Raw genomic sequence first — 57671 nt, 5'->3', positions numbered from 1 at the left:
GATTCCTACGCTGTCCCACACGCCCGTCCAACGCCGGCACCCACTGGCCGTCAATCAGATTATTCACCTTTAAAAGCATCGTCATACTGTTTCAACCTCTCTATATGCCACACCGCCGGCCGAGGCGGCCACCCAGCGGCCGCCCGCCCCTCAATGCATGACCGAGCCGCCATCGACGACCAGCGCCTGCCCCGTCATAAAGTCACTGGCGGGGGACACCAGGAACAGCAAAGTGCCGGTCAGGTCCTGCGGCAAGGCATCCCGCTGGATGGCGCGGCTGGCGACGTTGTTCTCGGAGGTCTTGCCCTGCCAGGCCGGATTGCCGATGACGTTGGCGCTACGGGTCAAGCCGGGGGCCAGCGTGTTGACGCGAATGCCGTGCTCGCCCACCTCGCGGGCCAGCGCACGCGTGAGCGACAAGATCGCGCCCTTGGACGTCACGTAGTGCAACAGCATGGGCGTTCCCTTGAACGCGGTTCCGGAGGCGATGTTGACGATCTTGCCGTAGCGCTGCTCGCGCATCGCCGGCAGCACCGCCTTTGCGCACTCGAAAACCCCGCGGACATTGACAGCCATGAGATGGTCCCACTCGCGGCTTTCAATCTGCTCGAACGGCTTGGGTGTCAGATGGCCGAACAGGGCCGCGTTATTGACCAGGATATCGATGCGCCCAAAGGCCTGCAAGGCGGCGCGGGCCATCGCCTCGACCGAGGCCGCATCGGTGACGTCTGTGTGCTGATACTGGGCGCGGCCGCCGGCGGCGCGAATACGCGCCACCACATCGCCGCCGTCCAACACATCGGCCACCAGCACCGCGGCGCCGTTGGCGGCCAGCACCACGGCGTACTCGGCGCCGATGCCCTGTGCCGCACCGGTCACGATGGCGACCTTGCCGCTGAGCAGCGGTTCGGTTTGTACAGGACGTGTTTCCATTTCAATCTCCATGCGAACACCCGGGCAGGCCCACTCAGGCCAGGCCGAGGAATTTTTCGTTGAACTGCGTATCACCCAGTATCTGCTCGCGAGAGCCCTCGAGGACCGTGCGGCCGTTCTCGATCACGTAGGCGTATTCGGCGAACTCGAAGGCGCGATGCACGTTTTGCTCGACCAAGAGCATCATCACGCCGCGTGCCGAGATCTCGACGAGGGTTTCGATAATTTCTTTGACCACCAGCGGCGCCACGCCGATGAAGGGCTCGTCCAGCAAAAGCACTTGCGGACGCGACATGAGCGCCCGGCCAATGGCCACTTGCTGTTGCTGGCCGCCGCTGAGCTCGCCCGCGTTCTGGCGCGATTTTTCCTTCAGGATGGGAAAAAGCTCATGCACCTGGCGCAGACTGTCCTCGATATGCGCCCGCGCCTGCGGCGAATAGGCGCCCATCAGCAGGTTCTCATGCACGCTCATGGCGGGGAACAGCCGCCGGCCCTCGGGCACCAGGGCGATCCCCGCGGCGACCGTCTCGACCGTGGAATGCCGATGCATCTCCTGGCCCTGAAAGCGGACGGTGCCGGTCACCAGGGGCAACAGACCGCAAATGGCGCCCATGGTGGTGGACTTGCCGGCCCCGTTGGCGCCGAGCAGGGCGGCCCGCTGGCCCAGCTTGACCTCGAGGCTGACGTCCCACAAGGCCCGGACGTGGCCATAGTCCACTGCAATGTGCTCAAGCTCCAGCATGACCGTCCTCTGCATGGGCGCTGCCCAGATAGGCTTTGACGACGCGCTCGTCGCGCACGATCTCCGCGAGCGGGCCATCCGCAATCAGGCGGCCGTGATCCAGCACCACCACCCGGTCCACGACTTGTTCCAGCGCTGAAAAAATATGCTCGATCCAGATCACCGTCATCCCCAATTCGTCGCGCATGTCGCGGATATGCTGGGTGAAACGCGCGACCTCCGCCGGCGTCAGGCCCGAGGCCACCTCATCGATCAGCAACAGCTTGGGCCGGCAAGCCAGCGCGCGCGCGAGCTCGAGCGCCTTTTTTTCCTGCAACGACAAGCCCTCGGCCAACTCACCGATGCGCGCCGACAGGCCGACATAATCGAGAAATTGCCGCGCTTGCGCCAAGGCGGCCGGCGGCCGCAGGCGCTGGTCCTGATACATCAAGGGGATGGCGACATTTTCGTCGACGGTCAGGTCGCCGAACGGTCGCGGAATCTGATAGGTGCGGCCCACGCCGATCCGCGCAATCTGATCGCGGCGCAGGGATTGGATGTTTTCGCCAAACAGAAAAATACCGCCGCTGGTCGGCTCGAACACTTTCGAGATGCAATTGAACAAGGTGGTCTTGCCGGAACCGTTGCCGCCGATGAGCCCGACGATTTCGCCCTGGTGCACGCGCAAATCCAAAGCGTCCACCGCGACGTTACCACCAAAGGCCTTGCTCATTTTTTGACAATCCAGGACCACCGTCTGACGATCGACCACCGCCGGCGTCAGGGGCAGGCTGGTGATGGCGGCCGTCGCGTCATGAACCTCGCCGGGCTTTTCGGCGGCGGCAGCCGGGCCTCTGGCGCGTCGGCGATACGCCGTGCCCACCTTGCGCAGCCAGCCCGCGCGCAGGATGCCGCCCGGCATGTAGCGGCCGATAAACAAGATGATGGCGCCATACACCGTGGCATTGAGCATCGTCAGGTTGATCAGCAGCCACTGCTGGATGACGGCAAGCACCAGCACGCCCACCAGTGGCCCCCAGAGCAGGCCGGAGCCGCCCAGCAAGGCCATGGCGATCGGGATCAAGGCGACGTCCAATCCAAAAACGGTCGGTGGATCGATATAGCTGAGCTGCCAGGCCTGCAAAGCGCCGGCTAGCGCCGCAAAGCCGGAACTCAAGATGAGAATCTTTGTTTTTGCCGACTGGATGCGCCCGCCCATGGTCTCGAGAACGAGTTCATCATTGCGGATGCCGCGCAAGGTATAGGCAAAGCGTGACCGGTCCAGCAACACGGACGCCAGAAACGCCAGGGCTGACAGGGCCACGGCCAGGACGAAGGTCAGCACGCGGACGTCGTGCGCCGGCAGCATGACGCCGTCGGCCCCATGGGTGATCGACGACAGGTTGTAGGCGAGGATTTCCGCCAGCGGCAGTAATGCGAGCGTGGCAAACGCAAAATAATCCCCCCTGAGTCGAAACAGAGGAAATGCCAGGATGGCCGCCACGGCGCCCGTGAACAGGACGGCCCAGATCAGGGCCAGCACCGGCGTGGTATGGCTGGCCAAGACCAGGGAAAACGCATAGGCGCCCACACCATAGAAGCAATAATGGCCGAGATTGATGTAGCCCATCTCGCCGGCCACCCAGTCCCAGCTTTGCGCCAGCGTATAGGCGATCAGCACCGTGAAGACGAAACTGACCATGTAGGGACTGGCGAAGTACGGCATCATCGCCAATACGGCAATGACCAGCAGCGCCACCAATCCATAGACCAACGGCATGCGCCCCTGTTTCGCCGCCGCGCCCTGTTGCCTGTCGTGCCGCGGATCTGCTGAGCCCATCACGCTGTTTTCCTCGAAAACCCTTGCGGACGCACGACCAGGATGACCAGCAGCAACACCACGCTGATGGCGGGCGCCCATTGTGTATCCCAATACAGCCCCGTCATGCCCTCTGCGACCCCCAGCAAGATGCCGGCCACCAGTGCGCCGGGCAGGTTGCCGACGCCGCCCAGAATGATGATGGTGAACGCCTTGACGGTCAGGCCAAAGCCCATGTAGGGATCCACCGGATAGGTCAGCACATACAGCACCGCCGCGATCGCGACCGTGCCGGCGCCGAAGGCGAAGGTCATGGTGCGCAGCCAGACGCTGCGCACGCCGCACAATTGAGCCGCCACTTGTTCTTGTGTCACCGCGCGGATGGCACGCCCGAACCACGTTCGCGTCAGCACCAGGTGGATGGCGAGCGTCAGCAGCGCCGTGGCCAGGAGGATGGCCAACTGCATGCGTGGAATGACGACGTCGCCGATGATATATACGCCCAGGCGGATCGGAATGTTCTTGGGGGTCGCCCCCGCCAGGACCGACGTGACATCACTCAGGATCAGCAGGGCGCCCACCGTCACCAACACCGTTCCGATGGTCGATTCGAACGGGCCCCGGGAACCCAGCGGGCGCAGCAATGTGAAGTAGAACGCACCGCCATAGACGAACGCGCAAGGCACCAGGATGAGCGCGATCCAGAGTGGGTTCAGGCCCGTCAGATACAGCAGGCTGGCGATGACGCCCATGACGGCCAGCAGGGTGCCGTGCGCAAAATCCAGAATGTGCACCACCCCATAGGTGAGCGACAAGCCGAATGCGACGAGCGCATAAAGCCCGCCCAGCATGATCCCGCCAATCAGGACTTGCAGAAAGACCTCAATCAATGCCGCCTCCTTGTGCTTGACCGGCCGGGCGCGCGCCCGCGACCGCGGCCCTCAAACCTCCCGCCTGCCCACATCGCACGCCCCCGGCCCGGCCGCCCCGATGGAACGGCCGGGCCAGTCACTCACCGATCACTTGGAAGCCGTCGCAGGCCAGCGCAGTTGCCCCGTGGCGACATCCTTGGGCCAGACCACGACCGGTTTGCCGTCCTGCAATTGAATCGTGAAGGCCCCTGTATTGGGGAAGCCGTTCTCGTCAAAGACGATGTCCCCCGCGGGAGACTTGAAAGTCCCGCGATACAACGCCGCCTTGACCTTTTCGCGATCGACCGCACCGGCTTTTTCGATGGCCTGCATGATGACCAAGTACGAATTCAGCCGCGCCAGGGTCCAGATGTAATCGAACATATCCACCTTGGAGCGTTCGAGCACCGTGTCGATGAGATCGCTGTAGTCGCCCTTCACCCCCTGATACCAGACCAGTTCGCCGGTCCATCCCTCGATATCCGCACCGACCTGGCGCTCGAGCGAGCCGGTCAGCATGGTGTGGTGGATATCCATCGCCTTGATCTGCATCTGTGCCATTTGCTGCACGAGCGGCACCGAAGCCCCGTCAAACGAACTGACATAAATGATGTCCGGTTTCAGCGAGCGGACTTTTGCGAGTACCGCGGTAAAGTCCTTCTGGGTGCTGGAAAACATTTCCGACCCGACGACCTTCAAGCCCTGGTCCTCGACTTTCTTGCTCCAGACCGTGGTGATGCCTTTCATCACGGGGTTGTCTTCAGTGATGAAGTAAATCGTTTTCGGTTTCGGGTCGACGCCCGCCAGCATCTCGAAATAGCGCTCCGACCAGCGCGGCACCACCGGCGCAGGGGTCCCCCAGACATACTTGAACCCGCGCTCGTAAATGGACGGGGTCGCGACATTGGCCATGACGATGGGCACCTTGTGGCGCTCGGCCACGGCCGACACGGGCCCCCCGATGGAAGACCAGTCGGGTCCCACCAGGAAATCGACCTTGTCCACCGACGCAAGGCGTTCATACAAACTGACGGCCGTGGCGGGCACGCTTTGATCGTCATACATGACGAATTCAATGGGCAGGCCCTTGTTGCAATCCTTGACCTGCACACCGCCGCGCTTGTTGACCTCTTCGGCAAAAATCTTGGTCATATTGCGCCAGCGATCCGCCAGGGTCGAGAAGACACCGCTTTCGGACAGGGTGGTTCCCAGCACGATCGGCCCGTCGCAACTGTCAAGCTTGGCCGAAGCCGGCTGCGCGACGGCCAAGCCAATGACCGCACTCGCCGCAAGCGTCAAATAAAGTCTCGTCTTCATTTTGCCTCTCTCCTTGTCTTCCATACCGCCCCGGTGCGTCGCAGAGGGGCACCTCGAGTCACTTGAACCCTGCGCGTGAGCAGTTCCGGGGTCCGTATGGCTGGTTCTTGTCGCAGGCGCTTATCCTTACCGCAGGCCGGCCTCCTTGAAATAAGCCTCGGCGCCGGGGTGAATCGTCCCTCCGATCCGCTCGGGGTCCGATGCAATCTGCGGCGTCCAGTCCTTCATGGACGCGAGGCTGCCTCTCAGCTCGTCGATACCCGCCAGGATGGATTTACAGATGGAATAGGCCTCGTCATTCGACATGGCGGCCGATGCATAGAGGCCCGTGCTCCAGCCTACGCCTTTCACCGGGTAATCCTGCTTCTCGAACATGCCCGCCGGCATCGTGGCCTCGGAAAATCCGAGCTTCTTGAGGTATTCAATGGCATGCTCCTGCAGCCCGAGGAATCGCTGGCCGGGGGCAATCGAGAGTTGCGCGGTATTGGGGTGGCCGGGCGTGGTGATCCCCATCACCATATCCAGGCGGCTGTCCTGGAAAAGGTCGGTGATGACGCTCAGGCCGGAACGCACGACATCGCCCCCATAGCTCTTGATGTCGTCGTAGGTGATGCCATTGGCCTCGAGGATCATGCGGGCCATGTACTCGTTCAGGCTGCCATCCGGGCCGGTCCCGATCCGGACTGGGAGCTTTTTTTCCTTGATGTCGGACAGCTTTTCAAGCTCATATCCATTTCTGACGGTCACACGCTGCCAATACTGATCCAGGCCGCCCAGCAAGCCGCGGATATTGTCGATCGGCTCTTTGAAGGGGCCGATGCCCTTCTCGGCCCAGGCGACGACAGGCGGAAAATTCAGGCCCACATCGGCATCGCCCTTGGAAACCAGAAACGTATTGGCAATCGCCATGGGCGTACTCATGACTTCGACGGTGGAACCCTTGGGCAAGCCCTTCAGAAGGACATTTCTGAAGGCCCCGCCCATGGCGTACCAGCCGCTGCCCGTGCCCGCCGTGGCAAACCGGATATGGGTGGGCTCCGTCAGCATCTTTGCGCCTTCCGCCTTGGCGGCCCAGGCGGCGGGGATGCCATATGCGACATTCAATGCACCAAGACCGAGAAGCTTGATCACGGTCCTGCGGGAATTCAAATGAGACATGTCTACCTCCTTGGTGATGGCCTCAACGGCCACATTGCATCGGGATCATCCGATCGGTTCCACCCGGTTTCTGAATCCCCCTTTCAGGGCGAGTCGATCAAAGGATCCTCAAGCAAGTTTACGTATACGAACCCCTTGGCCAAGCCACACAATCGCCAATATGGCCAGCCCGACGCCGACATAAACGACATCAAAAGACAAGAACGAAACAGCGATTGCAAACATCAAGATATTGTCCAGCCTCGAATTGCGGGTACGCCAGAATCCGACCAGGCAGGCGGCCATGATGTAACAACTGGCCAAGGTCACGAGACTGTGCAGGACGATGATGTGCACCGGGCCTTCCAGCAGCAAGGCGGGACTGCGGACCAAGGCAAAGGCCACGAAAAAGCCCGCAAAGCTGTTCCTCAGCGCAATCCACCCGGTTTTCCAGACATCCGCCCCCGCGATCCCGGCCGCGACGAATGTCGCGAGCGCGACCGGCGGCGTCACCATGGAAAGCACGGCGAAATACAGCACGAAAAAGTGGATCGAGATCAGAGGCAGATCCAGGCTTTGCAGCGCCGGGACCGCCAGGATCGAGCCCATGATATAGGCCGCCGTCGTGGGCATGCCCATGCCCATGATGATGACCATCACCATGACGATCAGCAAGGACGGGACCAGGTATCCACCGGATATCGCCAGCATGAATCCCCCGAAGGTCAGACCCAGGTTCGTCATGGTGGCAATGCCCACAATAATGCCGGCGCCGGCGCAGGGAATCGCAACGGTCACCGATGCCTTGCCGCCGCTTTCAAGAGCGGATATGGAATCGCCGATGATTTCCCGTGCAGCCGCGCCGATGCTGCTGAACACGCCTTGACCGCCGCGGACTTTCCCATACAGCCTCGTCAGATAGCCCAGAATTATCGTCAGCACGACGGCGCGCAGCGTGGAGGTGCTGAGGGATCGGCCGACAAAAATATCGTAGACCAGGGAGACCACCGGTATGAACAGATAGAGGCGCAGGAAGGTGGACTTCCAGGTGACATTCAACTCTGCGGCCGAAACCCCCTTGATATTGAATTTCTTGGCGTTGTTGTCTATGACGAAAAAGAGCGCCGCATAATACAGCAGTGCGGGGATGATCGCGCTGATCGCAATATTTCGATAGGACTCCCCCATGAATTGCGCGATCAGAAAAGCCGCGGCTCCCATGACGGGGGGTATGATTTGCCCGCCTGTCGAGGCCGCCGCCTCGACCGCCGCGGCCTCCTCCGCGCTGAGGCCGGACTTGCGCATGGCGGGAATTGTAAAATTGCCGACGATGGCCGCATTGGCCGTCGCGCTGCCGCTGATGGCGCCGAACATGGTCGATCCAATGACCGCGACCTTTGCCATCCCCCCTCGAAAGCGGCCAACCAGCAAAGTCGCCAGATCGATGAACAGCTTGCCGCCGCCAAAAGTTTCCAGGAACGCGCCGAACAACAGGAAATACATCACCTGGGTATAGGACACGATGCTGGGAATCCCGAAAATGCCTTCATTCTGAAGCGTCTGCAATTCCAGGAACCGCCTGAAAAACGATGCCGTCAGGCCCCCGCCGTGCGCCAATGCGCCGATCCCGGGAAGCCCACGCATGCTGGTGCCCATGAACTGATAGACCAGAAACGCCAGAATGACGATGGTCAGCCCCCTGCCCAATAGCCGCCGCGTTGCCTCCACGACGAGAATCACCGTGAGGATGCCGACGACAAAGTCGCTGGTCATCACCGGATCCACGCCGGCGATGCGAGTCGTAATGCGACCTTGTTCCAGATAGAAATACAAGGCGATGGCGATGCAGGCCAATACACTGGCGACATCCAGCAGCCGCGCGCTCGAGTAGTGTCTGGCGTCCCGGCTCTTGATCAAGGGTTTGCTGATAAATACCAGAATCGCCGCAAACATGACGTGGATCGGAACCGCCACCATCAGGCTCAACGGCATGCCGTATACCACGTAAATCTGAAAACACGACCAGAGAATCGCAAATATCGAAAGCGGGTTGAAATATTTTTTCATGATGACAGCCTTTTATGCTTTCATCGGGTTTTGAATTGTGCAACCCGGGCTTGAATACAGGCCGATAATCGATGCGCTCCGCTGGAGAAAGGTGATTGGCATACGGTCAGCCGTCCGATCGCTCATGATTGATCAACATCGAAAGGGGTATCGGGACACAGCACCTCGTCGAGATCGACCTCCTGCTCGCCCGGAATCCTGACCTTGGTGAAGACATGCCCCTCGTAATGCACCGGGCGCGTGGCATCCAGGCCCATTTTGGCACTGAGGCCGTGCACGGTGGCGTCGTCGGCACCCTCGCCGTGCGAACGCGCATATAGCGTTGTGGACGGATCCAGCACGGACCCCTGGGCCCCGTGAACCACCACCAGGTCCCGGCTGGCCTGAAAGCGGGTCGCCACTGCCCATTCGACCTGCTGGGGATCATGGACGTCGACATCATCGTCCACGACCACCACGTGCTTGATATCGTAATGGGCGCCGAATGCGGCCAGGATCACGTTCTTGGGCAAGCCCTCGTGGGTTTTACGCAGCCTGACATACAAGTGATAGCGGCAGACGCCGCCAACCGACAGGTGGACATCCTGCACCTGTGGATGGCTGCCTCGCAGATGGCCCAGCAAGGTCGCCTCGCGGGGGATGCCCCCCAACAACAGATGCTCCATTTCGGCCGGCACGATGGTGTGGTAGATGGGTCTTTCCCGATGGCTGATCAGGTCGACCTCGATCACCTCGCGCTGCTCTTTTTCGCTGTAGTACTTTGGAAACTCGCCAAAGGGCCCCTCCGTATGGCGTTCCCCCGGCAATATGCGGCCCTCGATGACGATTTCCGAGCTCGCCGGCACCCGCACATCGTTGCTGAGGCATTTCACGACCTGCAAAGGCTGCGCATGCAAGGCGCTGGCGATTTCGAGCTCGTCATGATCGATCGGCGTAATGGCCTGGGAGGCCAGCATCGTCAGCGGATCCACCCCGATGACGACAGCCACCGGCAGCGCCTGCCCCGCATCCTCGGCCGCCTTATAAAAAGCATGCAGATGGCGCGGCAGCATCAGCAGGGCCATATGCCTTTCGCTGTGGACCTGAATACGGTTTATCGATACGTTCTGAACCCCCGTCACCGGATTGCGGGCAATCACCAGGCCTGCCGTGATGTAGGGCCCAGAGTCATGTTCGCTGTGGGTCGGGATGGGTAATAGACGCCGCACGTCGATGTCGCGGTGCACGACCTGCTGGCACGGGGCGTTCTTTTCGATTTCGACCCAGGGGCGGGGGTTTTCTGCCGCATGCCGATAGTGCGCAAGCAGTTCCGATTGCGAGACCCCCATGGCCTCGGCAATCCAGGCGCGCTTGGACATGAAGCCGGAAATAATGCCGATATCATGCCCGCCCGGTTTGGGGAAATAGGCAGCCTTGTCGCCATCCAGCCGCTTGGCAATCGCCGCCAGGCGATGCTCCAGGGAAATGCCTTCCTTGAGTACCGCAAGACGATCTGTTGCGGCCAGATGTCGAAGCCAATCACGCAGGCTGTCGAAGCTCTTTTCAACATGCAACGGTGCCATCCTTTCCTCCATTGCCACGATATTTTTATATATGCAACCACCTTGCCACTGCCCCGAGTCAATGCGGGTCAATATCGGCACCATCCTGTTTTGAACAGGTTTTTCTTTATCGACGGCCATCCGGTATTGGCCCATGAATGATTTTCAGCCTGCCGGGACTCGTCTCTCGTATACTTTTCGATCGGCCAGTCATATTTCCCAATCAAGCGGGAGGCCCGCCGGGGAAACACGGTGGTCGGGCCATTTCGGCCAGAGATCTCTTCAGCGATCCATGAATTCAGTCTACAGTCGGCTATCAATCAGCTCAAGTAATATATAATGATTGTATCTATCAATTATATTGATAATGGATCCATGTGAATTATTTCTAGTTCCGGAATATGCCTCAGCGGGTATGCTTCCGGGCACGAGGTTTTTATTTTCATAATCGCCCTCCATTTCACGAACGGGGGCTCCCGAAATAAACAGCGCGCAGGCCAACCCCGGGTTTTCGGCCGGCGGGCTGGAACGGCGGCGCTCTCCAGCGACCGATGAAATGCATGCCCAAGTTGAGGGGCGGTATCATAAGCACGGGCATATCGACGCCGCCAACGACTTGCCAGGGCGCAAGTCAGCCTGCAATCCGGCCGTAGAGATCGCCCAAGGCGACGCCACCGAAAGATCCCCTGCCCAACCCACCCGCCCTCGCGCCATGGCCAACACCGTCACCCCACCCAGCATCGATGCCTTTCTCGACACCTTGTGGCTCGAGGACGGCTTGGCGGACAACACCCTGGCGGCCTACCGGCGCGATCTCGCGGCCTTTGCCCACTGGCTGCGGACCGAGTCGGGGCGGTCCCCGGAATCCGCACGGGTCGAGGACATCCAGTCCTGGTTCGCGGCCCAGCACGCGCACAGCAAGGCCAGCACCGCCAACCGGCGCCTGGCGGCACTGCGCCGCTATTATCTGTGGGCCCTGCGCCGCGGCCTGTGCGCGCAGGACCCCTGTCTGGGCCTGCGCGGCGCGCGCCAGCCCGCCCGTTTTCCCAAGACGCTGTCCGAGGCCCAAGTGGAGGCGCTGCTGGCGGCACCCAACGTCGACAGCACGCTGGGCCTGCGGGACCGCGCCATGATCGAAACCCTGTACGCCACGGGCCTGCGCGTGAGCGAACTGGTCGGCCTGGCCGTCCAGAACACCAGCCTGAGCGACGGCGTGGTGCGCGTGGTCATGGGCAAGGGCGGCAAGGACCGCCTGGTGCCCCTCGGGGAAGAGGCCCTGTACTGGATCGAACAATACCTGGCCCGGGGCCGGCCCGCCCTGCTGGGCGAGCGCCTCTGCGACGCGCTGTTCGTGACGGGGCGCGGCGCGGGCATGAGCCGCCAATCCTTCTGGCTGCTGATCCGCAAATACGCGGCACACGCCGACATCCGCGTGCCCCTGTCGCCCCATGTGCTGCGCCACGCGTTTGCCACGCACCTGCTCAATCACGGCGCCGACCTGCGCGTGGTGCAGATGCTCCTGGGCCATGCCGATATTTCGACGACCCAGATCTATACCCACGTGGCGCGCGAACGCCTCAAGACGCTGCACGCGCAGCACCATCCGCGCGCCTGAGGCCCGTCGCCCCGCCAACACCCTAGAGCCTCGGCATCATGTCCAAAACCAAGCACACCTCGGAAACTCCGGCCACCCATTGGCTGCGCCAACAAAAGATCCCCTTCGGCGAGCATCCCTACGATTATGTGGATCACGGCGGCGCCCGCGAAGCCGCGCGCCAACTGGGGCTGGATCCGCACCAGGTTGCCAAGACGCTCGTCATGGAGGACGAGCACGCCCGGCCGCTGGTCGTCGTCATGCACGGCGACTGCGAGGTCTCGACCAAGAATCTCGCGCGCCAGACCGGCGTCAAAAAAATCGCGCCCTGCACCCCCGACACGGCTCAGCGTCATTCGGGCTACCAGGTGGGCGGCACTTCGCCCTTTGCCACGCGCAAGCGCATGCCAGTGTGGATCGAGGAAACCCTGATGGCATACCCCGCGATCTACGTCAACGGCGGCCGCCGCGGCTATTTGATCAGCGTCGCCCCCGACGCGCTGGCGCGGGCACTGGGCGCGCAACCTGTGCGCGTCGCGCTGGGGCACGACGAGGAGTGAGCCACAGGCCTGGCGTCTCCTGCAGGAATCGAACCTGCAATCTTCCCTTAGGAGGGGAAAGTTATATCCATTTAACTAAGGAGACAAGCCCTCCATTATAAAGGATCGCGACGCGAAACTCTCTTGGCTTGCGCGCCCTATACGACCATGATCGGCGCGCATTGTCTGCGATAATTGCAGGCCGCCCTGCTCTTCAAAAAACGCGTGGACGCGCATGTGAATTCGGCACGGGGTGCCCACGGCAAACTGTGCGCCCGAAGCTCGACGCCCACCCATCCGGAAAACCCGTCATGACTTGCCCTTTCGCCACCCTCGAATCGATGTTGGCCGACGAGTCCGCCACCGCCGCGCTGGCCGAGCGGCTCGCCCATTTGTTGCGCGGCCACGACACCCTGCCTCCAAGCCCGGGAGGCCGTATCCACCTGCGCGGAGACCTGGGCGCAGGGAAAACCACTCTTGCGCGCGCCCTGCTGAGGGCGCTTGGAGTCCAGGGTCGAATTAAAAGTCCAAGCTATGCTCTGCTTGAAAGCTATAACGTTTCTAACTTACACTGCTATCACTTTGATTTTTATAGATTTAGCGATGCCCAGGAATGGCAGGATGCGGGTTTTCGAGAATTGCTCGACGAAAATGCCGTCGTCCTGATCGAATGGCCGGAGCAAGCCGGGACCCAACTGCCGCCCCCGGACCTGGACATTCTGCTGGAATATGCCGGCACCGGCCGCCGCGCATCCATCGCCGCCTACAGCGACAAAGGACGACTATGGCTGAAGCAACTGACCCCGCCCGGCCCCTGAGCCACCAGGCCGATCCGCTGCGGCGCAAGCTGATTTCCGGCGGCGTCGCCCTGTTCCTGCTGCCCGTCATCCCGCGCCTTGCCCACGCCGCCACCATCCTGGCGGTGCGCACCTGGCCGGCTGATGAATACACGCGCGTCACGCTCGAGATGGACTCCGAGCTCAAGGCCGAGCATTTCGTGCTCGACGACCCGTTCCGCCTGGTCGTCGATATCGACGGCCTGAGCATGAACCGCGCCATCAACGAGCTGGTCTCCAAGGTCCGGCCCAACGACCCCTACATCCAGACCGTGCGGGTGGCCCAGAACCGGCCTAACGTCGTGCGCCTGGTATTCGACCTCAAGCAGGACATCGCGCCGCAAGTCTTCACGCTCAAGCCCGTGGGCGAATACAAATACCGCCTGGTGCTCGACCTGTATCCGAAAGTGGCCCAGGATCCCCTGCTGGCCCTGCTCAAGGACGCGCAAAACGATCCACTGGCGGGCATCCTCGACGAGTTGGCGCGCAGCGGCCCCTCCGAGGCACCGATCCCCTCGGTCGAAGGCCAGAAACTGCCGCCACCGGTGGCTCAGCAGGCGCCCGAGCCCACGGCGCCGCCACCCGCGGCGCCGTCCAGGCGCGACCGCCCCATCCTCATCGCCCTGGACCCGGGCCACGGCGGCGAGGATCCGGGCGCCATCGGCCGAGGCGGCACCCGTGAAAAAGACATCGTGCTACAAATCGCCAAGCGCCTCAAAGCCATGATCGACGCGCAACCCAATATGCGCGCCTATCTCACGCGCGACCGCGACTACTTCGTCCCCCTGAATGTGCGCGTGCAAAAGGCCCGCCGCGTCAAGGCCGATTTGTTCATCTCGATCCACGCGGACGCCTGGATCAAGCCCTCGGCGCGCGGATCATCGGTCTGGGCCCTGTCCCAGGGCGGCGCGACCAGCGCCTCGGCCCGCTGGCTGGCCAAGAAGGAAAACGACGCCGATCTGATCGGCGGGGTGAACCTCGGCGCCCACAATCAGCAAGTGGCCAAGGTCCTCCTCGACCTGTCCACCGGCGCGCAGATCAACGACTCGATCAAGGTCGGCACCCGGGTCCTGGGCGAGATCGGCAAGATCAACCGCCTGCACAAGAACCGCATCGAGCGCGCCGGATTCGCCGTGCTCAAGGCGCCCGACATCCCGTCGATCCTGGTCGAAACCGCCTTCATCAGCAACCCCGAAGAAGAGCGCCTGCTGCGCAGCGCCCAGCACCAGCAGCGTATCGCCACGGCGATGCTCGCCGGGGTGAAGGACTATTTCGCGGCCAGCCCCGCGCTGGCGCGCCGGGCGTAGGGCGCGCAGGACACTAGGGCACACCGCCGGGCGGGAATCACTTGCCCGCCGGCGCGCGTCGCAATAATTTCCACAGCACGCCCAGCAGCGCCGGCACCGCGGCGGCGCTCACGCCAATCAACACGATGGTGTTGAGGTGGTCCTTGATGATCGGCACATTGCCGAAAAAATAGCCCAGGGTGATCAAGCCGGCGATCCAGGCCACGGCGCCGATGATGTTGTAGAACTGAAAGCGCACGGCATTCATCGCGGCCACACCGGCCACGAAAGGCGCAAAGGTGCGGAACAGGGGCAGGAAGCGCGACAGCACGATGGTCTTGCCGCCGTGTCTTTCGTAGAACGCATGGGTCTTCAACAAGGCCTTGCGATCAAGGAAGCGATAGTCCTTCTCGAACACCTTGGGCCCGATAGCGCGTCCGACGCCATAGTTGACCGTGTTGCCCAGTATCGCCGCAGCCAGCAGGATCGCGCCCAGCACAACGGGATCGAGCAGCCCCGAGGCGCCAAAGGCCCCGGCGATGAACAGCAGCGAGTCGCCGGGCAGGAAGGGCAGCACCACCAGCCCGGTCTCGCCGAAAATGATGAGCGCCAGGATCAGATAGATCCAGGCGCCGTACTGCTCGACCCAGATGCCCAGGGACTGGTCGATATGCAAGACCAAATGAAAAAACTCCACAATGTCCGCCTCTGAGGTTGCGGCGCGCCGGCGCGCCGCATGCCACTATAGTTCGTTTTTCAAACATCCAGCGCAAACCGTTTAAACTGGCCGGATCATCATGCCCCTGCCGCCCGCCCCGATGTCCGACCGCCGCTCCATCGCCCCCCTGCCCGATACCCTGATCAGCCAGATCGCCGCCGGCGAGGTCATCGAGCGCCCGGCATCGGTCCTCAAGGAACTGCTCGAGAATGCGTTGGACGCCGGCGCGCGCGCCATCGAGATTCGCCTGGACGGCGGCGGCATCCGCCGCATTCTGGTGAGCGACGACGGATCGGGCATCCCGCCCGCCGAACTGCCGCTGGCCGTACAGCGGCACGCGACCAGCAAGATCCGCTCGCTGGCGGAACTGGAATCAGTGGCCTCGATGGGATTCCGCGGCGAGGCCCTGGCCTCGATCGCCTCGGTCGCGCGCCTGACGATCACCTCGCGCACCCCGGACGACACGCAGGCCTGGCGGATCGCGCCCCCCTCGATGACGCCCGAGGCGGCTGCCGGCCCGGCCGGCACGCGGGTCGAGGTGCGCCAGATATTCGACCACATCCCGGCGCGGCGGAAGTTTCTGCGCACCGAGGCCACCGAATACGCGCACTGTCTCGGCGCCATCGAACGCATCGCCCTGGCCCAACCCGAGGTCGCGATGCGGGTGTTCCACAACGACAAACCCCAGCGCAACTGGCCCCGCGCCAGTCCCCAGGAACGGATCCGCGATGTGCTGGGCGACGAGTTCGACGAGCAGAGCCTGCCGGTGTCGGCTATCCAGGGATTGATCGCGCTGGAAGGCCGCATCACCCGCCCGACCTTTGCGCGCAACCGCGCCGACCGCCAATACCTGTATGTGAACGGCCGCTACGTGCGCGACCGCACCGTCGCGCACGCCATCCGCCAGGCCTATGCCGATGTGCTGCACGGCGACCGCCAACCCGCCTACGTGCTGTTCCTGACGCTGGACCCCGCGACGGTGGACGTGAACGTGCACCCGGCCAAGCACGAAGTCCGTTTCCGCGACAGCGGGGCCGTCCACCGCTATGTCGCCCAGGCGCTGGGGCAGGCCCTGGCCCAACGCGGGGGCGCCGCGGTCTCCGGCCCCTCCGAGGCGCCGCCGGCGCCATCGACCGGCGACCCGGCCGCGCCAGCCTGGGACGCCGCCCCGCCAGCGGCCACCGGATACCGTCCCATCCCCCCGGCGCCGCCCCCACACGCCCAAACCCAGCAGCGCTTCAGCCTGAACGAGAGGCCGTCCGCCATCGACTGGCGGCAGCTCTATCAGCCTTTGGAAGGCGGCAAGCGGCCCGCGGCCCCTGCGCCCTTAGCGGCGCCCCATGCGACGGACCCTGGCGAGTTGCCGCTGGGCATGGCCCTGGGTCAACTGCACGGTATCTACATCCTCGCGCAAAACGCCCGAGGCCTGATCCTGGTGGATATGCATGCGGCCCACGAGCGCGTGGTCTACGAGGCCCTGAAGCAGGCGACCGACGGCGCGCCGCTGCCCGCGCAGGAACTGCTGGTGCCCGTGGTGTTCAGCGCCAGTGCCACCGAGGTGGCGCTGGCCGAGGCCGAGTGCGAGACCCTCGATGCCCTGGGCCTGCGCATCCGACCCACCGGCCCGGGTTCCCTGGCGGTGCGCGCTGTGCCCGCCCTGCTGGCGCAAGGCGACATCGAGGCGCTCGCGCGCGGCGTCCTGGCCGATCTCGAGCGCATCGGCCATTCGGCGCGCCTGACCGAGCAGCGCAATGAACTGCTGTCCACGATGGCCTGCCATGGCGCGGTGCGGGCCAACCGGCGCCTGGGGATCGACGAAATGAATGCCCTGCTGCGCCAGATGGAGCGCACCGAACGCGCCGACCAGTGCAACCATGGACGGCCCACCTGGTTTCAATGGAGCATGGGCGACCTGGACAAGCTGTTCATGCGGGGCCAATGAGAAAAACGCCCAGTCCCGTGCTCCCGACGGCACGGGAGGCCGCGGCCCCAGCGCCTGACAGCGTCGCCCCCCCGGCCCGCACCCTGGTCTGCCTGGCCGGCCCCACCGCCTCGGGCAAGTCGGCCACCGCGCTCGCACTCGCGCGGCGCTGGCCCGTCGAAATCATCACGATGGACTCGGCAACCCTCTATCGCGGCATGGACATCGGCACGGCCAAGCCCTCGGCGCAGGAACGCGCGGCGGTGCCCCACCATCTGCTCGACATCCGCGACCCGTCCGAGACCTATTCGGCGGCCGAGTTCGTGCGCGAGGCCGCCGGCCTGGTCCGGGAGATCTCGGACCGCGGACACATCCCGCTGCTATGCGGCGGCACCATGCTGTACTACAAGGCGCTGCGCGAGGGCCTGCACGAACTGCCGCAGGCCGACCCGGTGCTGCGCCGGGCGATCGATCAAGAAGCGAGCGACCGGGGCTGGCCCGCCCTGCACGCCGAGCTTGCCCGCGTGGATCCGCAGACCGCCGCCCGCCTGGCGCCCAGCGACAGCCAGCGTCTGCAGCGCGCACTCGAGATCTGGCGCGGCAGCGGACGCAGCATGACGCAATGGCTGCATGATCGGCCAGCGGCCCCGCTGCCCGGCTGGCGGCACGTCACGCTCAGCCTGGAGCCCGGGGACCGCGCCTGGCTGCACGCCCGCATCGCCCGGCGCTACGGCGCCATGATCGACGCCGGCCTGGTGGACGAGGTGCGCGCCCTGCATGCGCGCGGCGACCTGCATCCCGGCCTGCCCTCGATTCGCTGCGTGGGTTACCGGCAGGTGTGGGATTTCCTGGAAGGGCGCGCCACCCTCGACCAGGCGGTCGAGCGGGCCATCGCCGCCACCCGTCAGTTGGCCAAGCGCCAGCTCACCTGGCTGCGCGGACTGCCCCACCGCCAGGTCATCGACTGTCAGGCGGAGGATGCCGCGGCGCGCGTGGTCGACGCCTTTGCATGCCTGCAAGGCCCCGCCGGGCCCGGCTAGCGCGCGGGTGCCTTCGGCCCGGAACGGGCAAGAGGGCTCAGATCACCACCGTGCGGGCCGCGCCGGGGGCGTGTTCGACGATGGTGCCCAGGGCATAGACGATTTCGCCCTGGGCACGCAGGGTGGCGGCAATGGCGTCGGCCTGCCCGGGATCGGCCACCAGCACCATGCCGATGCCGCAATTGAATACGCGTGCCATTTCCTGATCCTCGACGGCACCCGCGCGCTGCAGCCAGGCAAAGAGCTCGGGCATGGTCCAGGCCTCGCGATGCAGCTCGGCCGCGAGGCCCGCGCGCAGGATGCGGGGCACGTTTTCCAACAGGCCACCACCGGTGATGTGGGCCAGGCCCTTGATGGCGCGGCCGTGCGCGGCCAGCGCGGCCAGCACCGGTTTGACGTAGATGCGGGTGGGTTCCATCACGACGTCGCCCAGCGGACGGCCACCCAGGTCCTGGTCGGGGCGCGCGCCGGCATGGTGGAGGATCTTGCGCAACAGTGAATAACCGTTGGAATGCGCGCCGCTGGAGGCCAGGCCGAGCACGGTGTCGCCGACCTGGATGGCGGCGCCGTCAATGATCTCGGATTTCTCGACCGCACCGACGGCAAAGCCGGCGAGATCGTATTCCCCTTCGGGGTACATGCCAGGCATCTCGGCGGTCTCGCCGCCGATCAGCGCGCAACCCGCCAGCTCGCAGCCGCGTGCGATGCCCCCCACGACCCGCGCCGCCGTGTCTACAGAGAGCTTGCCGCAGGCGAAATAATCCAGGAAATACAGCGGCTCGGCACCCTGCACGAGAATGTCGTTGACGCTCATCGCGACCAGGTCGATGCCGACCGTGTCGTGCCGCTGCCAATCGAAGGCCAGGCGCAGCTTGGTCCCCACGCCGTCGGTGCCTGACACCAGCACGGGCTGGCGCAAATGCGTGGGCAGCTCGAACAGGGCGCCAAAGCCGCCGATACCCGCCATGACGCCGGGACGCATCGTCCGGGCGGCCAGCGGCTTGATGCGATCAACCAGCGCGTCGCCGGCATCGATATCGACCCCGGCATCGCGGTAGGTCATGGGAGCAGAGGATTGATGAGTCATGAGAAAAGCCGCCAGATGTGCAAGAATTGCATGTTTGGACAATCAGAAACCTCGATTTTACGATGAACTTCCCCCTGGCATGACGCAGCAACTGCTACTGGATATCCTGCCGGCGTCGCCACCCACCCTGGACGGTTTCGTGATCGGGGCCAATCGGGCGAGCCTGCGGGCCGTGCGCGAGCTCGCACCCGGACGCGCCCTGTACCTCTGGGGCGGCGCGGGCTCGGGCCGCAGCCACCTGCTGCGCGCGAGCGCCCTGGCCCACGAGGCGCCATATTTCGCAGCGCCGGCCCATGCGGGCGAATTGCGGGCCTTGGCGACCGACGAGGATCGCCGGCTGCTCCTCGTCGCGATCGACGATGTGGGCGAACTCGCCGCCGAGGCGCAGGCCGCGCTCTTTGCCTTGTACAATCGCTGGCGAACGGCGGCGGGCACGCCCGAGGCCTTTGCCCTGCTGCTGGCGGGCGACCGGGCACCCATGGCCATGGCCTTGCGCGAGGATTTGCGCACGCGCCTGGGCTGGGATCTGGTCTACCGCCTCGAACAGCTCTCGGACCAGGATCGCGCGGCGGCCCTGCGCGAGCGCGCCCAGGCGCGCGGCCTGCGGCTGAGCGACGAGGTCCTGGGCTGGATACTGACACACTACGACCGCGACATGGGACGGCTGGCCGCGCTCGTCGACGCGCTGGACCGCTACTCGCTGGCCCGCCATCGTCCCATCACCCTTCCCCTGCTCAAGGACCTTTTGGCCGACGCGCAGCAACTCCCGAGGACGCCATGACCACGACGCCCCAAACCCTGGCCCTGTTCGATCTGGACCACACCCTGCTGCCCTTCGACAGCGACTACCAGTGGGCGGATTTCCTGGCCCGCACCGGCCGCGCCGGCGACCCCGACGCGGCCCGCAGGCGCAACGACGACCTGATGCACCGCTATAACGAAGGCACCCTCAGCGCCCAGGAGGCCGCGGATTTCATGCTGGGTTTGCTGAAGCTGGCGCCGCCCGACGAGCTGGCCCGTTGGCACGAATCGTATATGGCCGAGGTCGTGCACCCCGGCATCCTGCCCGTGGCGCAAGACTTGGTGGCCCGCCATCGCGACGCCGGGGCGCTGTGCGCGATCGTCACCGCCACCAACGAGTTCGTCACCGCTCCCATCGCCCATGCCCTGGGCATCCCCCACCTGATCGCCACCGTGCCCGAACGCGATGCGCGCGGCGGCTATACCGGCCGCATCGCGGGTACGCCCAGCTTCCAGGCAGGCAAGGTGCTGAGGGTGCGCGCATGGCTCCAGGCGCAAGGATTCGAGCTCGAGGGATTCGGCGAATCCTGGTTCTACAGCGACTCGATGAATGATCTGCCGCTGCTCGAGGCAGTCAGCCATCCGGTGGCGACCAACCCCAGTCCCGCCCTGCGGGCGCTGGCCGATACCCGTGGCTGGTGCGTGCTCGACCTGTTCGAGGACATGCGGGATACAAAGTCATAAAATACCGCCCATATGCTCAAGCAGACCATCAAGAAATTCGTATCGCGCCTGCTCGCGGCGCCACCCGGCGGACCCGAACGCCTGGCGCGCGACAAGCACGGGATCGACCGGCGCCTGGTTTCACGGCACGCCATCAAGGTCTGCGAGGTCCTCAACCAGCATGGCTTCGACGCCTACATCGTCGGTGGCGCGGTCCGCGACCTGATCGTCGGGCTCGCGCCCAAGGACTTCGACGTGGCCACCAACGCCACGCCCAACCAGATCCGTCCGCTGTTCCGGCGCGCGCGCATCATCGGCCGCCGCTTCCAGCTCGTGCACGTGGTGTTCGGCCAGGAGGTGATCGAGACCTCGACTTTTCGCGCGCCCTCCTCGGGCAACCAGGAAACCGACGAGCACGGCCGCATCCTGCGTGACAACGAGTTCGGCACCCACGAAGAAGACGCCGCACGGCGCGACTTCACCATCAACGCGCTGTACTACGACCCACTCAAGGAGGAAGTCATCGACTTCCACCAGGGCGTGGCCGACCTCAAGAACCGGGTGATCCGCATGATCGGCGATCCCGAGACCCGCTACCGCGAGGATCCGGTGCGCATGCTGCGCGCGATGCGCTTCGCCGCGAAACTGGGCGCGCGCATCGATCCGCCGACCGAGCAGCCCATTGCGCGCCTGGCCGGCCTGATCGAGCACGTACCCTCCTCGCGCCTGTTCGACGAGACGCTCAAACTCCTGACCTGTGGCCACGCCATGGATTGCCTGCGGCAATTGCGCCGCTCCGGCCTCACTCAGAGTCTGATGCCCCTGATCGATCGGATCTTCGAGGAGCAAGGCGGCGAGGACTTTGTCGAGATCGCGCTTTCGCGCACCGACGCGCGCGTGCGCGCGGGCAAGACCGTCAGCCCCAGTTTCTTGTTCGCCGCGCTCTTGTGGCGCCTGGTGTCCAAGCGCTGGCAGGCCATGGCGGCCGAAGGCATGCAGCGCAACGAGGCGCTGATCCAGGCCGCCGACTCGGTGATCGACGAGCAGACCCACAAGCTCGCCATCCAGAGGCGCTACCAATCCGACATGCGGGAAATCTGGCTCATCCAGGCCCGCTTCGAGCGCGCGACCGTGCGCTCGATCTGGCGGCTCATCGAGCAGCCGCGGTTCCGCGCCGCGGTGGACTTCCTGCAATTGCGCGCCGAAGCCCGCGAGGTCGACAGCGTGCTGGCCCAATGGTGGATGGACCTGGCCGACAGCGGCGACGAGCGCCGCAGCCAGATGATCGACGCCTGGCAGGCCGGCCACTCGGGGGCGCGCAGCGCACCCGCCAGCCGGCGCCGGCGCAAACGCCGACCCCGCACGGGCGAGGGCGCCGGCCAATCCGAACCCCAGGATTGACGCCCCCGCAATAATCGCCCATGGCCGAGCCGACCGACTCCACGCGCGCGCCCCCTGTCGATCTCTATATCGGCCTGGGCGCGAACCTGGGCGATGCCGCCGACGCGGTGCGCCGGGCGGCGGCCCGGCTTGCGCAAACGCCGGGGATCCTGGACCTGCGCCTCTCGCCCCTGTACTGCAGCGCGCCCATCGACTCGTCGGGGCCCGACTACGTCAATGCCGTGGCGCACGCACGCACCACGCTCGACCCGCAGGCCGTGCTGGCCGTCCTGCAGGCCATCGAGCAAGTGCACGGGCGCGAACGCCCCTACCGGAATGCCCCCCGCACCCTGGACCTGGATCTGCTGCTGTACGGTCGCCGGCGGGTGGACACAGCCAATCTGACGGTGCCGCACCCCAGAATGCACGAGCGCGCGTTCGTGCTGAGACCGCTCGCCGACCTGGCCCCGGGCCTGATCCTCGCGCAGGGCCATCTCGAGGATCTGCTGGCCGCCTGCGGCGACCAGGCGATACGGCCACTCGACCAACCCGCCCCCTAGGCCGCCTGCTGGCCGAATGTCGCCGCCGCTTCCCGGATGGCCTCGGGCGCGACATCGCGCACATGCGTGGCGATCGCCCACCTGTGCCCATAGGGATCGACCACCGCGCCGTAACGATCACCCCAGAACATCTCGGCAGGCGGCATCAGCGCGATGGCGCCCGCCTTTACCGCGCGATCGAACGCCGCGTCCGCGTCCTCCACATAGAGATGGAGCGTGACCGGCGTGCCCTTGAGTGTGACGGGACTGCTCGCCTGGCACTCGGACGATTCCTCCATCAGCATCACCGCTGAATCCCCGATCCGCAGGCAGGCGTGGAGCAGGCGCCCTTGAGAGTCGTCCAGACGCACCATCTCGCGGGCCCCGAAGGCCTGCTTATAGAACTCGATCGCCCCCGCAGCGTCCGCGCACACCAGATGGGGCGTCAGTGTGTTCATGTCGGGCGGAACGGGGGTGAGCCGCGAAGCGCCATCGGGCCGCAGATGCATGATTGCCTTGCCCGTCTGAATATCGAAGGGGAAGGAAAAATGCTCATGAGCGATCCGCCAGTGCTTGCCCTCCCGCCGAAACCCGGTGCTCATGCGACTCCAGAACTCGCGCCCGTCGAGGCCACCGGTGCATCCCACCAACCCGTGCGCATAGCCGATATCGCCGCCGGCATTGAGCACCAGATCTTGCATGCGAAAACCTATCCCCGCCTCCGGGCACATATCGAGACAGGCGCGCCAATGCTCGCGATAGGCCTCGCGCCCCACAAAGCGCAAGGCCTGGATGGCGTCATAGGCCACCACATCGGGCGCGTAGCAGGCCATCAGGGCATCCAGGTCGCGCCGCTGCGAGGCCTGGATCCACTCGTCCAGGACCGCGCGCAGGGCCGCTTGGCCCGTATCATCTCGAATAGTCGTCTGCATTTGTGTGTCTCCTTTGGTTCGTCATGCCCGGCGGGCACGGACACAGGACGCGGGATCATCCGCTCCAGAGTCGGACTGTACCGTTATTTAATCCTAAAAAACAACTAAAAAATCATTTATTAGGATTTTATGGTATGCTGTAACACATGGGTACGAAACGAAGCTACGGGGACGGTTGCGCGGCCGCGCACGCGCTGGACCTCATCGGCGAACGCTGGGCTCTGCTGATCGTGCGCGAACTCCTGCTCGGCCCCAAGCGATTCACGGACTTGCGGGCGGGCCTCAAGGGCATCAGCGCCAACGTGCTCTCCCAACGCCTCACGGAACTCGAGGCCGCGCTGGTCGTGACGCGGCGCCGCCAGCCGCCGCCCGCGGCCGTCATGGCCTACGAACTGACCGCATGGGGTCGCGAACTCGAACCCATCCTCCTGCAGTTGCTGCACTGGGGGGTCCGCTCGCCCGCCTTCACGCGCGGCAGCCCCCTCAACACCGATTCCATGGTCCTGTCGTTTCGCGCCCTGTTCGACCCCAAGGCGGCCGCCGGCCGGGATGCCTGCGTGACGCTTGTCCTGGACGGGCAGCCGTTCACCGCCCGCGTCCACGCGGGAACCCTCGATGTCCGCCGCGCACAGCCCGTGGCGCAAACGTCGGCGAGCCTGCGCACCGATCCGACCACGCTGCTGCATCTCGCCTATGGCGCCGCAAGCCTGGACGCAGCGCTGGGCGAGGGCCGGGCCGCCCTCGCCGGCGAACGGCGCGCAGTTGAAAATTTCCTGGGATGCTTCTCGGTGCCGCGCCCCGTGGGCGCCGGCGAGCCAGGGCCCGCCGACGCCGCCGCACCGGCGGAACCGACCGCCGCCCAAGCTCACTGAGCGCACGTCACGCGCCACGCCGGGCGGGAATACAGGCGCGATGGTGGTTTACACTGGCGTCCATCGTTCGCTCTCGAGGACCTCGCATGCCACCACGCCTCATCCGGCTGGTCGTCGCCTACACGGACAATCGCGTGATCGGGCGCGACAACGCCATGCCCTGGCACTTGCCCTCCGATCTGGCACATTTCAAACGCAGCACCCTGGGGTGTCCCATCATCATGGGCCGCAAGACCTGGGCCTCGCTCGGCCGACCGCTGCCAGGACGCAGGAACCTGGTGCTCAGCCGCGAAGCCGGGTTCACGGCACCAGGCGCCGAGGCGATGCCCTCACTCGAGGCCGCCCTGGCCGCTTGCGCGGATGCGCCGGTGGTCTGCATCGTCGGCGGCGAACAGGTCTTTCGCCTGGCCCTGCCCCTGGCCGATGAGCTCGTGGCGACGGAAATCCATGCGGCAATCGAGGGCGACACCTGGTTTCCCGAACTGCCCAAGGCGCAATGGCGCGAAGTCGAGCGCCTGGCACAGCCCGCCGAGAACGGGCTGACCTACGATTTCGTCACCTACCGCAGGGCCTGAGGCCCCGCGCGCCGAGGCGCGCGCGCGGCATCCCTGAAAAACCGCCACAAGCGCGGATGCCCGGAATAGGCCACATTGAAGCGAAACCAGCCCTCGTCGCGGCCCTCCGGATCGAAATAGGCCCCTGGCGCCAGCCAGATGCCGGCCTCGAGCGCGCGGGCCGCCAGCCCGACAGCGCCCTCGGTGCCGGACGGCGGGTGGCGCGACCGGGCCCACAGGAACAGGCCTGCCCCGGGCTCGGCGTAGATCTCGAAATCACTCTGGACCATGGCCTCGCAGACCTGGTCGTGGGCCTGACGCAGGCGCTCGCGCACGCCGCGCATATAGGTGCCGTGACGACCGTCGCGCAGCACGTGATAGACCGCACGCTCCATCATCTCGGCCGAGGTCAGCCCCAGGGACATCTTGGTGCGCGCGCACTGGCCCAGCAATTCCTCCGAGCACAGCAGGTAGCCCACCCGCATCGATGGCATGACGCTCTTGGCAAAGCCCGAGACATACACGACGCGGCCCGTGCCGGCGAGCGCCGCCAACAGGGGCGCGGGCTCGAGCAGCAGGTCGCGCGACACGTCGTCCTCGACCACCACAAAGGCGTGACGCTCGGCCATCTGCAGCAAGCGGAACGCGCCCGCCATCGTGAACGTCGCCCCGGTCGGATTCTGCAGCACCGTGGTCACGAACACGGCCCGGACCGGATGCTCGCGCACCAGGCGCTCGAGGGTCTGCTCACACACTCCCTCCGGGGTGCGCGGCACGCCGTGCACCACGACCCCGCTCAGCGCCAGGATCTGCAAAAGGTTGGCATAGCAGGGCTGCTCGACCGCCACATGATCGCCCGGGCGCAGCAGCGTGCGCACGACGATGTCGAGAGCCTGGGTCGCGCCGTGCGTCAGCAGGATCTGGCCCGCCCCGGCCTCGAGCCCGTGCTCACCCAGCCGATGGGCGATGTGCTCGCGCAAGGGGTGGTAACCCAGGGGATGACCATATGAGGCCATCTGGCTCACGGGAACGCGGCCGAGCTGGCGCAGCGCATGCTGCAAGCCCGCCTCGTTGTGCCAGTCGGGCGGCAGCCAGCCGCAGCCCGCCTTGATTGAGATGGAGTGGTCGGCGAACACATCCGACAGCAGCCAGGTTGGACCGATCCGGGGGGGCACCCAGGTCGCCGGCGGCGCGCCCACCGCGCGCCGCCGGCGCGCGACGCGAAAGTCAGCGCCCGGGCGCGACTGCAGCAGGCCCTGCGCCACCAGTCGGTTGTAGGCGGCCATCACGGTGAACGTGCTCACCCCATGATCCCGGGCAAATTGCCGCACCGAAGGCAACACCATGCCCGGGCGCAGGCGGCGTTCACGGATCGCCCGCTCGAGCGCGCCGGCCGCCTGATCGACCAGCGAAGGCGCGCGTTTACGATCGCGATCGGGCTCGAACAGGATCATTCCGCCCTCTCCGGCCCTGCATTGGTCATTTCCGGCACCCTCTATAAACAATACAGTTACATTATTAGAATCAATACAGTTATCCAGCCATCCTACCACTGTATATGTATTTCCCCCAAGGGGCAGCACAGAATGGGACGACCATTTTTCGTCTCTGTATCCTTCGATCGCGAGGCCCCCATGAGCACCGACACCCTGACCGCCACGGATTTGTCCAATCTGTGGATGCCTTTCACCGCCAACCGCCAGTTCAAGGCGCATCCCCGGATGCTGACTGGCGCCAAGGACATGCACTACACGGCCGCCGACGGCCACCAGGTCCTCGACGGCACCGCCGGCCTGTGGTGCGTGAACGCCGGCCACGCCCGCCGGCCCATCATCGAGGCCCTGACCCGCCAGGCGACCGACCTGGACTACGCGCCCAGCTTCCAGATCGGCCACGAGGATTCCTTCCGGGCCGCTACTGAGGTCGCGGCGCTGATGCCCAAGGGCATGGATCGTATTTTCTTTACCAATTCGGGTTCCGAGTCGGTGGACACCGCCCTCAAGATCGCCCTGGCCTACCACCGGGCGCGCGGCGAAGGCCAGCGCACACGCCTGATCGGCCGCGAGCGCGGCTACCACGGCGTGGGCTTTGGCGGCATCTCGGTCGGCGGGATCTCGCCCAACCGCAAGACCTTCTCGGGCGTGCTGCTGCCGGGCGTGGACCACCTGCCCCACACGCACGACCTGGCCCACAATGCCTGGTCGCGCGGCCAACCAGCATGGGGCGAGCATTTCGCCGATGCCCTCGAGAGCATCATCGCGCTGCACGACGCCTCGACCATTGCCGCCGTCATCGTCGAACCGCTGGCCGGCTCCACCGGCGTGCTGCTGCCCCCCAAGGGCTATCTGGAGAAATTGCGCGCCATCACCGAAAAACACGGCATATTGCTGATCTTCGACGAGGTCATCACCGGCTTCGGACGCCTGGGCGCCGCCACCGCCAGCGACTTCTTCGGTGTCACCCCCGATCTCATCACCATGGCCAAGGGCATCAGCAACGCCGCCGTGCCCGCCGGCGCGGTCGCGGTGCGCCGCGGGATTTACGACGCCATTCTCGAAGCCAGCGCGAGCGGCATCGAGTTCTTCCATGGCTACACCTACTCGGCGCACCCCATGGCCACCGCGGCCGTCATCGCGACCCTGGGCATCTATCGCGACGAAGGGCTGTTCGAGCGCGCGCACGCAATGTCCAAGCCCTTCGAGGACGCGGCGCACGCACTCAAGGGCACCCGCCACGTCATCGACGTCCGCAACCTGGGACTGGTCGCCGGCATCGAGCTCACGCCGCGCGAAGGCGCGCCCGGCGCGCGCGCGGCCGAGGTCTTCTCGAAATGTTTCGACCGCGGTGTCCTGGTGCGTTACACCGGCGACATCATCGCGATCTCACCCCCGCTCATCATCGACGAAGCACAAATCGCGCAGATCTTCGGCACGATCAGCGAGGTCCTGAAGACCGTGGACTAAGCGCCACCGCAGCCCCCCTCACGCGGGGGCGGCCGCTGCCGAAAGCCGGTCCGCGCCACGCGCGGACCGGCTTTCTTTTCAGGCGGGCTCGGTCTGAGCCTGTGCCTCGTCGGCATACTCGGACATCGGCGGGCAGGCGCAGCTCAGATTGCGATCGCCCCAGGCATTGTCCACACGCGAAACCGGGGGCCAGTACTTGCGCTGGGCAAGGCCCGGCACCGGATAGGCGGCCTGCTCACGGGTGTAGGGATGGGTCCACTCGGCCGTCAGCAGGGCTTGCGCGGTATGGGGCGCGTTGCACAACAGGTTGTCCTCGGCGCCATGTTCGCCGCTTTCGACGGCGGCGATCTCTCGCCGGATGGCGATCATCGCCTCGATGAAGCGATCGAGCTCGGCCAAGCCCTCGGATTCGGTCGGCTCGACCATCAAGGTCCCCGCCACCGGGAAGCTCATGGTCGGCGCATGGAAACCATAGTCCATCAAGCGCTTGGCGATGTCCTCGGCGCCCACCCCGCTGGCGTCCTTGATCGGGCGGATGTCCAGAATGCACTCGTGGGCCACCCGGCCATTGGCGCCCGCGTACAGAATGGGATAGTGCGGCGCCAGGCGGCTGGCCAGGTAGTTGGCGTTCAGGATGGCTACCTGAGTGGCGTGGCGCAGGCCCTCGGCGCCCATCATCGCGATGTACATGTACGAGATGGGCAGGATGCTGGCCGATCCGAAAGGCGCGGCCGAGACGGGGCCCGACTGCCCGGCGGGCAGTCGGCCATCGGTGCCGACGATCCCCGGCAGATAGGGCGCCAAGTGTGCCCGGGCCGCGACCGGGCCCACGCCCGGGCCACCGCCGCCGTGGGGTATGCAAAAGGTCTTGTGCAGGTTCAGGTGCGAGACATCCGAGCCAAAGCGCCCGGGGCGCGCCACCCCCACCATCGCGTTCATATTGGCCCCGTCCAGGTAGACCTGGCCGCCGGCGTCGTGGATCAAGGCGCAGATCTCGGTCACCGTGGTCTCGAACACCCCATGGGTGGACGGGTAGGTGATCATCAGCGCCGCCAGGCGGTCGCCAACCTGCGCGATGCGGGCGCGCAGGTCGGCCATGTCGATATTGCCGTTGTCGTCCGAGGCCACGACCACCACATCCATGCCGGCCAATTGAGCCGAGGCCGGATTCGTGCCGTGGGCCGAGGCGGGGATCAGACAGATGTTGCGCTGGAACTCGCCATTGGCCCGATGGTAGCCGCGGATCGCCAGCAGGCCAGCGTACTCGCCTTGGGCGCCGGAGTTCGGCTGCAAACTCACGGCATCGTAGCCGGTGATCTCGCACAGGGCTGCCGACAGGCGGTCGATCAGCTCTTGATAGCCCTGGGCCTGCCCCGCCGGCGCAAAGGGATGCATGTTTCCGAATTCCGGCCAGGTGACGGGAATCATCTCGGCCGTGGCGTTGAGCTTCATCGTGCACGAGCCCAGCGGAATCATGGTGCGGTCCAGGGCGAGGTCCTTGTCCGAGAGTTCGCGCAGATAGCGCAGCATGTCGGTCTCGGAGTGGATGCGCGAAAAGGCCGGATGCGGCAGGATGGGGCCCGTGCGGCGGCAGGTCGACGGGATGCCATCGCCGACCGCCTCGAAATCGGGCGCGGCGCGGGCTACGCCCAGGCCGGTGGCCAGCACGCCGATCAGGATCTCGAGATCCTCGGCCACCACCGTTTCGTCTAGAGAGATCGCCACGCTGATGTCATCGACGGCCCGCAGATTGATGCCGCCGGCCACCGCCGAGTCCAGCACCGCCTGGGTGCGGGCACCGGTTTGCAGGTGCAGGGTATCGAAATAGCCCGCGTTGAGCACCGTCACGCCCATGGCGCGCAGAGCGGTCTCGAGCTGCGCCGTGTGTGCGGCCACGCGGCGCGCGATGCGGGCGATGCCCGCGGGGCCATGCCAGACCGCGTACATGGCGGCCATGATGGCCAGCAGCACCTGCGCGGTACAGATATTCGACGTGGCCTTTTCACGGCGGATGTGCTGTTCGCGCGTCTGCAAGGCCAGGCGCAGCGCTGGCTGGCCGGCCGCATCCTGCGACACCCCGACCAGGCGGCCCGGCAGATTGCGCTTGTAGGCGTCCTTGCAGGCCATGAACCCGGCATGCGGACCACCGTAGCCCATGGGCACACCAAAGCGCTGGGCCGAACCCACCGCGATGTCCGCGCCCCACTCGCCCGGAGGCGACAGCAGCGCAAGGGCCAGCAGGTCGGTGGCCACCGCTACGATGGCCCCCATGCCATGAGCCTGCTCTGCCACCGAGCGATAGTCGGCGACACCGCCCAGGCTATGCGGATACTGCAGCAGCACGCCGAAGCATTCGGGCAGCCCCTCGGTCTCGTCGCCCACGATGAGCTCGATCCCCAGGCCCTCGGCGCGCGTGCGCACGACTTCGAGCGTCTGGGGATGCACGTGGCATGAAACGAAGAAATCCTGGGACTTGGCGCGCGACACCCGCCGCGCCAGAGCCATGGCCTCGGCCGCCGCCGTGCCCTCGTCGAGCAGCGACGCGTTGGCGATGTCCAGGCCGGTGAGATCCGCCACCATGGTCTGGAAGATCAACAGCGCCTCGAGCCGGCCCTGCGAGATCTCGGGCTGATACGGCGTGTACGCCGTGTACCAGGCGGGATTCTCGAGGATGTTGCGCAGGATCACATGCGGCACGTAGGTGCCGTAGTAGCCCTGGCCGATGTAGCTGCGCAACACCTGGTTGCGCTCCGCGACGGCCTTGAGCTCGGCCAAGGCCTCGACCTCGCTGCGCGGGCCCGGGAGATCGAGATACGGCGCCTCGGACAGAATGCTGTCCGGCACCACCTCGCGCACGAGCGCTTCCAGGTTGGAGGCGCCGATGGCCTGCAACATCAGGCGCTGGTCGTCGTCGGAAGGCCCGATGTGGCGGGCGATGAATTCGGAGTGCGTGTCGGTGTCGCGCGACATAATGGACCTCTGGGCTGCGGTTCGAAAAGACGGATCAGACTTGTGCCTGGTAGGCGGCGGCATCCAGCAGGCCATCGACGTCGGCCGCGTTGTCGGGCCGGATCTTGAAGATCCACTGGTCGTAGGCCGCCTCGTTGATCAAGCTGGGCTGATCGGTCAGGGCCTCGTTGAAGGCGACGATCTCGCCGGCCACCGGCGCATAGATGTCGGAGGCGGCCTTGACCGACTCGATCACGGCCGCGGTGTCGCCTGCGGCAAGCGTGGCGCCCACCTGCACGTCGCCGACGAACACCAGGTCGCCGAGCTGGTCCTGTGCATCGTCGGTGATGCCGACTAGGAAGACGTCGCCCTCGGCCTTGACCCATTCGTGCGAGGAGGTGTATTTACGATCGGAAGGAATGGACATGATGTACCCCGTGGTTAGTATTGGTGATGCTGGTTAGGGATGAAACGGGCTGGCGCAACTCAGACCAGGACTTGGCCGTTGCGCACGAAGGGAGGCCGGACGACCTCGGCGGGCAGGTGCTTGCCGCGGATCTCGACCTCGACGCGCTCGCCGGGCTGGACGCCGGCCGGCACCCGGGCCAAGCCTATGGATACTCCCATGGTGGGCGACATGCTGCCACTGGTGATTTCACCATCGCCAGCAGCCGTGCGGACCTTCATGTGGCCACGCATGATGCCGCGCTCGAGCAGTTTCAGGCCGACCAGGTCGCGCGTCTTGTCCGCTGCCTCGAGCGCCGCGCGGCCCACGAAATCGCGGCCAGCATCCTTGAACGACACCGTCCAGGCCAAGCCGGATTCCAGGGGATGGACAGTCTCGTCCATGTCCTGACCATACAGGTTCATGCCCGCCTCCAGGCGCAGCGTATCGCGCGCGCCCAGACCGCAAGGGTGCACGCCGGCGGCCGACAGCGCATTCCAGAAGGCCTCAATACCGGAGGCAGGCAGGACCACCTCAAAGCCATCCTCGCCGGTATAGCCGGTGCGCGCCACCAGGGTACCCTCATCGATGCGCGTGCCGGTGAAGGGCTTGAGTTCCTCGGTCGCGGCCCGCCATTCTGGGCGCACGCGCCACACGATCTCGCGGGCCTGCGGCCCCTGGATGGCGATCATCGCCAGGTCGCGGCGTGGCGCCAGCACCACCTCGGCCTCCCAGGCCGCCGCCTGCTCGCGCATCCAGGCGAGGTCGCCTTCCGCCGTTCCGGCATTGACCACCAGCCGCCAGCTGTCGGTGGCGAAAAAATACACCAGCAGATCGTCGATGACTCCGCCGTCGGGACGCAGCATGCAGGTATACAGAGCCCTGCCCGGCTGGCCGACGATGCGTGCCACGTCATTGGCCAGCAAGCGGCGCAGATAGTCCAGGGCACCCGCGCCGCTCACGTCAATGTTGAGCATGTGCGAGACATCGAACATCCCGGCGGCCTGCCGCACGGCATGGTGCTCCTCGAGTTGGGATCCATAGGACAAGGGCATGTCCCAGCCGCCGAAATCGACCATTTTGGCGCCCAGGGCGACGTGGACTGCGTGCAAAGGGGTGTGCGAAGGCATGGAGGCTCCGGAAAAGAAAACAGGACAGGGCGGCATTGATGCCGGCAGCGCCCTTCTGTCCTTTTGCCTGAGAGTTGCCCCGCTCAATGGGGGTTCACCTTCGGCGCTCGCGTCTCGAACGGCGCGAGTCTCTCCAGAATGCTGCGATGCACGCCCTGGCGAACATCATGCGGATGGTACGGGTGCCTGAGCGATTCTGGGCGAATTGCGCCTTCGGCGGCCGGCGAGGCCGGCGCTCTCCCACCCGCATCGGGTGACAGCAAGCGATAAGCATACCCTGAAACCGGGGCCGGCAACAATCGGCGAACGCCATTTGGCCCCCACATTCCCCTCGGCACCACAGTCTGCCAGGCGGCGTCCCAGCGTCCTGATCGGTTCATCCGTACAGGATGTGCTAGATCAATCCACGATCGCGCCAGGCACGCCGGGTCGCGGCATCCACGCCCAGGCCCGCCAGCACCTCGTCGGTGTGCTGGCCCAGGGCCGGGGCCGGACTGTCGATTCCCCCGGGCGTGGCCGAGAGTTTGGGCACCACACCCGGCACCGCGCAGGGCGTGCCGTCGGGCAGCGCATCCTCGAGGATCATGCCGCGTGCCCGATAGTGCGGGTCGGCGGCGATGTCGGCAATGTCATAGATCCGTCCGGCGGGAACGCCGCCCGCGTTCAGCGCCTCTAGCACGGCCTCCAGGCCATGGGCGGCGGTCCAGCGGCCGATCGCCTCGTCGATGCGGCCCACCTGGGCAACGCGGCCCACATTATTCTCGAGCGCCGGGTCGTCCGCCATATCCGGCTGCCCGATCACCCGCATCAGGCGCTTGAAGATGCTGTCGCCGTTACCGGCGATCAGCACGTACTTGCCGTCCTGGCACAGATAGGCATTGCTGGGGGCGATCCCGGGCAGGCTGCTGCCCGCCGGCTGGCGCACCTCGCCGAACACGGAGTATTCCGGCAAAAGGCTTTCCATCATATTGAACACGGATTCGTACAAGGCCACATCCACCACCTGGCCCACCCCGTCCCGGTCGCGCGCGCGCAAGGCCAGCAAGACGCCAATCACGCCATGCAGGGCCGCCAGGGAGTCGCCGATCGACACCCCCACCCGCACCGGCGGGCGCCCCGGCTCGCCGCTGAGATGGCGCAAGCCGCCCATGGCTTCCGCCACCAGGCCAAAACCGGGCCGGTCGCGATACGGCCCGGTCTGCCCATAGCCCGACACGCGCAGCATGACCAGCCGGGGGTTGATCCGCCGCAGATCCTCCCATCCCAGGCCCCAGTCCTCGAGCGTTCCCGGCTTGAAGTTCTCGACGATCACATCCACCTCGCCCGCCAGGCGGCGCACCAGCGCCTGGATCTCGGGATCGCGCAGATCCAGAGTGACCGACCGTTTATTGCGAGACTGCACCTGCCACCACACCGAGGTGCCCTCGTGCAGCAGGCGCCAGGCCCTCAGGGGATCGCCCCGCCCGGGCGGCTCGATCTTGATGACCTCGGCGCCGAACTCGCCCAGCATCTTGGCGGCGAAAGGGCCGGCGATCAACTGACCCATTTCCAGTACGCGTATCCCAGACAAGGGCTTGCTCATGTGCTCATCCTCCATTCCATTGCCGACGATCGGCCACCCGCAGGCCTCTCGGTACCCGGCGCGACGCGCTCAGGCGGGCAGCAGCGCGCGCCCGCAGGCCATGCCCGAGGCCCAGGCCCACTGGAAGTTATATCCCCCCAGCCAGCCGGTGACATCGACCGCCTCGCCCACGATATACAAGCCCGGACGCCGGCGCGCCTGCATGCTGCGCTGGTCCAGTTCGTCGGTATCCACGCCGCCGCTCATCGCCTCGGCCTTCTTGTAGCCCGAGGTGCCCGTGGGCCACAAGCGCCAATCATGGATCCGACCGGCGAGCGCGCGCAAGTCGCGGTCGCTCGCATCGGCCACCCGAAGGGCGTCCAGGCCGCCGGACTGCGCCAGCCACGATTCCGCCAGGCGGCGCGGCCAGGCCTGCGCCAGCACCGTGGACAGGAGCTGGCGGCCGCCCGCCTTTTGACGCAACAGGTAATCGGCCATGGGCTCGTGCGGCGAGAGATCGACGACGATCGCCTCGCCGGGGCGCCAGTGGCTGGAAATTTGCAGCACCGCCGGCCCCGACAGCCCCCGGTGCGTGAACAGCAGGTCTTCGACGAAGTCGGGTGCGGCATGGCGCCGATGGTGCCGTCCGGCGCCCGGCCCCGGGGCACCCGCCGCCGGATCCGTCCCGGTGGGGACCGCGCGCATGCCGACCTCGAGAGCCACACCCGCCAGGGCGGCAAAGGGCCGCCACTGCTCCGCATCGAAAACCAGCGGCACCAACGCGGGCCGGGGCTCGACGATCCGCAGGCCGAATCCGCGCGCCACGCGCAGCGAAAAATCCGTGGCGCCCATCTGCGGGATCGCCATCCCGCCGGTGGCCAGCACGAGCTGGCGCGCACGCAAACGGCCCTGCGCGGTATCCAGGACATAGACCCCATCCTCGATGGTCACGGCCTGGACCGCGCACGGCATGCGCCAGTGCACGCCGCCGGCGTCGCACTCGCGGCGCAGCACCTCAATGATGGATTCGCTGGAATCATCGCAGAAAAGCTGCCCGCGATGCTTTTCGTGCCAGCGCACGCCGTGGCTCTCGATCAACTCGATGAAGTCGCGCGGGGTGTAGGCCCGCAGGGCCGAACGACAGAAATCCGGGTTGCGCGACAGAAAGTTCGCGGGCGTGGTGCCAATATTGGTGAAGTTGCAGCGCCCGCCGCCGGAAATACGGATCTTTTCCGCGAGGTGCGTCGCATGATCGACCAGCGCCACCCGCAGCCCACGCTGCGCTGCGACGCCGGCCGCCATCATGCCGGCCGCCCCGGCGCCGATCACGACCGCGTCATACGCCGCCGTCACCCGGCCTCGCGAATGCAGTCCACGTAGTAGTGCCGGTGGTCCTGCTCGTCGAGCGTATAGGCCAAGCCGTGCACGTCGGTCTCGAAACCCGGGAAGCGCGTGTTGAAATCCTGCGTGAACTTCAGGTAGTCCACGATGTCGCGATTGAAGCGCTCGCCGGGGACCAGCAAGGGGATGCCCGGCGGATAGGGCGTGAGCAACACGCCGGTCACGCGCCCCTCGAGATCGCCGAGCGCCACGCGCTCGACCTCGCGGTGGGCCATGCGCGCATACGCGTCGGCCGGACGCATGGCAGGCACCATGTCGCTAAGATAGACCTTGGTGGTCAGACGCGCGAAATCATAATAGCGATAGGCCTCGTGGATCTGCTGGCACAGGTCGCGCAGGCCCAGGCGCTCGTAGCGCTTGTGCGAGCGGCTGAACTCGGGCAGCGCGCGCCACAGGGGCTGGTTGCGGTCATAGTCGTCCTTGAACTGCTGCAAGGCGGTGAGCAGCGTGTTCCAACGTCCCTTGGTGATGCCGATCGTGAACAGGATGAAGAACGAGTACAGGCCGGTCTTTTCCACGACCACGCCGTGCTCGACCAGATAGCGCGAAACCAGGGCCGCCGGGATGCCGGTGTCGGCAAACGTGCCCGAGATGTCCAGGCCGGGCGTGACCACCGTAGCCTTGATCGGGTCGAGCATGTTGAAGCCTTCGGCCAGATCGCCGAAGCCGTGCCACTCGTCGCCCGAGGCCAGCAGCCAATCCTCGCGATTGCCGATACCCTCGGCGGCGAGACGGTTGGGCCCCCAGACCTTGAACCACCAGTCGTTCTTGCCGAACTCGGACTCGACCTTGCGCATGGCGCGGCGAAAATCCAGGGCCTCGCGGATGCTCTCCTCGACCAAGGCGGTGCCGCCCGGCGGCTCCATCATGGCCGCGGCCACATCGCACGATGCGATGATCGCATACTGCGGCGAGGTGGACGTATGCATCAGGAACGCCTCATTGAACAGGTTGCGATCCAGCGCGCGCTCCTCGGAGTCCTGCACCACGATCTGCGAGGCCTGCGACAGGCCGGCGAGCAGTTTGTGCGTCGAGTGCGTGGCAAAGATCATGGTGTCCTTGCTGCGCGGCCGGTTCGGCCCGATGGCGTGCATGTCCTCGTAGAACTCGTGAAACGCCGCGTGCGGCAGCCATGCCTCGTCGAAATGCAGGGTGTCGATCTCGGAGCCGAGCTTTTCCTTGATCATCTCGACGTTGTAGGTCACGCCGTCGTAAGTGCTCTGCGTGAGCGTCAAAATGCGGGGACGCTTGTTGGCCGCCTCGCGGGCAAAGGGGTTGGCCTCGATCTTGCGGCGGATATTCTCGGGGTCGAATTCCTCGAGCGGAATCGGCCCGATGATGCCCAGGTGGTTGCGCGTCGGACGCAGGAACACCGGGATCGCCCCGGTCATGGTGATGGCGTGCAGGATGGACTTGTGGCAGTTGCGATCGACCACCACCACGTCTCCCGAGGCCACATTGGCGTGCCAGACGATCTTGTTCGAGGTCGAGGTGCCGTTGGTCACGAAAAAGCAGTGATCCGCATGAAAGATCCGCGCGGCGTTGCGCTCGGACTCGGCCACCGGCCCGGTGTGATCCAGGAGTTGGCCCAGTTCGTCGACCGCGTTGCAGACATCGGCGCGCAGCATGTTCTCGCCAAAGAACTGGTGGAACATCTGGCCCACGGGGCTCTTGAGGAAGGCGACGCCGCCCGAGTGCCCGGGGCAATGCCAGGAGTACGAGCCATCCGAGGCGTATTCCAGCAGCTCGCGAAAGAACGGCGGCGCCAGGCTGTCAAGATAGGCGCGGGCCTCGCGGATGATGTGGCGCGCGACGAATTCGGGCGTATCCTCGAACATGTGGATGAAGCCGTGCAGTTCGCGCAGGATGTCGTTGGGGATGTGCTGCGAGGTGCGGGTCTCGCCGTACAGATAAATGGGGATGTCCTCGTTGCGGAAACGCAGCTCGCCGATGAAGGCGCGCAGGTTCTTGATCGCGTTGGCCACGTCCTCGGGGGAATCCTCGTCGAATTCCTCGTCGTCGATCGACAGGATGAAGGCGCTCGCACGGCTTTGCTGCTGTGCAAAAGAGCTGAGGTCACCATAACTGGTGACCCCCAGGACCTCCACCCCCTCGGCCTCGATCGCCGCCGCCAGCGCCCGGATGCCGAAACCCGAGGCATTCTCGGAGCGATAGTCTTCGTCGATGATGACGATGGGAAAACGAAATTTCATTGCGATTCACCCTGAGGGCCGGACAGCCCTAAGTGCGGGGCAGCGTGACCCCTAGTTGTCCCTGGTACTTGCCGCCCCGGTCGGCGTAGGAGGTCTCGCAGACCTCGTCGCTCTCGAAGAAAAGCATCTGGGCGCACCCCTCGCCGGCGTAGATTTTGGCCGGCAGGGGCGTGGTGTTGGAGAACTCGAGCGTCACGTGGCCTTCCCATTCGGGCTCCAGCGGCGTGACGTTGACGATGATGCCGCAGCGCGCGTAGGTGCTCTTGCCCAGGCAGACCGTCAGCACGCTGCGCGGAATCCGGAAATACTCGACAGTGCGCGCCAGGGCGAAGGAATTGGGCGGGATGATGCACACGTCCCCATGAAAATCCACGAAGGACTTCTCGTCGAAGGCCTTGGGATCGACGATGGTCGAGTTGATGTTGGTGAAGATCTTGAACTCGTCGGCGCAACGCACATCGTAACCATAGCTGCTGGTCCCATAGCTGACGATGCGCTGGCCATCGACCGAACGCACCTGTCCGGGCTCGAACGGGTCAATCATCCCCGCTCGCGCCGCCTGCCGGATCCAGCGATCATTCTTGATGCTCATGGTCACCCCTGTATTCGCGTTGCGGTATTTTATGCGCGTTTTGCCCGGGAGGGTTCCCGCGCACTCAATCCATCGAGAACCACCGATATACCAGGGCAAGACCATTGACTGTGCCGACCGTGAGCTCCGCCCGCAGGCCGCGCATCAGCCGATAGCTCAGGCGCGCCACCGTGCCGGTCTGGGACAGGGCCTGCTCGAGGCTGGCCCGCAGGCCGCTGGACAGCGTCTTGCCCGCCAGGATGAAGCGCTGCTCGATGTCGCTCGCGCCACTGGTGTCCTGGCTGCTGACCACGCTCTGGATGGGCAGAATGCTGCCGGTGCTGCCGAGCTCGCCCGAACGCATGCTCAGCTCGTCCAGGCCGAAACGCTGGTAGAACGGCTCGCCGCCGGACAGGAAGGAGCTGCCCACCGAGAACAGCAGCGCCATGTCGCCCCCACTCTCGTCGGGCCCGTGGCCCAGCAGCAGCCAGGTGAGCTTCTCGGTCTCGCTCACGTCCGGATAGGATACCAGGTCGATGCGCGGGCGGCGCGCGGTACCGGCCACACGCACCCCGGCACGCACCGCCGCGTCCGTGCGCAAGGCCTCGATGCCGATCACCGGATTGGTGATGTCGCCCTGGAACGTGACGGTGCCGCGGCGCAACTGCAAGTGCTGTCCGTAGGCGTCGAGCGACCCGCCGCGCGTGCGCAGTTCGCCAATGCCGGTCAGCTTGCCCGCCGCCATGCGCAGCTTGATCTCGCCCACCAGGCCCGAGTTCACGCCATAGCCGGTGAGGTAAAAGCGCAGCCCCAGGTCCACGGCCAGATCCAGGTCGATGTCCAGGAGCGGCGACGAGTCCTCGGGCGCGGGCGCCTTCTTGCCGGGCTCGAGAATCACCACGTCCCCGTCCAGGGACGGGATGTTGCTGAGCATGTCCAGGTCGAACCAGCCGGCATCGGCCGCGATCCGGCCGCGAATCGCGAGCCGTGGCAGGACACTGTCGATGCGCAGGGCGCCGCTGATCATCGCATAGCGGTCCGCGCGCTGCAGGATGGGATAGCGGTGAAACGCGATGTCGAGGCCCCCGCCCTGCCGGAACAAGTCCCACTCACCCGACAGCGTGAGCGATCCGTTCTGGGCATCGGGCTCCTCGGCGATCCAGGTGGCCGTGCGCCACTCCTTGGGCGTGACGCGGCGCACGGCCGGGAAGCGCAGAGCGTCCAGCGTCACGCGCTCGCCATCGAAATGGGCCTGCAACGTGCCATCGAGCAGCCGCACGCCCTGATCGACGCTCAGCAGCGTGATGTGCTCGCCCCGCAGGGGGCCGCTCAGGCTCCAGCGCCCATCGGGCAGGCTGCGGCCCTGGATATCCGCATGAATCGTGCCGCCCACCTCGAGGCCGCCTTGCAGAAACAAGTTGACCCAGGCGAGATCCTCCGAGACCGCCTCGATGCGCACAGTCTTGGGGTCTTTGGGGTCGATCCCCAGTCCGCCGCCCGCCGACGCATGCAGCGGGCTGCCGGCGCGAATCCGCATTGACCCCATCCGCGTCGTGGCCACCTGCAAGTCGGCCTCGATCTGGCTCAGTCCAGGCGCTCGCCGCCGGATCGCCACGTCCAGGGCGGCCTCGCGCAGGCCCAACTCGATCGGCACATCGCCCGGCACCACCAGATCGCCGCCCGTTCGCGCCAGGCGGATGTCGCCCGCGAGCGCATCGTCGTAGGACAGCGACCAATCCAGGCGCGCCTCCAGCCGGCTGTCGCGGGCCTGCGCGGACAAGGCGGTGCGCACGCCCCCCTCTTCGCGCGCGCCCCGGGCGAGCCAGCCTTGCAGTTGCTCGATGCGCCCTGGCGTCACCACCAGAGGATCAATGTGGCCGCGGGACGACCACTGGCGGCCCGAGCCGCTGGAGGCGGCATGATCCAGCCGCAGCAGATTCTCGCCATCGAGCCCCACCGCCAGGCGTGCGGCGCCCACTTTCCAGGCCCAGGACGGCGTATCCAGCTCCAGGGGTACAGCCGTTTCGCTGCGCAGGGACAAGCCGGCGTGCGAAACGTCCAGCGCGGCGAGGGCGCCCCGCCAGCCCTGGTCCTCCACCCAACCACCGTCCAGGCGCAGGCGGGCATCAATGGGCGCGCGTCCGAGCACCCCCTCCTTTGCATCCTCGGGGTTGTAGCCGGCCTCGAGCATCAGGCGTTGTCGCGCGGCGCTGCCCTCGAGCGTCGCATGCAGCCGTGCACCGCCCGGCAGATCCGGCCACAAGGCGGCCAGGGCCGGCAGGTCGGCCCGCAGTTCCAGAGCCATGCGCTCGAGGCTGAACTCGCCGCGCATGCGCACGCGGTCGCGCCCCAGGGTCACATCGGCATCCAGTCCGGACACGGCCAAGCCCCCCACATCGAAACCCCCGGCCGCCGCGGCGTCAAACAGCGGCCCCGAACGCCTCCCCACGCGGTCCACCGCGATCGCACCGGACAGGGGCTGGCCATTCCAGCGGCTCTTCGGATCGACGCCCAACTTCAGGCTCAGCGCGCGCACGGCATGGGACGCGTCCAGGTCGACGCGCGTCTGTCCCTGAACGGACAATAGGCTCGCGCCCAGTTCCTCAGGCAACCACGGCCTCAGGTCGAAACCACGCATGGCGAACTGCGCCGCCAGCGTCCGGCCCCCGCCCTCGGCGGCCTGCGGCTCGACCTGCAACGAGACCTCGGACCCATCCGGAAAGCTGGCAGACGCCTGGGCGCGCCCCACGGGAAACGGCTGGCCCGGGAACACGTCCGCGTCGGCTTTCAGGGTCAGGCCCTCGCCTTCGGCGCGCAGCGCGGCTGTCAGGCTATCGAGTGATCCCTCGACATGCAGGCCAAGGACGATCCGGCATTCGGGCTCCGGGCCGGGTTCGCCCGCCGCAGCACGGGCGCCCAGGGCCCGCCGCAGGCACAAGGGCGAATCCGCGCTGCGATCTTGTGCGAAACCGTGCAGGTCCAGCACCAGCGGCCAGGGCGAGGCGAGGCCGTTGACCCCCAGGCGGCCGTCCAGCGACAGCAGCATCTGCCCCCAGGCGGCCTGCAGCTGGTCCAGGCGCACGCTCGCGGCATGGCGGTCCAGGGTCAGGGCGGTCGAGACGGACAGCAACTCGACCGGCGGCGCCTCGCCGCCGACCGTCAAGCCCAGGCCACCCAGGGCCAGCCGGTCGATCTGGATGTCGACAGGCAATGCCGGCATCTGGAAGGGGCTGTCTGGCTCGGTCGCCTCGTCGGGGGCCGGATGAAGCGCCACATCGATCCGCAGCGCGGACACATCGTCGATGCGCACCCGGCGCTCGAGCAGCTCGGGCCACAGGATTTTCAGGTGCAGGCCCACGACCCGCACGTCAGCCCCCGGCAGGACGAGCGACAGGCCCTCGACATAGGCACCGTCGCGCAAGGTGCCATGCACCCCCTGCGCGATGCCATCCAACTGCGTGGCCACGGTGCGCAGCAGCCAGCGCGTACCCGAGGCGCTGGCCGCGCACCAATACGCGAAACCCATCGAGAGCAGCAGCGCGGTCACGATGAAGGGCAGCACCCACAAGCCGAAAAACCGCAGGACGCGCAGGATCGTCTTCAAAATGCGATCCCCAGGGAAAAATGCAGCCGCAGCCGCCGGTCCTTCTCGGACCAGGCCAGGTCCACGTAGAACGGCCCGGCCGGCGTACGCACCGCCAGGCCCGTTCCGTACCCCACGTGCCAGTCCATCTGGGAAAATGAAGGCGCCGCGTCGCCTGCATCCACAAAGAGGCTCGCACCCAGCAGATCGGTGAAGTAGTGGACGTACTCAATGCTGGCAACGGCCAGCGAGGGCGCGCCGATGATGGCATCGCCGCTCTCGATGCCGATGCTCTGATAGTGATATCCACGGATGGTGCGCGATCCGCCGGTCCGGAACGAAAAATCCTGCGGCAAGCGATCGGTGTCCGCCCAGACCTGGCCCACCTCGCCACGCACCGTCAGCACGTCGCGCCGGCCGATGGGCCACCACTGCTGGGCCCGCAGGCTGCCGCGATAAAAGGGCTTCCAGTCGTCCAGCGTCGTACCCGCGCCCAGGCCAAACTCGATCAGATTGCCCTCGCGCGGATCGTATTTCGCGTCCACGTCCCGTCGCAGCCATTTCCAGTTCGCCGACCAGCTCGGCACCTCGTATTTTTCCCCACCCGAGATGCGCGTCTTGTCATAGGTCACCAGCCCGCCCCACTGCGTCTCATACTCGACGCGGCTGTCGCCGGCACCTTGGCGCTTCTGGGTGCGGGTCCAGCCCAGGCCGGCGCGGCTGTTCTCCTGGCCTTCGATGTCCGTATGCTCGTAGAGGACGCCGAAACTATCGTGGTAGCCCGCAAGGGTCGGCGGCAGGTGCACGTCGAAGAACGCGCGCTGGCGCTTGGGATCGACGCCCGCGCCGGTCTCGATCCAGACGGGCTGGCCAAAGACGATATTCTGGCGATACAGGCCCTCGACCCGCACACCGTGGTCGCTGTCCACCCCCAGCGAGCCGCTGGCGCGGCGGGCAGGCGCCTCGGTCACCTGGACCCGCACCGGCAGGTCCACCGGTGCATCGCCTGCGGGTCGGGCGGCGGGCGCGGGCAGGGCGGCGCCCGGATCGGCGCCGGCCGGCGTGGCGCCCGGCTCCTCGAGCGTCACGAAGGCGCCGCGAAAGAACGTCGTCGACTGCAAGGCCTGCTGCCAGGCGTCGAGCTGGTCCTGGTCGTAGGGATCGCCCGGCTCGTAGCGCACATAGCGCGCGATCAGGGATTCGGGCACCCGTTTGAGTCCCTCGACATGCAAGGGACCCAGGCGCACCGAGGGGCCGCTGTCGATCGTCACGTCCAGGTCGGCGGCGGCGGCCTCGGGGTCCACGGTCGCGCGGGTGTGCGCATAGCGGGCGAAATAGAACTCCTTGCGACCGACATCGTCCAGCAAGACGGCCTTGGCCGAGCTCCAGTCGTTGTTGATGAAGGGCATCCCCGGGCGCAACGGCCACTGCTCACGCAGCGTCTCGCGGCGCCCCGCGTGGGCCTCGTCGGCGATCACGCCGCGGAAATGCAGACCCAGCATGCGGACCCGCGAGCGCTCGCCCGGCTCGATGGCGATATCCCAGAATTCGCCGCCGTCCGGCGCACCCTCGGTGACGTCGAGCGTCACCACCGGGGCAAAATAGCCCTGGGTCTGCAAGGCCGCGCGCGCCGCATCCCAGGCCCGTCGCCGCAGGCGGGCGATCTCGCGCACGTCCTGGTCCTCGGCCAGGCGCGTAATCGCGCTCACCGCCTCGGTAATTTCTTGCAACACCTCCGGAGGCGCCCCCCCTGGATCAATGATGACCTCGGGTTGCGCGGCATGGACCACCCCCTGCAGTCCCAGCACACCGCAAAGGCACAGTTGCCCGATCCCCCCTCGCATCGGACTCAGGTCTTGCGGGCGACCACCCGCGGACGGCTGCCGGAATCGTCCAGGGGCTGTCCAGCCACATGCACCGCAAGTCGATGCGCGATCTCTTGGTAGAGCTTGGCCGCGGCGCCCTCGGGAGAAGCCACCACGCTGGGGCGCCCGGAATCGGTTTCGCTGCGGATATCGATCTGCAGCGGCAGCGCGCCCAGCCAGGGCAGGTTGTACGCCGCCGCGAGCTGGCGGCCGCCGTCCTGGCCGAAAATAGGCTCGGCGTGCCCGCAATTCGAGCAGATGTGGACGGACATATTTTCAACAATCCCAAGCACAGGCACATCAACCTTCTGAAACATGACCAGGCCCTTGCGGGCATCGGCCAAGGCGAGATCCTGCGGGGTGGTCACGATGACCGCACCCGTCAGAGGGACTTTCTGCGCCATGGTGAGGGCAATATCGCCGGTTCCGGGCGGCATGTCCACAATCATATAATCCAAATCGTGCCAATTCGTAAGGCTTAGCAACTGGGTCAGGGCCTGGGTGACCATCGGGCCGCGCCAGATCGCGGGGCCGTCGTCGTCCATCAGAAAGCCGATGGAGTTGGCCTGCAGGCCATGGCCGATCAGCGGCTCCATGCTCTTGCCGTCGACGCTCTTGGGCTTGCCCGACAGGCCCAGCATGATAGGCACGCTGGGGCCATAGATGTCGGCGTCCAGCAGCCCGACGCGGGCACCCTGCGCATGCAGGGCCAGGGCCAGGTTGACCGCGGTGGTGCTCTTGCCCACCCCGCCCTTGCCCGAGGCCACCGCGATGATATTGCGTACGGAATCCAGCGGCCGCAGGCCCCGCTGCACCGCGTGGGTGCGGATGGCCGAGACGAAATCGACGGCCCCCGCGCGCACGCCCCGGGCCGCCAGCGCGTCGCATATCCGCCCGCGCAACTCGTCCTGCCCATTGAACAAGGGGTAGCCCAGGGTTACAGTGATGTCATAGGCATCGCCTGCGGGCCGAATCTGCAATTCGGATTCGGTCACCGGCAATGTCTTGCGGGTATCGGGGTCAATGACTTTGGACAAGGCCTCGCGGATGTCCAGGATGTTCGCGCTCATGAGGTGATCCGGTAATAAGATAGATGGTCGAAACCGAAAGGATAGCGGATCGATCTTGACATCGCAGGATTGACCCCAATATCGACCACCATGCCGCTATGCTTTTGAGCCCTTCGGGGTGCGAGGAGTCCAACACCCATGAACACCATCCAACAGATTCTGCGCGGCGCCCTGTTCCTGGTCCTGGCCTTCTTCGGCATGATCATGGCGTTCGTCTTCATGGCCTCGACCGCCATCGCGGTCGCCGTGCTCTACGTGGTCGCCCGCATCCAGGGCCGGCCCTTCGGCATGAAGGCCTACTGGGCCGAGCGCCGCCGCCCGGGCGCGCACCCCGGCTTTCCCGGCACACGCCCGCATGCCAGCGGCGCCAAGCCCCAAGAGGTCACCGACATCGAGATGCGTGAAATCCCCTAGAATTGAGGTTTTACGGATTTTTACGTCTCTCCGATGCCGCGCACCCTCTTTGTCACCACCGCCCTCCCCTACGCCAACGGTTCCTTCCACATCGGCCACATCATGGAATACATCCAGGCCGACATCTGGGTGCGCGGCATGCGCATGGCGGGCCACACGGTGCATTTCGTCGGCGCCGACGATGCGCATGGCGCGCCCATCATGCTCAAGGCCGAGGCCGAGGGGATCACGCCACAGGCCCTGGTTGCCCGGTACGCCGACGAACGGCCCCGCTACCTGGATGGATTCCACATCCGCTTCGACCACTGGCACAGTACGGACTCCCCCGAGAACACCGAGCTCTCCCAGGACATCTACCGCGCGCTGAAATCCTCGGACCTGATCTTCAGCCGCCAGATCGAGCAGTTCTTCGATCCCGTGAAGGGCATGTTCCTGCCCGACCGCTACATCAAGGGCGAGTGCCCGCACTGTCACGCCAAGGACCAGTATGGCGACTCCTGCGAGGTCTGCGGCGCGGTGTACACACCCACCGACCTGATCGACCCCTACTCCACGATCACCCAGGCGCGCCCCGTGCTGCGCTCGTCAGAGCATTTCTTCTTCAAGCTGTCCGATCCGCGCTGCGTCGCCTTCCTCCAGGAATGGACCAACGGCACGCGCGCCGACGGCACCCGGCGCCTGCAAACCGAGGTGCTGGCCAAGACCCGTGAATGGCTGGGCACCAGCGAGGGCGCCGAGGCCAATCTCGCCGATTGGGACATCTCCCGCGATGAGCCGTATTTCGGCATCCCCATCCCGGATGCGCCCGGCAAGTATTTCTACGTCTGGCTGGACGCGCCGGTGGGCTACCTCGCCTCGCTCAAGGCCTACTGCCGGATAAAGGGCCTGGACTTCGACACCCTGCTCGATCCGGCCGGCGACACCGAACAGGTTCATTTCATCGGCAAGGACATCGTCTACTTTCACGCGCTGTTCTGGCCGGCGATGCTGAAGTTCTCGGGGCGCAAGACGCCCGACCTGCTGCACGTGCACGGCTTCATCACCGTCAGCGGCGAGAAAATGTCCAAGAGCCGCGGCACGGGGATCTCGCCGCTGCGCTACCTCGAGATCGGCATGGATGCCGAATGGCTGCGCTATTACATCGCGGCCAAGCTCAACGCCCACGTCGAGGACCTGGACTTCAACCCCGATGACTTCGTCGCGCGCGTCAACAGCGACCTGATCGGGAAATACGTCAATATCGCCAGCCGCGCCGCCACCTTCATCACCCGGCACTTCGATGGCGTGCTGGCGTATTCGGACGATGCGCGGGCCATGGGCGCCGAGCTCGCGCACGTGGCCGACGAGGTGCGCGCTGATTTCGAGGCGCGCGAATACGGCCGCGCGATCCGCCGCATCATGGCCCTGGCCGACCGCATCAACCAAGCCTTCGACGCGGCCCAGCCCTGGGTGCTGGCCAAGGGCCTCGGCCAAGCCGATGCGGCACAGAAGGCCGCCTTGCAGGACACCTGCTCACGCGCGCTGGCCGGCTTCAAAGCGCTGTCCGTCATGCTGGCGCCCGTGCTGCCGACCCTGGCCGAGCGCGTGGCGCGCGAGCTCTTTGGCCTGGACCGGGCCTTTGCCTGGACCGACGCGGGCGTGGCCCCGACCCGGATCGCACCCTTCAAACATCTGATGCAGCGCGTCGACCCAAAACTGCTCGATGCGCTCTTCGAGGCACCGGCCGAGCCGGCCGCCCTCCCGGGCGGTGAGCCCATCGCCGAGACCATCGACATCAAGGACTTCGCGCGCCTGGACCTGCGCATTGCGCGCATCGTCGAATGCACCGAGGTCGAGGGCTCGGACAAACTGCTGTGCCTGTCGCTGGACGTCGGCGAGGGGCGCCTGCGACAGGTCTTCTCGGGCATCAAGTCGGCCTACCGTCCCGAGGACCTCGCCGGCAAGCTCACGGTGCTCGTGGCCAACCTCGCGCCGCGCAAGATGCGCTTCGGCGTGTCCGAGGGGATGGTGCTGGCCGCCAGCCACGCCGACCCCACGGTCGACGGCGGGCTCTACCTCCTCGAGCCCTCGGACGGCGCCCAGCCGGGCATGCGGATCAGCTAGGCGGCACCGGGGGTGGTGTAGCCGGCCTGGGAATCTGGCAGCCCAGGGGCCGGACGGCGTTCAGAGCGCCGCGCCGCCCAGGGTCAGGGCCGCGTGCCGGTTGACGTCCTTGTACAAGAGATAGCGGAAGGGGCCTGGGCCGCCGGCGTAGCAGGCCTGCGGGCAGAACGCGCGCAGCCACATGAAGTCACCAGCCTCCACCTCGACCCAGTCCTGGTTCAGTCGATAGACCGCCTTGCCCTCGAGCACGTACAGGCCGTGCTCCATGACGTGCGTCTCGGCAAAGGGAATGACGCCGCCCGGCAGGAAGGTCACGATGTTCACGTGCATGTCGTGGCGCATGTCGGCCATGTCCACGAACCGCGTCGTCACCCAGCGGCCCTCGGTGCCCGGCATGGGGATGGGCTCGACATTCTGCTCGTTGGTAAAGAACGCCTCGGGCGCGGCGATCCCCTCCACGACCTGATAGCGCTTGCGGATCCAGTGGAACCGGGCGGCCACGGGACCGCGGTTGCGCAACGACCATGCCGAGCCGGGCGGGATGAAGGCGTAGCCGCCGGTCGTCAGCGCGTGCACCGCACCCGCCAGGGACACCTCGATCTCGCCCTCGACCACGAACAGCACGCCCTCGGCCTGCGGGTCCTGCTCCGGCCGGTCGCTGCCGCCGCCGGGCTCGACCTCGACGATATACTGGGAAAAGGTTTCGGCGAAGCCCGACAGGGGACGCGCCAGGACCCAGAGCCTCGTCTTTTCCCAGAACGGCAGATAGCTGGTGACGATATCGCGGAATACGCCCTTGGGAATGACGGCGTAGGCTTCGGTGAACATGGCGCGGTCGGTCAGCAACTCGGTTTGAGCGGGATGACCGCCATGGGGCGCGTAGTAGGTCGTGGACACGGAAAACTCCTGAGGTGACATGTTGGGGGCTCGGGCGCGCGCGCGGGGGCCTGGAAAACCGGATCAAGAGGCATCACCATATCCAAGGATTCCAATATTTTCAAACTAAAACTCAAATGACCCTCATGCGGTTTCGAGAATAGACCACCCGCGCGCCGCCGCTCACCTATACTCTCTGGCATGCCTACCTCGTCCGCACCCCTTCCGCCGAGCCCCGAGCGCCACGCGGCCGCCCGGCGCAGCACCTGGGTCAGCGTCTACGTCAACGCCCTGCTGACCGCCGCGCAACTGGTGATCGGCGTGTTCGCGCAGTCCCAGGCGCTGGTGGCCGACGCCATCCACTCGCTCTCGGACCTGGCCTCCGACGGCTTGGTCCTGCTCGCCAACAAGCACAGCTCCAAGGGCCCCGACGCCGACCACAACTACGGGCACCTGCGCTTCGAGACCGCCGCGACGCTCGCCATCGGCGTACTGCTCCTGATCGTGGGCGCCGGCATGCTGTGGCGTAGCTTCGACCGCCTGCAGGACCCCAGCACCATCCCGGTCGTCCACCAGGCCGCGCTCTATGCGGCGCTGTTCGCCCTGCTGTCCAAAGAGTTGCTGTTTCGCTACATGCTGCGGGTCGCCCGGCGCGTGCGCTCGACCCTGCTGGTGGCCAACGCCTGGCACGCGCGCTCGGATGCCGCCTCCTCGCTGATCGTGGCCATGGGGATCGGCGCGAACCTCGCCGGCCTGCCTCTGGCCGATCCGCTCGCCGCCTTGATCGTCGGCCTGTTCATCATACGCATGGGCTGGAAGTTCTCCTGGCACGCATTCAACGACCTGGTCGACCGCGCGGCCGACCAGGATACCGAGCGCGCCATCCGCGAACGGCTCCTGGGGACGCCGGGCGTGCGAGGCATCCACGATCTGCGCACCCGTAAAATGGGCGACATGATTTGGGTCGAGGTCGATATCGAAATGGACGGACAGCTCACCATCGAAGCCGGCCACGCCATCGCCGTCGAGGCGCGCCGCCGCGTCATGGCCGACCTGCCGGTGCTGGACGTGATGACGCACTTCGATCCCGTCTGACCATGGCCCACTCGCACGATCACGACCACGATCACCCGCACGACCATGCGCCAGCGGTGACGGGCGCCAACGAGCGCAAGGTCCTGATCTCGTTCTTCCTGATCTTCATCTTCATGCTGGTGGAGGTGGCCGGCGGCATCCTGTCGGGGTCGCTCACGCTGCTGGCCGATGCCGGCCACATGCTCACCGACGCCGTCGCGCTCGCGCTGGCCTACGCGGCATTCCGCTACGGTCGCCGCGCGGCCGATGACAAGCGCACCTTCGGCTATCTGCGCTTCGAGGTGATCGCCGGCTTCGTCAATGCGATCACTCTGTTCGGCATCGTCCTGTGGATCGCCATCGAGGCGTGGCAGCGCCTCCTGCAGCCGCAGCCGGTGCTGGCCGGCCCCATGTTCGTCGTCGCGCTCGCGGGCCTGCTCATCAACGCCCTGGTCTTCTGGATCCTGACACGCGGCGACAGCGATCACGTCAACATCAAGGGCGCCATGCTGCACGTCCTGGGGGACCTGCTCGGCTCGGTGGGCGCGGTGGGCGCGGCCATCGTCATCTATTTCACGGGCTGGATGCCGATCGACCCAATTTTGTCCGTAGTGGTCTCCCTGCTGATCCTGCGCAGCGCCTGGCACCTGCTCGCCAAGTCGCTGCACATCCTGCTCGAGGGCGCTCCCGACAACGCCAAGCCCGAGATGATCCAGCGTCACTTGCAGGACGCCGTCCCCGGCGTCGCCGAGATCAGCCATGTCCACGTCTGGCTGATCACCTCGGGCCGCGCCCTGGCGACCCTGCACGTGCGCCCGGTCCGCGACGCCGAGGCGCGTCTGGTCGCGCGCGCGGTCGAGCACGAACTCATGGCGCGGTTCGGCATCGAGCACGCCACCGTGGCCATCGACTGGAACGAGGAGGACGCGGCTTCGTGCAGCCTGACAAACGGGCCAATGACACTGGCCGATCCGCACGGCTGCGAGCCCCGGGCCTGACACCTGACACCCGCCTCCCGCCTCCGCGCCCGGTCTCATTCTTCCGGCAGGGCTTCGAACCGCTGGCTCAGATGCTCCAGCAAGGCGCGTACAGCGGGTAGCTGCCCGCGCCGGGAGGCGTAGACGGCGTGAATGATCTCGGGCCGCGGCTGCCAATCCGGCAGCACCCGTGTCAGCGTGCCCTCGCGGACGTCCTCCTGCACGAACATATTGGGCAGCTGTACCACCCCGACGCCCAGCAGGGCCGCAGCACGCAGCGCCAGCATGGATTGCGTCACCAGACGCGGTTGGTGGCGCACCTCGGTACGCGCGGCATCAGGCCCAGACAGCACCCAGCGATGGGTATCCTGCGGCAGGCCCATGTCGAGGCTGGGCCAGTCGGCCAAGTCCATGGGGCCCGCGGGTGTGCCCATGCGCCGCAGCAGCGAGGGACTGGCGACCAGGCATTGCCGGCGCTCGGCCAGCGTGCGCAGCACCAGATCGCTGTCCTGCAGCGGCGGCGGGCGCACGCGTATGGCCAGATCCAGCCCTTCGCCCACCACGTCCACGCGCCTATTCGTCTCATCCACCTGCAGCACCACCCGCGGGTACTGCCGCATGAATTCGCCCAGCATGCCGCCGACACGCGCCGCGAGCAGCGCCACGGGGCAGCTCATCCGCACCACGCCACAAGGCTCGGAATGCGCAAGCGCCACGGATTCTTCCGCGGCTTCGGCCTCGGTGAGCATGGCGCGGCAATGCTGGTAATAGCGCTTGCCCACCTCGGTCACGGCGAAGCTGCGAGTGGAACGCAGCAACAGCCGCGTACCCAAGCGCTCTTCGAGCCGGGCGACGTGGCGGCTGAGCTTGGACTTTGGAATGCCCAGGGCACGGCCCGCGGACGCAAACCCGCCGTGCTCCACCACTTGGGCGAAGTAGTACAACTCATTGAGGTTGGGCAATATCATCGTTTCATAAATAGAACCTTGAAGATGAATATTGTGGACTATTCAATCCGGTGTTCCAAATTCATACTCTAGCCATGTTCAACGCCTGCGGTGCCCGACGGGGCCGCAGGCTCGCCGAAAGGAGAAACCGCATGCTTAAAAAGATCCTGGGTATCTACGAAGCCCCACGCAGCCACTGGGTGGGCGACGGTTTTCCCGTCCGCTCGCTGTTCAGCTACGATAACCATGGCAAGGCCCTGAGCCCCTTTCTGTTGCTGGACCACGCGGGCCCCCAGACCTTCACGCCGACCACATCGCGGCGCGGCGTAGGCACACACCCGCATCGGGGCTTCGAGACCGTGACCATCGTCTACGAGGGCGAGGTGGCCCACCGCGACTCCACCGGCGCGGGCGGCACGATCGGCCCTGGCGACGTGCAGTGGATGACCGCGGCCTCGGGCATCCTGCACGAGGAATACCACTCCGATGCCTTTGCCCAGAGCGGCGGCCCGCTGGAGATGGTGCAGCTATGGGTCAACCTGCCTGCTCGGGACAAGATGTCCGCGCCCGGCTACCAAACCTTGCTGAACGCCGATATCCCGCAGGTGGATCTGCCGGAGGGTGCCGGCCACCTGCGCGTCATTGCCGGCAGCTACGGAGGCAGCCATGGGCCTGCCAGGACCTTCACGCCCATCGACGTCTGGGACCTGCGGCTCGAGGCCGGCGCCTCGGCCGAACTCGAGGCCCGGCCGGGTCACACGCTGGCGCTGGTGGTGCTGCGCGGCACCGTGCTGATCAACGGCCAGGAAATCGCTCGCAACGGCCAATTGGTGCACATGGACCGCGCGGCCGAGACGGTGCACCTGGAAGCCAACAACGACGTCACGCTGCTGTGGCTGTCGGGCGAGCCGATAGACGAGCCCGTCGCCGGCTACGGCCCGTTCGTCATGAACACCCACGAGGAAATCCGGCAGGCGCTGGAGGACTTCAACAGTGGCCGGTTCGGCCGCATCCCGGCGGTCGAGCGCAAAGCGCCCGCCCCCACATCGAACCACTGAGCAGCCCTTTGCTTTCAAGGAGATCACCATGAGCACCAAATCCTACATCCGCCTCGACAAGAACAACGCCGCCGTATTACTGGTAGATCACCAGACCGGCCTGCTGTCCCTGGTGCGCGACATCGACCCGGACAAGTTCAAGAACAATGTGCTGGCCCTGGCCGACATGGCCGACTACTTCAAGCTGCCGACTATTTTGACCACCAGCTTCGAAAACGGTCCCAACGGCCCGCTGGTGCCCGAGCTGAAAGAGAAATTCCCCGACGCGCCCTACATTGCCCGTCCCGGGCAGATCAACGCCTGGGACAACGAGGATTTCGTCAAGGCCGTCAAGGCCACGGGCAAGAAGCAGCTCATCATCGCCGGCGTGGTAACCGAGGTTTGCGTGGCCTTCCCGGTGCTGTCGGCCCTGGAGGAAGGCTTCGAGGTCTTCGTGATCGCCGACGCCTCGGGCACCTTCAACAGCATGACCCAGCAGGCCGCATGGAGCCGCATGGAACAGGCCGGCGCGCAGCTCATGACCTGGTTCGGCGCGGCGTGCGAATTGCACCGCGACTGGCGCAACGATGTCGAGGGCCTGGGCACACTGTTCTCGAACCACATCCCCGACTACCGGAATCTGATCAACAGCTACAACACACTGTCCACGGCACGATAGCAAGCCGCTTGCAGGCGGCTTGCGGCCTAGCGTCCCGCCACCGCGAGCGCGAGCTTCTGGATAGAGAGCGGCGCGCTGCCCTCGGCGTCGTTGCTGACGGTCACATAGGCTGGTTGGCCGGCGCCCGTGATACCACGAATGGCGCGCGCCAACTCGGCACGGGTGTGGGGGTCTTCGCTGGTCAGCGCATCGAATGGCGCATGCTTCTTTTGCGCATCGGCGTAGCCGTACGCGCCAAAGATGCGGTTCAGGTTCCATCGGCAGACCAGCGGCCCCGGCCATAGTGCGCGCAGCACGGGCAACTGCTCCTGGATCGGCGGCATTTTTCCGTGCAGGCCCAGGCAGAACGTAGCGCCATGCGCCTTGAGCGTGTCGACCAGCGCCTGGCCCAGGAGCTCCGGATCCCGGACTTCCACGGCGACGATCGGGGGCGCCTGCGCGGGCAAGGCCTGCCGGACCGCGGCCAGCACGTGGCCGAGCCTGTCCAGCAGCTCGGTGCAGCGACCAAGCCACCCCCAAGGCAATGGGCTCAGTTGAAAGACGAGCACGCCGAGCCTAGTGCCCAAGCCCGCGAGCGTAGGCTGCACGAAGTGTTCGACGGCCAGGCGTGGATCGAGAAAATCCGGATTGGGCTTGAGTGCCTTGCCTTCGTCGCCGCGGACCTGGGCATCGGTGACACTGGCCGGGCATTTGACGACGAAACGGAAGTCGTCGCCGACCTGGCTCACGTAGGCGGCATATTGGCTCGCAGTCAACGGACGCCAGAAGCTGCGGTCCACACACACCGTGCGCAGCAGCGGATGCCGATGGTAGGCGCCCAGGCCGTGCTTGGACAATGTGCCCGGATCGTACTCGCCGTCCCAGACCAGGCCTTCCCAGCCCGGGTAGGACCAGGTGGAAACCCCGAAACGCAACTGCGCGGGAAGCCGCCGCGCCAACTCACGCCAATTCTCCACTGACGCCGCGGGTCGCACCTTGGCGATGCTCCGGCCACCGGAGGACGCCAGGCTCGCGCGAGAGGCCGCGTCGGTCGTCGGTTCGGCCGGCGGCCGGGAAACCGCTGCCCCAAAAAGATCGCCCTGCATGCTTGTCATACCGGCATTGTGACAGACTGAAGGGTACCTCAATGCCGCAAGAATCGGGGCATGGCATGCGCTCTCAATCAGCGTTTCCATCATGCCCAGCAGGCCCCCGGCTGCGACGACGACCCAGCGATAGGGGTGGTACATGACCGACCGGCTCCCGCCTTCAGGTTACGTCAACGACATTGACCATCCAGGGCGTGCCGAAGCGGTCGGTCGCCATCCCAAAACCGGCAGACCAGAACGTGGCCTGAAACGGCATGGTCACCTGACCGTCCCGGGCCAACGCATCGAACACACGCTGCCCCTCGGCCGCGCTGTCCACTCCGATGGAGACCCACATGCCCTGCGGCTTGCGGTAGCCGCCCGCGCAGGCGTCGTCCGCTTGCCCCGGCATCGCCGGTATCGCGTCGGAGGCCATGATGGACTGCGCCCCCACCTGCAGGTGGGCGTGCATGAGGCGACCCAGAGCGGCCTCCGGCAGCGGCGGCATGCCCTCGTGGGGCGGCATCTCGCCAAAGGTGGACTGGTGCACAATGCGGCCACCGAATAGCTCCGCATAGAAAGCCATGGCTTCGGCGCCATCGCCATCGAAGTTCAGATAGGGCGAGAATCGCATGGAGGCCCTCCTTGTATAGGTAGATACGTGGATTGATTCGGTCCGATCCCATCAATTGTGGACATCGTCCACATATATTGAGGGCTAAAATGAACACCGTCCACATCCAAAATGTACATGTTTGTAAACGATGCCTGAGACCGTCAATCGTCAGTCCTCCGCCGCGGCGCCCAGGCCGCGCAAGACGTATCGCCATGGCGACCTGCGCACCGCCCTGATCGAGGCGGGCCTGGCGCTGGCGCGCGAGGGCGGTCCCCAGGCGGTGGTCTTGCGCGAAGCCACACGACGGGCCGGGGTAGCGCCGAATGCGGCGTATCGTCATTTCGCCAACCGCCAGGCGCTATTCGAGGCCGTGCGCGCCGCATCCCTGGGCGCGCTGGCGCGCGCGATCGAGGAGGAGCTGCGCCAGGCCGAGACATTGCCAAACCCGATCGAACGCGCCCGCGCCATGCTGGCCGCCGTGGGGCGCGGCTACCTGGGTTTCGCGCAGGCGGAAACCGGATGGTTCCGCACTGCCTTTGCGTTCGGCGACTTCGATGTCGAGGTGCCCCCGAATCCTGCGCATACCGCCGGCAAAGGACTGAATCCGTTCGAATTATTGAGCTATGCGCTTGACACCCTGGTGCGAGCCGGTGTGCTGGCCGCGGACCAGAGGCCGGGCGCCGAGTTCCTGGCCTGGTCTTCGGTCCATGGCCTGGCGCTGCTCATCATCGACGGCCCATTGCGCCACGCGCCGCCGGAGGTGCGTACGGCGCTGAGCCTGCGGCTGCTGCGGATGGTGGAAAGTGGGCTGTCTGAGCCACCTCAGCCCAGCTCGCAGTTATTGCGCACATGATCGTCGGTGTTGGACCCGTCGCCCGACCGTTGGGGACAAACCCTGATGAAACCGCGCGAGGCGCTGCAGGCCAAGGACGAGAAACCCTCCCCCGTATCCTATCGTCTGATAATGATCTTGCCGTGATGATCTTACATCGCTGACGGTGCCTTCTTGAACAGATCCTGGAAGATGAGCGGCCCCCAGGTCTTGTTCCGTGCATGCACAAGCGCACCACCCTCTTCGAGCTTCCCAAGATTGATAGGTGAAAAACCGAGTCGCTCGGCGAGGGCCGCCACTGTCGCTGCCGCGCCCTCATCGTCGCTCGTCAGGAACACGACTCTTCTACCACCCTGTACGGCCGGGTCTTGGTCAAGGACGGCAGCAGCCAAATGGTTGAAGCCCTTAACCAATCTTCCCCCTGTGAAAGCCTGTGCGACGAGCTTGGAAGACGGCTGTCCTCCCAGTTCCTCAGGGGACACGCCGTAGGTATTGGTCACGTCAATGATGATCTTTCCCCTCCAGGTCAGCAGCGCTTTCGCGACATCCCGGTGCGACTCGTAACGGACAGCCAAAAAGACGAGGTCCGCCTTGACCGCTTCCGCCAGTGTTTTGGGAATGATGTTGGGTCCGATCGCAGCCGCGGTGGATGCAAAGCTTTCCGGGTCGCGTGTGGTTGCAACGGATACTTCGATACCGCTTCGGGCAAAAGCCTTGGCCAGAGCCTGGCCGATCTGGCCGAAGCCAATAATTGCATAGCTCATATATTCTCCTTGGATTTGTGCCAGGCCGCCGGTGATCACGGCGGTTTTTCCATTCAATCTGTTCATGATGTGTCGCCGGGTTGGCGTCCTTTGTTGAAGCTGGAAATCAGTCTAGTCTCCTTGACTCATCAATACAATTGACGAAAAATTGCTTAATTCAATCTACTGTTTAGATATAAATGCTCGATAACGTCACCATCAACCAACTGCGTGCGTTCGTCGCGGTATGCGATCAGGGAAGCTTTTCGGGTGCGGCGCGGAAACTCAGGCGCGCACAGTCAGCCATTAGCCATGCGATCAAGGCGCTGGAAAGCGCATTTGATGTCGAGTTGTTCGAGCGAAACACACGAAAGGCGCAGCTCACCGCGGCGGGGCACAGCCTCTTGCCGGACGCGCGGGCGGTGATCTCACGCACGGAAGAAATGAAGAACCGTGCCAGCTCGATCGCCAGGGCTGGGGCGCCACAGGTTTCAGTTGCGATCGATGCCTACTTCCCGCGTGCCCACCTGATCAACTGCTTGCGGACACTGCAAGAGGAGTTCTGCACCGCAGTGATCGACCTGCGAATCACGACGATGCAAGGCGGCGAGGGCCTGGTGCTCGAAAGGGTGTGTGCCCTGGCTGTCACGATCGGGAACGTGCCAGAGGTGAGCCCGGATGCCATCGAACGCCACTGGCTGTATGAGGCCGAGATGGTGACGGTATCCGCGCCATCCCATCCACTCGCTTCGATACTGGAACCCATCCCGATGGACGAGTTTGGCAGACATGTTCAGATCGTCGTTACAGATAACCAGCCGGGAGCGGAAAAGACCCAACAGGGTGTCGCCGGCAAACGCCAGTGGCTGGTCAATGACCTCGGCGCCAAGCGTGATCTTCTCAAGGCTGGTCTCGGCTGGGGCCACTTGCCCCGGCACCTCGTTGGCGAGGACCTGGCGAGCGGACAGCTTGTTGAACTTGAGCGCCGCGCCTGGCACATCGGTTTGCTTACGTTCATGATCTCGCAACGACGAGGGTATGACCTCTCCCCATGCGAGTCGCGGATGGTCGAACTCCTTGGCGCATCGCCTGCTGCTTATGGGCGAACGCCTATAAAGTAGCTCAACGACAGTCTGTTTTCGGGGATGAGCCATGACGGTGATCCACCATTTTCAGCGATTGCCAGAAGCCGGAACGCTATGCGGCCACGGTCAGCCGCTGCTTTGGGGTGATGCCGCCCATGGCCTTCCTTGGCCGTCCATGGGAAGCGTGGACGACGACAATTATCTTGAGCGGTGGACGACAACTATCTTGAGCGGTTGACGCGCACCGCCGGGACGCGGGATG

Annotated in this window: 49 protein-coding genes, 1 tRNA gene, 1 pseudogene and 2 riboswitches (1 of these 53 running past the window's edge); of the genes and pseudogenes, 21 read left to right on the top strand and 30 right to left on the bottom strand. The window is 65.7% G+C overall.

Features of this window, described 5'->3' with window-relative positions; translation table 11 throughout:
- The 9 genes from ABS761_RS00255 to ABS761_RS00215 all read right to left on the bottom strand — a co-directional run.
- On the bottom strand, positions 1–85 hold the beginning of the coding sequence (locus tag ABS761_RS00255) for an aldehyde dehydrogenase family protein (protein ID WP_350405884.1). The gene continues 1397 nt to the left of window position 1, outside the view; only the first 85 of its 1482 coding nucleotides appear in the window; its start codon is at positions 83–85; its stop codon lies off the left edge, out of view.
- Between the two features lie 65 nt (positions 86–150).
- Complete coding sequence (locus ABS761_RS00250; protein ID WP_350405883.1) at positions 151–933, bottom strand: SDR family NAD(P)-dependent oxidoreductase; 783 nt, start codon at positions 931–933, stop codon at positions 151–153.
- Between the two features lie 34 nt (positions 934–967).
- Positions 968–1675 carry an ABC transporter ATP-binding protein gene (locus tag ABS761_RS00245; RefSeq protein WP_350405882.1) on the bottom strand — a complete coding sequence of 236 codons (708 nt, stop codon included), beginning with the start codon at positions 1673–1675 and terminating at the stop codon, positions 968–970.
- Positions 1662–3494 (bottom strand): branched-chain amino acid ABC transporter ATP-binding protein/permease, encoded by a 1833-nt coding sequence (locus ABS761_RS00240; protein ID WP_350406595.1) that lies wholly within the window; start codon positions 3492–3494, stop codon positions 1662–1664. The genes ABS761_RS00245 and ABS761_RS00240 overlap by 14 nt, the downstream gene beginning before the upstream one ends.
- Positions 3494–4363: a branched-chain amino acid ABC transporter permease gene (locus tag ABS761_RS00235; RefSeq protein ID WP_350405881.1), complete on the bottom strand. Its 870-nt coding sequence runs from the start codon at positions 4361–4363 to the stop codon at positions 3494–3496. Before ABS761_RS00235 ends, ABS761_RS00240 begins: the two co-directional genes overlap by 1 nt.
- Before the next feature lie 129 nt (positions 4364–4492).
- Positions 4493–5725 carry an amino acid ABC transporter substrate-binding protein gene (locus ABS761_RS00230; RefSeq protein ID WP_350405880.1) on the bottom strand — a complete coding sequence of 411 codons (1233 nt, stop codon included), beginning with the start codon at positions 5723–5725 and terminating at the stop codon, positions 4493–4495.
- A gap of 102 nt (positions 5726–5827) precedes the next feature.
- Positions 5828–6859: a TAXI family TRAP transporter solute-binding subunit gene (locus ABS761_RS00225; protein ID WP_350405878.1), complete on the bottom strand. Its 1032-nt coding sequence runs from the start codon at positions 6857–6859 to the stop codon at positions 5828–5830.
- A 108-nt stretch (positions 6860–6967) separates the two neighbouring features.
- Entirely contained in the window at positions 6968–8905 is a 1938-nt protein-coding gene (locus tag ABS761_RS00220) for a TRAP transporter permease (protein ID WP_350405877.1), read from the bottom strand.
- A 122-nt stretch (positions 8906–9027) separates the two neighbouring features.
- The gene (locus ABS761_RS00215; protein WP_350405876.1) at positions 9028–10467 is read right to left on the bottom strand and encodes a UbiD family decarboxylase; all 1440 of its coding nucleotides are present in this window, start codon (positions 10465–10467) and stop codon (positions 9028–9030) included.
- A 691-nt stretch (positions 10468–11158) separates the two neighbouring features.
- Between ABS761_RS00215 and xerD the strand changes: the two genes are divergently transcribed.
- Both xerD and ybaK read left to right on the top strand, forming a co-directional pair.
- The gene (gene xerD / locus ABS761_RS00210; protein WP_350406594.1) at positions 11159–12061 is read left to right on the top strand and encodes a site-specific tyrosine recombinase XerD; all 903 of its coding nucleotides are present in this window, start codon (positions 11159–11161) and stop codon (positions 12059–12061) included.
- Positions 12062–12099: 38 nt separating this feature from the next.
- On the top strand, positions 12100–12600 hold the full coding sequence (gene ybaK / locus ABS761_RS00205; protein ID WP_350405875.1) for a Cys-tRNA(Pro) deacylase: 501 nt from the start codon (positions 12100–12102) through the stop codon (positions 12598–12600).
- A 10-nt stretch (positions 12601–12610) separates the two neighbouring features.
- Here ybaK and ABS761_RS00200 read toward each other — a convergent pair.
- Positions 12611–12685: transfer RNA gene (locus ABS761_RS00200), tRNA-Arg, on the bottom strand.
- Between the two features lie 205 nt (positions 12686–12890).
- Here ABS761_RS00200 and tsaE point away from each other — a divergent pair.
- Together tsaE and ABS761_RS00190 are read left to right on the top strand one after the other, a co-directional pair.
- On the top strand, positions 12891–13397 hold the full coding sequence (gene tsaE, locus ABS761_RS00195) for a tRNA (adenosine(37)-N6)-threonylcarbamoyltransferase complex ATPase subunit type 1 TsaE (RefSeq protein WP_350405874.1): 507 nt from the start codon (positions 12891–12893) through the stop codon (positions 13395–13397).
- Positions 13364–14722, top strand: a complete 1359-nt coding sequence (locus ABS761_RS00190; RefSeq protein WP_350405873.1) for an N-acetylmuramoyl-L-alanine amidase — start codon at positions 13364–13366, stop codon at positions 14720–14722. The genes tsaE and ABS761_RS00190 overlap by 34 nt, the downstream gene beginning before the upstream one ends.
- 37 nt (positions 14723–14759) lie before the next feature.
- Here ABS761_RS00190 and ABS761_RS00185 read toward each other — a convergent pair whose 3' ends face one another.
- Positions 14760–15401: a VTT domain-containing protein gene (locus tag ABS761_RS00185; protein WP_350406593.1), complete on the bottom strand. Its 642-nt coding sequence runs from the start codon at positions 15399–15401 to the stop codon at positions 14760–14762.
- A 118-nt stretch (positions 15402–15519) separates the two neighbouring features.
- Here ABS761_RS00185 and mutL point away from each other — a divergent pair, with 118 nt between their 5' ends.
- Both mutL and miaA read left to right on the top strand, forming a co-directional pair.
- Entirely contained in the window at positions 15520–17361 is a 1842-nt protein-coding gene (mutL, locus tag ABS761_RS00180; RefSeq protein ID WP_350406592.1) for a DNA mismatch repair endonuclease MutL, read from the top strand.
- Positions 17358–18380 (top strand): tRNA (adenosine(37)-N6)-dimethylallyltransferase MiaA, encoded by a 1023-nt coding sequence (miaA, locus tag ABS761_RS00175; protein WP_350405872.1) that lies wholly within the window; start codon positions 17358–17360, stop codon positions 18378–18380. The genes mutL and miaA overlap by 4 nt, the downstream gene beginning before the upstream one ends.
- A 37-nt stretch (positions 18381–18417) precedes the next feature.
- On the opposite strand, the gene purM is transcribed toward miaA, so the two are convergent.
- Entirely contained in the window at positions 18418–19467 is a 1050-nt protein-coding gene (gene purM, locus ABS761_RS00170) for a phosphoribosylformylglycinamidine cyclo-ligase (RefSeq protein WP_350405871.1), read from the bottom strand.
- 79 nt (positions 19468–19546) lie between these two features.
- Here purM and hda point away from each other — a divergent pair, with 79 nt between their 5' ends.
- Genes hda through folK form a run of 4 tightly spaced genes read left to right on the top strand, consistent with a single transcriptional unit; the run spans position 19547 to position 22871 of the window.
- Positions 19547–20248: a DnaA regulatory inactivator Hda gene (gene hda / locus ABS761_RS00165; RefSeq protein ID WP_350405870.1), complete on the top strand. Its 702-nt coding sequence runs from the start codon at positions 19547–19549 to the stop codon at positions 20246–20248.
- Positions 20245–20952 carry an HAD family hydrolase gene (locus tag ABS761_RS00160; protein ID WP_350405869.1) on the top strand — a complete coding sequence of 236 codons (708 nt, stop codon included), beginning with the start codon at positions 20245–20247 and terminating at the stop codon, positions 20950–20952. The genes hda and ABS761_RS00160 overlap by 4 nt, the downstream gene beginning before the upstream one ends.
- 12 nt (positions 20953–20964) lie before the next feature.
- Positions 20965–22332 (top strand): polynucleotide adenylyltransferase PcnB, encoded by a 1368-nt coding sequence (gene pcnB, locus ABS761_RS00155; protein ID WP_350405868.1) that lies wholly within the window; start codon positions 20965–20967, stop codon positions 22330–22332.
- A gap of 20 nt (positions 22333–22352) precedes the next feature.
- Complete coding sequence (gene folK / locus ABS761_RS00150; RefSeq protein ID WP_350405867.1) at positions 22353–22871, top strand: 2-amino-4-hydroxy-6-hydroxymethyldihydropteridine diphosphokinase; 519 nt, start codon at positions 22353–22355, stop codon at positions 22869–22871.
- On the opposite strand, the gene ABS761_RS00145 is transcribed toward folK, so the two are convergent.
- Together ABS761_RS00145 and ABS761_RS00140 are read right to left on the bottom strand one after the other, a co-directional pair.
- Positions 22868–23359 carry a VOC family protein gene (locus tag ABS761_RS00145; protein WP_350406591.1) on the bottom strand — a complete coding sequence of 164 codons (492 nt, stop codon included), beginning with the start codon at positions 23357–23359 and terminating at the stop codon, positions 22868–22870. The genes folK and ABS761_RS00145 overlap by 4 nt on opposite strands.
- 36 nt (positions 23360–23395) lie before the next feature.
- A pseudogene (locus ABS761_RS00140) lies at positions 23396–23782 on the bottom strand (YybH family protein); the annotation flags it as partial.
- Positions 23783–23928: 146 nt separating this feature from the next.
- Here ABS761_RS00140 and ABS761_RS00135 point away from each other — a divergent pair.
- Both ABS761_RS00135 and ABS761_RS00130 read left to right on the top strand, forming a co-directional pair.
- Positions 23929–24654 (top strand): winged helix-turn-helix transcriptional regulator, encoded by a 726-nt coding sequence (locus ABS761_RS00135; protein WP_350405866.1) that lies wholly within the window; start codon positions 23929–23931, stop codon positions 24652–24654.
- A gap of 86 nt (positions 24655–24740) precedes the next feature.
- A complete protein-coding gene (locus ABS761_RS00130; RefSeq protein ID WP_350405865.1) occupies positions 24741–25229 on the top strand; it encodes a dihydrofolate reductase in 489 nt (162 codons plus the stop codon).
- On the opposite strand, the gene ABS761_RS00125 is transcribed toward ABS761_RS00130, so the two are convergent.
- Positions 25214–26662 (bottom strand): aminotransferase-like domain-containing protein, encoded by a 1449-nt coding sequence (locus tag ABS761_RS00125; protein ID WP_350405864.1) that lies wholly within the window; start codon positions 26660–26662, stop codon positions 25214–25216. The genes ABS761_RS00130 and ABS761_RS00125 overlap by 16 nt on opposite strands.
- 180 nt (positions 26663–26842) lie before the next feature.
- On the opposite strand from ABS761_RS00125, the gene aptA reads away from it, so the two are divergent.
- Positions 26843–28171 carry an omega-aminotransferase AptA gene (gene aptA / locus ABS761_RS00120; protein ID WP_502881347.1) on the top strand — a complete coding sequence of 443 codons (1329 nt, stop codon included), beginning with the start codon at positions 26843–26845 and terminating at the stop codon, positions 28169–28171.
- Between the two features lie 78 nt (positions 28172–28249).
- Here aptA and gcvP read toward each other — a convergent pair whose 3' ends face one another.
- The 10 genes from gcvP to apbC all read right to left on the bottom strand — a co-directional run bounded on the left by gcvP (position 28250) and on the right by apbC (position 44959).
- Entirely contained in the window at positions 28250–31141 is a 2892-nt protein-coding gene (gene gcvP / locus ABS761_RS00115) for an aminomethyl-transferring glycine dehydrogenase (protein ID WP_350405863.1), read from the bottom strand.
- Positions 31142–31175: 34 nt separating this feature from the next.
- A complete protein-coding gene (gene gcvH / locus ABS761_RS00110; RefSeq protein ID WP_350405862.1) occupies positions 31176–31547 on the bottom strand; it encodes a glycine cleavage system protein GcvH in 372 nt (123 codons plus the stop codon).
- A 59-nt stretch (positions 31548–31606) separates the two neighbouring features.
- On the bottom strand, positions 31607–32695 hold the full coding sequence (gene gcvT, locus ABS761_RS00105) for a glycine cleavage system aminomethyltransferase GcvT (protein WP_350405861.1): 1089 nt from the start codon (positions 32693–32695) through the stop codon (positions 31607–31609).
- Between the two features lie 45 nt (positions 32696–32740).
- Positions 32741–32842, bottom strand: a riboswitch (glycine riboswitch).
- Between the two features lie 17 nt (positions 32843–32859).
- Positions 32860–32948, bottom strand: a riboswitch (glycine riboswitch).
- 141 nt (positions 32949–33089) lie between these two features.
- Complete coding sequence (locus ABS761_RS00100; protein WP_350405860.1) at positions 33090–34277, bottom strand: CaiB/BaiF CoA transferase family protein; 1188 nt, start codon at positions 34275–34277, stop codon at positions 33090–33092.
- Between the two features lie 69 nt (positions 34278–34346).
- Positions 34347–35627: a BaiN/RdsA family NAD(P)/FAD-dependent oxidoreductase gene (locus tag ABS761_RS00095; RefSeq protein WP_502881366.1), complete on the bottom strand. Its 1281-nt coding sequence runs from the start codon at positions 35625–35627 to the stop codon at positions 34347–34349.
- Complete coding sequence (locus ABS761_RS00090) at positions 35606–37870, bottom strand: Orn/Lys/Arg family decarboxylase (RefSeq protein ID WP_350405858.1); 2265 nt, start codon at positions 37868–37870, stop codon at positions 35606–35608. The genes ABS761_RS00095 and ABS761_RS00090 overlap by 22 nt, the downstream gene beginning before the upstream one ends.
- A 28-nt stretch (positions 37871–37898) precedes the next feature.
- A complete protein-coding gene (gene dcd / locus ABS761_RS00085) occupies positions 37899–38462 on the bottom strand; it encodes a dCTP deaminase (protein ID WP_350405857.1) in 564 nt (187 codons plus the stop codon).
- A gap of 64 nt (positions 38463–38526) precedes the next feature.
- Positions 38527–42045, bottom strand: coding sequence for a translocation/assembly module TamB domain-containing protein (locus ABS761_RS00080; RefSeq protein ID WP_350405856.1), 3519 nt, complete (start codon positions 42043–42045; stop codon positions 38527–38529).
- Positions 42042–43868, bottom strand: coding sequence for an autotransporter assembly complex protein TamA (locus ABS761_RS00075; RefSeq protein WP_350405855.1), 1827 nt, complete (start codon positions 43866–43868; stop codon positions 42042–42044). Before ABS761_RS00075 ends, ABS761_RS00080 begins: the two co-directional genes overlap by 4 nt.
- A 5-nt stretch (positions 43869–43873) precedes the next feature.
- On the bottom strand, positions 43874–44959 hold the full coding sequence (gene apbC / locus ABS761_RS00070; protein ID WP_350405854.1) for an iron-sulfur cluster carrier protein ApbC: 1086 nt from the start codon (positions 44957–44959) through the stop codon (positions 43874–43876).
- 138 nt (positions 44960–45097) lie between these two features.
- On the opposite strand from apbC, the gene ABS761_RS00065 reads away from it, so the two are divergent.
- Positions 45098–45373 (top strand): hypothetical protein, encoded by a 276-nt coding sequence (locus ABS761_RS00065; protein WP_350405853.1) that lies wholly within the window; start codon positions 45098–45100, stop codon positions 45371–45373.
- Between the two features lie 33 nt (positions 45374–45406).
- Positions 45407–47476 (top strand): methionine--tRNA ligase, encoded by a 2070-nt coding sequence (metG, locus tag ABS761_RS00060; RefSeq protein WP_350405852.1) that lies wholly within the window; start codon positions 45407–45409, stop codon positions 47474–47476.
- A gap of 60 nt (positions 47477–47536) precedes the next feature.
- Here metG and ABS761_RS00055 read toward each other — a convergent pair whose 3' ends face one another.
- Complete coding sequence (locus ABS761_RS00055; RefSeq protein ID WP_350405851.1) at positions 47537–48373, bottom strand: bifunctional allantoicase/(S)-ureidoglycine aminohydrolase; 837 nt, start codon at positions 48371–48373, stop codon at positions 47537–47539.
- 180 nt (positions 48374–48553) lie between these two features.
- Between ABS761_RS00055 and ABS761_RS00050 the strand changes: the two genes are divergently transcribed.
- Both ABS761_RS00050 and ABS761_RS00045 read left to right on the top strand, forming a co-directional pair.
- On the top strand, positions 48554–49447 hold the full coding sequence (locus ABS761_RS00050) for a cation diffusion facilitator family transporter (protein ID WP_350405850.1): 894 nt from the start codon (positions 48554–48556) through the stop codon (positions 49445–49447).
- 2 nt (positions 49448–49449) lie between these two features.
- Positions 49450–50424, top strand: coding sequence for a cation diffusion facilitator family transporter (locus ABS761_RS00045; RefSeq protein ID WP_502881346.1), 975 nt, complete (start codon positions 49450–49452; stop codon positions 50422–50424).
- 35 nt (positions 50425–50459) lie between these two features.
- Here the strand turns inward: ABS761_RS00045 and ABS761_RS00040 are convergent, their stop codons facing one another.
- The gene (locus tag ABS761_RS00040) at positions 50460–51371 is read right to left on the bottom strand and encodes a LysR family transcriptional regulator (protein WP_350405849.1); all 912 of its coding nucleotides are present in this window, start codon (positions 51369–51371) and stop codon (positions 50460–50462) included.
- Positions 51372–51502: 131 nt separating this feature from the next.
- Here ABS761_RS00040 and ABS761_RS00035 point away from each other — a divergent pair, with 131 nt between their 5' ends.
- Together ABS761_RS00035 and ycaC are read left to right on the top strand one after the other, a co-directional pair.
- A complete protein-coding gene (locus tag ABS761_RS00035; protein ID WP_350405848.1) occupies positions 51503–52408 on the top strand; it encodes a pirin family protein in 906 nt (301 codons plus the stop codon).
- Between the two features lie 28 nt (positions 52409–52436).
- On the top strand, positions 52437–53066 hold the full coding sequence (gene ycaC, locus ABS761_RS00030) for an isochorismate family cysteine hydrolase YcaC (protein WP_350405847.1): 630 nt from the start codon (positions 52437–52439) through the stop codon (positions 53064–53066).
- Between the two features lie 26 nt (positions 53067–53092).
- Here ycaC and ABS761_RS00025 read toward each other — a convergent pair whose 3' ends face one another.
- Positions 53093–54151, bottom strand: coding sequence for a DUF72 domain-containing protein (locus tag ABS761_RS00025; protein ID WP_350406588.1), 1059 nt, complete (start codon positions 54149–54151; stop codon positions 53093–53095).
- Positions 54152–54314: 163 nt separating this feature from the next.
- Positions 54315–54767 (bottom strand): VOC family protein, encoded by a 453-nt coding sequence (locus ABS761_RS00020; protein ID WP_350405846.1) that lies wholly within the window; start codon positions 54765–54767, stop codon positions 54315–54317.
- A gap of 130 nt (positions 54768–54897) precedes the next feature.
- On the opposite strand from ABS761_RS00020, the gene ABS761_RS00015 reads away from it, so the two are divergent.
- Entirely contained in the window at positions 54898–55602 is a 705-nt protein-coding gene (locus ABS761_RS00015) for a TetR/AcrR family transcriptional regulator (protein ID WP_350405845.1), read from the top strand.
- 131 nt (positions 55603–55733) lie between these two features.
- Here ABS761_RS00015 and ABS761_RS00010 read toward each other — a convergent pair whose 3' ends face one another.
- On the bottom strand, positions 55734–56411 hold the full coding sequence (locus tag ABS761_RS00010; RefSeq protein WP_502881345.1) for an NADPH-dependent F420 reductase: 678 nt from the start codon (positions 56409–56411) through the stop codon (positions 55734–55736).
- Positions 56412–56524: 113 nt separating this feature from the next.
- Here ABS761_RS00010 and ABS761_RS00005 point away from each other — a divergent pair, with 113 nt between their 5' ends.
- Positions 56525–57445: a LysR family transcriptional regulator gene (locus ABS761_RS00005; protein ID WP_350405844.1), complete on the top strand. Its 921-nt coding sequence runs from the start codon at positions 56525–56527 to the stop codon at positions 57443–57445.
- Positions 57446–57671: the final 226 nt, after the last annotated feature.

It is taken from the genome of Castellaniella sp. GW247-6E4 (assembly GCF_040276065.1).
Taxonomy (GTDB): domain Bacteria; phylum Pseudomonadota; class Gammaproteobacteria; order Burkholderiales; family Burkholderiaceae_B; genus Castellaniella.
The sequence above is the reverse complement of the archived record's forward strand: the minus strand, read 5'-3'. Positions and strand labels throughout refer to the sequence as shown.

Coding starts and splice junctions, on each gene's coding strand:
- gcvT (WP_350405861.1), bottom strand. CDS start 32,695: ATGCCTTCGCACACCCCTTTGCACGCAGTCCACGTCGCCCTGGGCGCC.
- xerD (WP_350406594.1), top strand. CDS start 11,159: ATGGCCAACACCGTCACCCCACCCAGCATCGATGCCTTTCTCGACACC.
- ABS761_RS00015 (WP_350405845.1), top strand. CDS start 54,898: ATGCCTGAGACCGTCAATCGTCAGTCCTCCGCCGCGGCGCCCAGGCCG.
- tsaE (WP_350405874.1), top strand. CDS start 12,891: ATGACTTGCCCTTTCGCCACCCTCGAATCGATGTTGGCCGACGAGTCC.
- ABS761_RS00130 (WP_350405865.1), top strand. CDS start 24,741: ATGCCACCACGCCTCATCCGGCTGGTCGTCGCCTACACGGACAATCGC.
- ABS761_RS00250 (WP_350405883.1), bottom strand. CDS start 933: ATGGAAACACGTCCTGTACAAACCGAACCGCTGCTCAGCGGCAAGGTC.
- ABS761_RS00025 (WP_350406588.1), bottom strand. CDS start 54,151: ATGCAGGGCGATCTTTTTGGGGCAGCGGTTTCCCGGCCGCCGGCCGAA.
- gcvH (WP_350405862.1), bottom strand. CDS start 31,547: ATGTCCATTCCTTCCGATCGTAAATACACCTCCTCGCACGAATGGGTC.
- ABS761_RS00125 (WP_350405864.1), bottom strand. CDS start 26,662: ATGATCCTGTTCGAGCCCGATCGCGATCGTAAACGCGCGCCTTCGCTG.
- ABS761_RS00005 (WP_350405844.1), top strand. CDS start 56,525: ATGCTCGATAACGTCACCATCAACCAACTGCGTGCGTTCGTCGCGGTA.
- apbC (WP_350405854.1), bottom strand. CDS start 44,959: ATGAGCGCGAACATCCTGGACATCCGCGAGGCCTTGTCCAAAGTCATT.
- ABS761_RS00230 (WP_350405880.1), bottom strand. CDS start 5,725: ATGGAAGACAAGGAGAGAGGCAAAATGAAGACGAGACTTTATTTGACG.
- ABS761_RS00240 (WP_350406595.1), bottom strand. CDS start 3,494: ATGGGCTCAGCAGATCCGCGGCACGACAGGCAACAGGGCGCGGCGGCG.
- purM (WP_350405871.1), bottom strand. CDS start 19,467: ATGACTCATCAATCCTCTGCTCCCATGACCTACCGCGATGCCGGGGTC.
- ABS761_RS00225 (WP_350405878.1), bottom strand. CDS start 6,859: ATGTCTCATTTGAATTCCCGCAGGACCGTGATCAAGCTTCTCGGTCTT.
- mutL (WP_350406592.1), top strand. CDS start 15,520: ATGTCCGACCGCCGCTCCATCGCCCCCCTGCCCGATACCCTGATCAGC.
- metG (WP_350405852.1), top strand. CDS start 45,407: ATGCCGCGCACCCTCTTTGTCACCACCGCCCTCCCCTACGCCAACGGT.
- ABS761_RS00160 (WP_350405869.1), top strand. CDS start 20,245: ATGACCACGACGCCCCAAACCCTGGCCCTGTTCGATCTGGACCACACC.
- ABS761_RS00075 (WP_350405855.1), bottom strand. CDS start 43,868: ATGCGAGGGGGGATCGGGCAACTGTGCCTTTGCGGTGTGCTGGGACTG.
- ABS761_RS00245 (WP_350405882.1), bottom strand. CDS start 1,675: ATGCTGGAGCTTGAGCACATTGCAGTGGACTATGGCCACGTCCGGGCC.
- dcd (WP_350405857.1), bottom strand. CDS start 38,462: ATGAGCATCAAGAATGATCGCTGGATCCGGCAGGCGGCGCGAGCGGGG.
- aptA (WP_502881347.1), top strand. CDS start 26,843: ATGAGCACCGACACCCTGACCGCCACGGATTTGTCCAATCTGTGGATG.
- pcnB (WP_350405868.1), top strand. CDS start 20,965: ATGCTCAAGCAGACCATCAAGAAATTCGTATCGCGCCTGCTCGCGGCG.
- ABS761_RS00220 (WP_350405877.1), bottom strand. CDS start 8,905: ATGAAAAAATATTTCAACCCGCTTTCGATATTTGCGATTCTCTGGTCG.
- hda (WP_350405870.1), top strand. CDS start 19,547: ATGACGCAGCAACTGCTACTGGATATCCTGCCGGCGTCGCCACCCACC.
- ABS761_RS00045 (WP_502881346.1), top strand. CDS start 49,450: ATGGCCCACTCGCACGATCACGACCACGATCACCCGCACGACCATGCG.
- ABS761_RS00065 (WP_350405853.1), top strand. CDS start 45,098: ATGAACACCATCCAACAGATTCTGCGCGGCGCCCTGTTCCTGGTCCTG.
- folK (WP_350405867.1), top strand. CDS start 22,353: ATGGCCGAGCCGACCGACTCCACGCGCGCGCCCCCTGTCGATCTCTAT.
- ABS761_RS00040 (WP_350405849.1), bottom strand. CDS start 51,371: ATGATATTGCCCAACCTCAATGAGTTGTACTACTTCGCCCAAGTGGTG.
- ABS761_RS00010 (WP_502881345.1), bottom strand. CDS start 56,411: ATGAACAGATTGAATGGAAAAACCGCCGTGATCACCGGCGGCCTGGCA.
- ABS761_RS00020 (WP_350405846.1), bottom strand. CDS start 54,767: ATGCGATTCTCGCCCTATCTGAACTTCGATGGCGATGGCGCCGAAGCC.
- ABS761_RS00050 (WP_350405850.1), top strand. CDS start 48,554: ATGCCTACCTCGTCCGCACCCCTTCCGCCGAGCCCCGAGCGCCACGCG.
- gcvP (WP_350405863.1), bottom strand. CDS start 31,141: ATGTCGCGCGACACCGACACGCACTCCGAATTCATCGCCCGCCACATC.
- ABS761_RS00035 (WP_350405848.1), top strand. CDS start 51,503: ATGCTTAAAAAGATCCTGGGTATCTACGAAGCCCCACGCAGCCACTGG.
- ycaC (WP_350405847.1), top strand. CDS start 52,437: ATGAGCACCAAATCCTACATCCGCCTCGACAAGAACAACGCCGCCGTA.
- miaA (WP_350405872.1), top strand. CDS start 17,358: ATGAGAAAAACGCCCAGTCCCGTGCTCCCGACGGCACGGGAGGCCGCG.
- ABS761_RS00100 (WP_350405860.1), bottom strand. CDS start 34,277: ATGAGCAAGCCCTTGTCTGGGATACGCGTACTGGAAATGGGTCAGTTG.
- ybaK (WP_350405875.1), top strand. CDS start 12,100: ATGTCCAAAACCAAGCACACCTCGGAAACTCCGGCCACCCATTGGCTG.
- ABS761_RS00190 (WP_350405873.1), top strand. CDS start 13,364: ATGGCTGAAGCAACTGACCCCGCCCGGCCCCTGAGCCACCAGGCCGAT.
- ABS761_RS00215 (WP_350405876.1), bottom strand. CDS start 10,467: ATGGCACCGTTGCATGTTGAAAAGAGCTTCGACAGCCTGCGTGATTGG.
- ABS761_RS00145 (WP_350406591.1), bottom strand. CDS start 23,359: ATGCATCTGCGGCCCGATGGCGCTTCGCGGCTCACCCCCGTTCCGCCC.
- ABS761_RS00090 (WP_350405858.1), bottom strand. CDS start 37,870: ATGAAATTTCGTTTTCCCATCGTCATCATCGACGAAGACTATCGCTCC.
- ABS761_RS00135 (WP_350405866.1), top strand. CDS start 23,929: ATGGGTACGAAACGAAGCTACGGGGACGGTTGCGCGGCCGCGCACGCG.